The sequence below is a fragment of the Phenylobacterium sp. genome (assembly GCF_036677185.1).
Classification (GTDB): Bacteria; Pseudomonadota; Alphaproteobacteria; order Caulobacterales; family Caulobacteraceae; genus Phenylobacterium.
Genome location: NZ_JAKFEN010000020.1, coordinates 112547 through 170217 on the forward strand (window position 1 = coordinate 112547; position 57671 = coordinate 170217).

Genomic DNA, 57671 nt, shown 5'->3' on the forward strand with positions numbered 1-57671 from the left:
TCGAGATCGGCGTGCCGGTGGTGACCTGGCCCTTGGTCTTCTCGTCCTGGAAGACGCCGGAGAGGATCTTCACCGCGTCCGGCTCCTGGCGCTGGGTGACGAACTTGCCCTGGCCCGGCCGGCGCTGGTCCAGCCAGACCTGGACCTCGTCTGCGGTCAGCGGGACGCCGGGAGGACAGCCGTCGACCACGCAGCCCAGGGCCGGCCCGTGGCTTTCGCCCCAGGTGGTGACTCTGAACAGGTGGCCGAAGCTGTTGTGCGACATGGCCGCGCTTTTAGAGCCAGGCGGCGCGAAGCGCTAGGCCGCCCAGGCCGCGGCGAAGCGGCGGCGCAGGGTGCGGGCGGCGGAGTTGGCCTCGCCCGCCGCGACGGTCAGGCGCAGGAACAGGTGGCCCTGTCGGTGGCGACCGCGGGCGGGCAGGCCCTGGCCGACCAGTCGCACAAGGCCACGCTCGCCGGCCTTCTTGGTCACCCAGACCACCCGACGGCCGAGCGGAGTCTCCAGGGCGATGCGGCCGCCCTCGGCCAGCAGACGCGGGTCGAGCGGCACGGTGATCCAGAGGTCGTCGCCGCGCACCAGCATCTGGCCGTCACCGCGTAGGGCGACCTCGAACTCGGCGTCGCCGGCCCGGACCTTGTCGCCGGCCCGCAGGCCGGGGGGCAGGGTGAGTTTGATCCGTCGGCCATCGGCCAGGGCGTGCTCCATCTCGCCGCCGGTCATGGCCAGCAGGGGCGGGACGGGCAGGATCTTGCCCTCGGACGCTCGGGCCGGCCGCGCGACGGTGGCGGGGGGTTGGACGACCCGATCGGACGGCTTGGCCTCGTGGAGCAGGTGATAGGCTTCCACCACCTCGCGGAAGCGGGCGGCGTCGCCGCCCTTGCGGTCGGGGTGGGCCAGCTTGGCGGCCTCGCGGAAAGCGCGGCGCAACTCGGCGGCCGTGGCCTGGGCGGTGACGCCCAGCACCTCGCGGGCGCGCTTGCTGCTCATCACTGACGATTTGGTCCCGGCCATTCCCCGGAGTCTCGCCCGGTCCGCGTCAATGCGGCGTTAAGCGCTGACGTGACGGCGGCCGCGCGCTATACGGCGGGCCATGAGCAAGGCCGACATTCCCGCCTCCCCCAGCGAGGACGACTACGTCCGTCAGGTGACGAACGCCGAGCCGCCGCCGCTGCTGACCGCCCAGGACCCCTTCGCGCTCTTCGCCGAATGGATGAAGGAGGCCGTGGCCAAGGAGCCCAACGACGCTAACGGCATGGCGCTGGCGACTGTCGACGAAACCGGCATGCCCGACGCGCGCATGGTGCTGCTGAAGGAGGCCGGCCCCGACGGCTTCGTCTTCTATTCCAACCTGGGCAGCGCCAAGGGCCGCCAGCTCGCCGCCAATCCCAAGGCCGCCCTGCTGTTCCACTGGAAGTCCCTGCGCCGCCAGGTCCGCGTGCGCGGAACCGTCTCGCCCGTCACGCCGGAAGAGGCCGACGCCTATTTCGCCACCCGAGCCCGGCCGGCCCAGATCGGCGCCTGGGCCTCGGACCAGTCGCGGGTTCTACCCGATCGCCTGGCCCTGGAGAAAAAGATCGCCGAGATCGGCCTGAAGTTCGGCCTGGGCAAGGTGACCCGCCCGCCGCACTGGTCGGGCTGGCGCGTGCGCCCCGACAGCATCGAGTTCTGGCGCGACCGGCCGTTCCGGCTACATGAGCGGCTGGTCTTCGTGCGGTCCGGCCAGGGCTGGACCACCGAACGGCTCTACCCGTGAACGACCAGGAAGAGGCCGAGGTCGCCGCCTGGTTCGGCGAGATCTCCGAAAAGGCCATCGAGACCGCCTGCGCCCGGGTCTTCCTGGCCGGCGAGACGGCCTACAAGGTCAAGCGCCGGGTCGATCTGGGCTATCTCGACTATTCCAGCCTGGAGCTGCGGCTCTGGGCGCTGGAACGCGAGCTGCGGTTCAACCGCGCCGCCTCGTCCGACATCTACCGCGCCGTGCGCAAGGTCACCCGCGCGCCGAGCGGCGGGCTGGAGCTCGACGGCCCGGGCCCGGTGGTCGAGCACGTGCTGGAGATGCGCCGCTTCGACGAGAACGCGGTGCTGTCGGCCCAGCCCTGGGCGGTGACCGGACGATTGGCTGACTCATTGGGCCGCGTGGTGGCCGGCGCCCACGCAGCGGCGACGATCCGTCCGCAGGGCGGGGGCGGCAAGGCGCTGAAGTACACCATAGATTCCAACGCCAAGCTGCTGCGGGATATGACCGGCCGCCTCGGCGAGGCGCGGGTCGAGGCGGTGGTCGCGGCCACCGACGCCGAATATTTCCGCCGTGAGGCCCTGCTGGACACAAGGCGCGCGGCGGGCCTGGCGCGCCACTGCCACGCCGACCTGCATCTGGGAAACATCCTGCTGGAGGATGGCCGCCCGGTGCTGTTCGACTGCATCGAGTTCAACGACGTGCTGTCGGACATCGATATCCAGTACGACCTGGCCTTCCTGCTGATGGATCTGGACTTCCGCCGCCGCCGCGATGCCGCGGTGCGGGTGCTTTCGGCCTATCTGGACGAGGCGGGCCGGCATTTCGGCCCGGAGATCCTCGACGGCCTGGCGGCCTTGCCGCTGATGCTGGCGGTGCGGGCCGGCGTGCGCGCCCACGTCCAGGCCCACAGCGGCGACGACGCCGCGGCCATCGCCTATCTGGACGCAGCCCTCGCCCACCTGTCGCCGCCGCCGCCCACGCTGACGGCTGTGGGCGGGCTTTCGGGTTCGGGCAAGTCGACTTTCGCCCGACTGATCGCGCCCGGCCTGGGCGCCTCGCCAGGCGCCGTGGTGCTGCGCACCGACGAGATCCGCAAGCGGCTGCTGAAGGTGGCGCCGGACGCGCGAATGCCGGCCAGCGTCTATTCGCCAGCCTTCTATGCCGAGGTTTACGACACCCTGTTCGCCGAGGCGCGGCGCCTATTGGCCGCCGGTCGCGCCGTGGTGGCGGACGCCACCTTCATCGGGCCGGAACGGCGCGCCCAGGTCGAGGAGACCGCCATACTGGCCGGGGTTCCGTTCCACGGGGTCTGGCTGGAGGCCTCGGCCGAGGAACTGGCCGCCCGCATCGAGGGCCGCGAGGCCGATGCGTCGGACGCCACGGTCGCCACCCTGCAGATGCAGTTGGATCGCGATGTCGGCGAGATCGGTTGGGTGCGGGTCGACGCCTCGGGCCCGGCCCAGGACGCCGCGGAGGCATGGTCGGCGACCCATGCGAGCCCATGAGTGACGTCGCGGTCATTGGCGGCGGGCCCGCGGGGCTGATGGCCGCGGACGTGTTGAGCCGGGCGGGGCTCTCGGTCACGGTTTACGACCGCATGCCGAGCCTGGGGCGCAAGTTCCTGATGGCCGGGCGCGGCGGGCTGAACCTCACCCACTCGGAGGATCTGGACGCCTTTATCGGGCGCTACGGATCGCGCGCGGAGACCCTGCGGCCCTGGCTTGAAGCGTTCTCCCCCATCGACCTGATCGTCTGGGCCGAGGGCCTGGGCCAGGAGACCTTCATCGGGTCCAGCGGCCGGGTGTTTCCCAAGGCCCTCAAGGCCTCGCCGCTCTTGCGCGCCTGGCTGGCGCGCCTGGCCGGGCAAGGGGTCGAGTTCCGCCTGCGCCAGGAGTGGACAGGCTGGAATGCGGAGGGCGACCTGACCTTCAAGGGTGGCGAAACCGTCCGCCCGAAGGCGACCATCCTGGCCCTGGGCGGGGCGAGCTGGCCCAAGCTCGGCTCGGATGGGCGCTGGACGGCGTCGCTGGCCGGGACGGAGATCGCTCCGCTCCAGCCGGCCAACAGCGGCTTCACGGTCGCCTGGAGCGAGGTGTTCCGCGAAGGCTTCGCCGGGACGCCGCTCAAGGCCCTGGCGCTCAGCTTTGGCGGCCGCACGGTGCGCGGCGAGGTGATGCTGACCGCGGCCGGTATCGAGGGCGGCGCGGTCTACGCCCTGTCGGGCGCCCTGCGCGACGCCATCGCGGCGTCCGGCCCGGTCACCCTGGAGATCGATCTGCGGCCGGCCCTGCCCGCCCAACGCCTGGGCGCCAAGCTGGCCGCCGCCGGTCCCGGCCAGACCGTGACCAATGTCCTGCGCAAGGCCGGGCTCAACCCCGCGGAGATCGGCCTGTTGCGCGAGGCCGGCCATGTGCCGAAGGAGCCCGCCAGCCTCGCCCGCCGCATCAAGTCGGTTCCCATCCGGCTGACCGGTGTGCAGCCGATCGAGCGGGCCATCTCCACCGCCGGCGGGGTGGCGTTTGCGTCGCTGGACGAAAACCTGATGCTGCGTGACCGACCGGGCGTCTTCGTGGCGGGCGAGATGCTCGACTGGGAAGCCCCCACCGGCGGCTATCTGCTGCAGGCCTGCTTCGCCACTGGCGTGGCGGCGGCTCGGGGGGTGTTGGCCCGCCTTTCATAGATGCTCCCCTCCTGGGGGAGCTGTCAGCGAAGCTGACTGAGGGGGACTTTGACTCTTGTTTGTGGGCTTCAACCCCCTCCGTCTCGTCGCGAAGAGGCGACGATCCACCTCCCCCAGAAGGGGAGGATCTGCCGCCCGTTACGCCGCCTGACCCGCCACCCATCCCGACGACCACGCCCACTGGAAATTGTAGCCGCCGAGCCAGCCGGTGACGTCCACCACCTCGCCGATGAAGTAGAGGCCGGGGACCTCGCGGGCGGCCAGGGTCTTGGAGTCCAGGTCGCGGGTGTCGACCCCGCCCAGGGTGACCTCGGCGGTGCGATAGCCTTCCGAGCCGACCGGCTTGACTCGCCAGGCGTTCACCGCCGCCTCGAGCTGGGCGATGGCCTTGTCCGACAGGTCGCCGACATTGCTGGTCGCCCCGGCCTCCTCGGCGATCACCTGGGCCAGCCGGCGCGGCAGGTGCTCGCTCAGGACCGTCACCACGGCCTGCTTGCCCCGGCCCGAGCGGGCGGCCTTCAGGGTCTGGGCGATATCGACGCCCGGGGCCATGTCGATGACGATCTCCTCGCCCTCGCGCCAGAAGGATGAGATCTGCAGGATGGCCGGCCCGCTCAGCCCCCGGTGGGTGAACAGCATGGCCTCGGCGAACCGGGTCTTGCCGTGGGCGGCCACGGCGTCGACCGCCACGCCGGCAAGGGGTTTCAGCCGCTCCAGCATGCCGATCTCGAAGGTCAGGGGCACAAGGGCCGGGCGCGTCTCGATGATCCGCAGGCCGAACTGCTGGGCGATCTCGTAGCCCCAGCCGGTGGCGCCCATCTTGGGGATCGACTTGCCGCCGCTGGCGACCACCAGGGCCTCGCAGGCGAGCTTGCGGCCGTCGGCGAGGGTGAGCTGGAACCGGTCGTCGGTTTTGTCGACCTGGGTCACCGAGGTCCGCAGCCGCAGGGCGACGCCGGCTTCGTGCATGGCGTCGAGCAGCATGCCGATGATCTGCTTGGCCGACCCGTCGCAGAACAGCTGGCCCAGGGTCTTCTCGTGATAGGCGATGCCGGACCGCTCCACCCAGCCGACGAAATCCTTGGCCGTGTAGCGACGCAGGGCCGAGATGGCGAAGTGCGGATTGGCCGACAGGAAGTTGGCCGGTCCGGCGTTGATATTGGTGAAGTTGCAGCGACCGCCGCCGGAAATGCGGATCTTCTCGCCGGCCGCGGCGGCATGGTCGATCACCAGCACCCTGCGCCCGCGCCGGCCCGCCTCTATGGCGCACATCATGCCCGCCGCGCCGGCCCCGACCACCACGACGTCGAAGGATTCCAAGGTCTCGTCTCTCCGAACTCGCGCCGTTTCGATACGGAGGCGGGGAGCAAGTCAATCGCCGGGCTTGCGCCGGGGCGGATTCCAGGCGACCCCCGGTCCATGCCGAACGCCCAGCCCCGCGCCTCGCTGGCCGCCCGCCGGCCCCGCCTGACGCTCGCCGTCGCGGTGGGACTGGGCCTGCTGGCGACCTGGTGGTTCCAATCGCGGCCGCCGCCGTGGCGCAAGCTGGAGCTTACGCCGGTGGTCGCCGCTGTGCTGAAGGACGACGGGGCGCCCAGCCTCGGCTTGGCCAGTGCGGACGTGGTGGTGGTGGTGTTCACCGACTACCAGTGCCCGGTCTGCAAGCAGACCGACGCGGCGCTGGAGCGGTTGGCCGCGCGCGATGGGCGGGTGCGAGTGGTCTACAAGGATTGGCCCATCCTGGGCGAGGCCTCGATCCAGGCCGCCCGTGTCGCGCTCGCCGCGGACCGCCAGGGCCGCTACGCCGCCGTCCACCGCGGCCTGATGGCCAATCGTTCAAAGCTCGACCCCGACCGGATCCGCGCGGTCGCCATCGAGGCCGGCGTCGACTGGCCACGGCTGGAGGCGGACCGGGTCGCCAATGCCCCGGCGATCGAGGCCCGGCTGGAGGCCCATGCGGCGCAGGCCTGGTCGCTCGGCCTGCAGGGGACGCCAGGCTATCTGGTCGGCCCGTTCCTGGTGACGGGCGGTCTGGACGACCGGGCCCTGGAGCGGGCGGTGGTCGCCGCTCGCAAGGCGGGCCCACCGCGCTGATCTAGGCCGGCTGGAACAGCTCGACTGCATTGCCCGAAGGGTCTTCGCAGAGGATCTGGCGACCGCCGGGACCGGCGACGATCTCATTGCGGAACGCCACATCGCGGGCCTTGAGCGCCGCGATCCTGGCCTCGATGTCGTCGACCTCGACGACGAACCGGTTCCAACCGCCGGGTTGCGGGCGGCGTCCGTCCGGCATGGGCCGTGCGGCGGAGGCCGCGGGTCCGGCCACCCACAATGTCAGGTCGTCGCGCTTCAGAATGGCCATGGCCGGCCCGAACTGCTGGGCGAGTTCGAAGCCAAGACCCTCGACATAGAAGGCCACCGCCGCATCCACGTCGTTCACCAGATAGCGGACCGTCGCCATGGGACCCTCCTTCTCGCGAAGGGCGAGCATGCCTGCCGAACATCGGCGCGGCCACCCCAAGATGGGCGGTTCCTCGCCTCAAACGGGCGCCGCATTGCGAAAGACGCCTGTGGAATCTAGCTTAACGCCGAGTCCAGAAGGGCCGGGGTCGGGAGGAGACTATATGCAAGGGTTGATGCAGGACTGGCCGCTGACGGTCGAGAAGATCATCGACCACGCCAAGGCCTGGCACGGCGGTCGCGAGGTCGTCAGCCGCTCGGTCGAAGGGCCGATCGTTCGCACCACCTATGCGCAGATCCATGCCCGCGCCCAGCGGGTGTCCAACGCCCTGCTGGCGCTGGGGGTCCAACCCGGCGACCGGGTCGCGACGCTCGCCTGGAACACCGGACGCCACATCGAGGCCTGGTACGGGATCATGGGGATCGGGGCGGTCTGCCACACGCTCAACCCACGCCTGTTCGCCGAGCAGCTCTGCTACATCGTCAACCACGCCGAAGATAAGCTCATCTTCACCGACCTGACCTTCCTGCCTGTGCTGCTGGAGAACCGGCCCAAGATGCCGACGGTGCAGCACATCGTCGTGCTGACCGATCCCGACCACATGCCCAAGGACGTCCCGGGCGCGCTCTGTTTCGAGACCCTGGTCGAACAGGCCTTACCCGACTGCGTCTGGGGCGGCTTCGACGAGAACACCGCCGCGGGCCTCTGCTACACCTCGGGCACCACCGGCAATCCCAAGGGCGTGCTCTATTCGCACCGCTCGAACTTCCTGCACACGCTTGTCACCATGGGCTCCGACGTCCTGGGCATCCGAGCCACCGACACCGTGCTGCCGGTCGTGCCGATGTTCCACGCCAACGCCTGGGGCCTGGCCTTCTCCGCCCCGGCCGTGGGAGCCAAGCTGGTCATGCCGGGCGCCAAGCTGGACGGGGCGTCGGTCCACGAATTGCTGGAGACCGAGGGGGTCACCTATTCGGCGGCCGTGCCGACGGTCTGGCAGATGCTGCTGACCCACCTGCGGGCCACCAACGGCAAGATCACCACCCTGAAGCGCGTGGTGATCGGCGGTTCGGCCGTGCCCGAGGCCATCGTCCGCGGCTTTCGCGATGAATACGGCGTCGACGTCACCCATGCCTGGGGCATGACCGAGACCTCGCCGCTGGGCACCCAGGCGACGCCTAACGCCGCCATCGCCGCCATGGACCCCGAGCAGCAGCTGCAGTTCAAGCTGAAGCAGGGCCGCGCGCCGCTGGGCATCCAGCTGAAGCTGGTCGACGACGACGAGAAGGACCTGCCGCGCGACGGCCACACCTTCGGCCGGCTGAAGGTCTCCGGGCCGTTCGTGGTGGGCGAATATTTCAAGGGCGAGGGCGGCAAGATCCTCGACGCCGACGGCTATTTCGACACAGGCGATGTCGCGACCCTGGACGAGCATGGCTTCATGCAGATCACCGACCGGGCCAAGGACGTGATCAAGTCGGGCGGAGAGTGGATCTCCTCCATCGAGATCGAGAACATCGCCGCGGGCCATCCGAAGGCCGAGCTGGCCGCGGTGATCGGCGTGGTCCACCCCAAGTGGGACGAGCGCCCCCTGCTGCTGGTCAAGCTGAACGCTGGGGAGACCGCCACCAAGGAGGAGTTTCTGGCCTTCCTGGAGGGCAAGATCGCCAAGTGGTGGACGCCCGATGACGTGGTCTTCGTCGACGACATCCCGCTGGGCGCCACCGGCAAGATCGACAAGAAGCTGATCCGCGACCGGATGAAGGACTATGTCCTGCCAACCGCCCCCGCCGCCGCGCCGGCCGTGGCCCTGGCCGCGCCGCCGGAACCGAAGATCTACGCTCCCGAGCCGGAGCCGCCGGCCGCGCCCAACCTGGAAGCCGAGAGCCTGGACTGGACCCCGAACGCGGCCCAGCGGATCGAGCCCAAGCCGGAGCCTTTGGTGGCGGCCTTCCCCGCCACGTCGGAAACCAAGGCCGAGGAGGCCCCGGCGGACGCCGAGGTCCCTTTTCCCGCTGAGCCGGCGACGAGCGCCGGCCCTGAGACCGAGCTGCCGCCGGCCGAGGGCGTGATCGCCCAGCCGATGTTCGCCGCCGCGCCGCCCGCCGGCCGGAAGGTGTCGCCGGGCCGCGCCCGGTTCGCCGACCTCTACCTGAAGCTGGCGGCCATCGTGGCGATCACCCCGGCCGCCATGGTGGGGGTCGCCTTCCTGGGCGTGCAGCTCAATCTGCTCGACCGGCCGGCCTTCGTTCGGCTGGCGCTGGACCTGGCGCCGCAGGTTGCGCTGATCAGCGTCGCCACCGGGATCGCCGGCCTGGCCGTCGCGCTGGTGGCCGGCTTCAACCGCTTCTGGCTGCGCGGCCTGCTGGTGCTGGCGATCAGCGCCGCGACCCTGGGGGCCTATGTGGTGGCCCGATCCACGGGCGCCCAGGCGCCCGCCGCGGCGCCGGTGGCTCAGCCCGCCAGCCGGTAGTCGCTGTCGAGGCCGGCCTCGCCGTCGGTGGTCACCAGGCCCCGGCGGACCAGGTCGATCATGTGGCCCAGGACCGAGCGGGACGCCGCCGGCCACAGGCGCTTGTCCACCGCAGCGTAGAGCACCGGCACCATGTCCTTGATCCGCCCGTGGCCCTCGGCCACCGCGGCCAGCACCTGGGCTTCGCGCGCCCGGCGGTGGGCGATATAGGCCTCGACGAAGGGCGTCACCTCGGTGACCGGCGGGCCATGGGTCGGCCACAGGGTCGTAAAGCCGCGCGCCTTCACCAGGTCCAGGCTTTCCATGTAGTCGGTCATGTCGCCGTCAGGCGGGGTGATCACCGTGGTCGACCAACCCATGATGTGGTCGCCGGAGAACAGCGCGTTCTCCTCATGCAGGGCGAAGCAGATGTGGTTGGACGTGTGGCCCGGGGTGGCGATGGCCTCCAGGGTCCAGTTCGGGCCCTTCAGCACCGCGCCGCCACCGCAGAGGCTGATGTCGGGGGCGAAGCCGAGGTCGGCGCCGGCCTCGGTCTTGATGGTCGATTCTTCGGCCTGGACACCCACCGCGCAGCCGTAGATCGGCGCGCCGGTTTTCGCCTGCAGCGGCCTGGCCAGCGGCGAGTGGTCGGAATGGTGATGGGTGACCAGGATGTGGCTGACCGTCTCGCCGGGCGCGAGCGCCGCCAGGATCGCGTCGAGGTGCTCGGGCAGGTCGGGACCCGGATCGATCACCGCCACCTCGCCTTGGCCGACGATGTAGGTCCCGGTGCCGAGGAAGGTGAACGGCCCGGGATTGTTGGCCACCACCCGGCGGATCAGCGGCGAGACCTGGTCGCAGGCGCCGTAGTCGAAGGTGATGTCGCGCACATAGGGGATCATCGGTCAGCTCCGGCGCCGGTCTTGCCTCGAGCCCCCTGGTAAGCAGTCCAGCGAGGGCGTGATGGCGGCTGACGCGGCGATCTTTGTTTCAAAACGGCTTCAGCGCGCGGCCTTCGCCCTGTTGTGTATCCTTGCGGCGCAGATGGTGCTGGCCATGGCCAGCCGCCAGCCGGAGCCCGCCGCAGCCCGCATCGAGCTGCGGCGCTAGCGCGGGAAGGCCCCCGAGAGGTCGTAGCCGGCCTGGGCGCCAAGCTCGACCAGTTCGTCGCGGGTCCGGGCGTCGGCCTGGAACTCGCCCAGCGACCAGGTGACGATCGAGCGGGTGCCCGACCGGCAGAAGGCCAGCACCGGCCCATCGGCCTGTTCCACCGCCAGATGATTGGCCTCCACCTGATCGGGGGTCGGCCCTCCACGCACCGGGATGTGCACATAGTCCAGGCCGAGCGCCCGGGCCGCGGCCTCGACTTCGGCGCTCGTCGGCTGGGACGGGTCTTCCCCGTCGGGCCGGTTGTTGATCACCAGCTTGAACCCCTCGGACTTGGCCCGGGCCAGATCGTCGAGAGCGATCTGCGGGCTGACGGAAAGGTCGTCGGTGACGCGTCGGAATTCGGTCATTTGCAATACCAAGGTTCTGGGCAAGCTTGGGAGTTGGGCCCTTCGTTGACATCATCGGGGGCCGGTGGAAGTTTCGCAACGCCCGGCCGTCGAAAGGCCCCACCTCGAGCCCCTGTCAGATGTTGCGTTTCATAGGCCGCCGCCTGCTCGTGGCCATCCCGACGCTGTTCCTCGTCGTCACCGTGGCCTTCTTCATGATGCGCGCCGCGCCCGGCAGCCCCTTCGACATGGACCGCAAGCTGTCGCCCGAGATCGAGCGCAACGTCATGGCCAAGTACGGCATGGACAAGCCTCTCCCGGAACAATACTTCAACTATATCAAGGATGTGGCTCGTGGGGACTTCGGCCCGTCGCTGAAGTACAAGGACAAGAGCGTCCTGCAGATCCTCAAGGAGAACTACAAGGTCAGCCTGACTCTGGGCCTCTCGGCCATCATCATCGCCGGGGTCGTCGGGGTGACGCTGGGGGTGCTGGCCGCGCTGCGGCAGAACGGAACCATCGACTACGGAGTCATGGCCATCGCCATCGTCGGGGTCTGCATCCCGACCTTCGTCACTGCGCCGCTGCTGGTGCTGCTGTTCGGGTCCAGGCTGCAGATCCTGCCGTCCGGAGGCTGGAACGACGGGGCGCTGGCCAATCTGATCCTGCCGATCACGGTCCTGGCCCTGCCGCAGATCGCTATCATCTCGCGCCTGACCCGGGCCGGGATGATCGAGGTGTTGCATTCCAACTATGTGCGCACGGCGCGCGCCAAGGGCCTGCCGGAGCATCGCATCGTGCTGAAGCACGCCCTGCGCGCCGCGATCCTGCCGCTGGTGAGCTATCTGGGTCCGGCCTGCGCGGGCCTGCTCACCGGCTCGCTGGTGGTGGAGAAGATCTTCAACCTGCCGGGCCTGGGAAAGTTCTTCGTCATCTCCGCCCTGCAGCGCGACTACACCGTGGTCATGGGCATGGTGATCTTCTACGCCGCGCTCATCCTGGTGCTGAACCTGATCGCCGACCTGCTCTACGCCCTGCTCGATCCGCGGGTGCGCCTGTCATGACCGGCCCGGTCCTGGCGCCCGGATCGCGGGCCGGCGCGGCGCTGATGGAGAAGGCGGTCAAGGGCCGCAGCCTGTGGGACGACGCCCGCCGTCGCCTGTTGCGCAACGGTGCGGCGGTCACCGGCGTCGCGGTCCTGCTGCTGCTGGTGTTGGTGGCGGTCCTCGGTCCGGCCTTCGTCCCGTTCAGCTACGACCAGATCAACAAGAACGACGTCTGGGCGCCGCCGATCACTGGCGGTCACCTGCTGGGCGCCGACTCGCTCGGCCGCGACCTGCTGGCCCGGCTGCTGATGGGCCTGCGGGTGTCCCTGGCCATCGGCCTGGTGGCGACCGCGGTCTCCTTGGTGATCGGCATCGTCTGGGGCGCGGTGGCGGGCTTCGTCGGCGGGCCGCTGGACGAGCTGATGATGCGTATCGTCGACATCCTCTATTCGCTGCCCTTCATCTTCTTCGTGATCCTGCTGATGGTCACCTTCGGCTCCAACATCATCCTGATCTTCGTGGCCATCGGCGCCGTGGAATGGCTGACCATGAGCCGCATCGTGCGCGGCCAAACGCTCGGCTTGAAGCACAAGGAGTTCGTCGAGGCCGCCCGCGCCGCCGGCCTGACGCAGGGATCGATCATCGCCAAGCATATCGTGCCCAACCTGCTGGGCCCGGTGGTGGTCTATGTGACCCTGACCATCCCGGCGGTCATCCTGGCCGAGAGCTTCCTGTCGTTCCTCGGCCTGGGCGTGCAGCCGCCCATGGCCTCGCTCGGCACCCTGATCGCCGGCGGGGCGCAGGACATGGAACTGGCGCCTTGGCTGCTGATCTTCCCGTCCCTGACCATGGTCCTCACCCTGATGAGCTTCAACTTCATCGGCGACGGCCTGCGCGACGCCATCGACCCCAAGGACCGATAGCAAACCGGAAGTTCGAACAATTGTTCGAATCGGCTTGCCTCTCGTGGCGGAATGGACCGACCCTGCGCGCCAACAAAAAGCACACAGTGGAGGACACCGAATGGCTATCGATTTCGACATTCCCGAAGACGCCAAGGCGATCCGCCTCAAGGTCCGCCAATGGGTGGAGGACGAGTGCATCCCCGCCGAGAAGAAGCTGGTCGACAAGGCCAGCTTCAAGACCGTGCTGGACGAGCTGCGGGTCAAGGCCCGGGCCGCCGGCCTCTGGCTTCCCTTCATCCCCAAGGAATACGGCGGCATGGGCCTGGGCCCGCTGGCCAACGCCCTGGTGCAGATGGAGCTGGGCCGCAGCCATCTGGGCGCGCTGTCGATGAACAGCCAGGGCCCGGACGACGCCACCATGCTGACCCTGCTGGCGCATGGCACCGAGTACCAGAAGGAGAAGTTCCTCAAGCCGCTTTTGGCCGGCGACAAGCGCGTCTGCTACTCGATGACCGAGAAGGCCGCCGGCGCCGACGCCACCGGCATGCGCACCACCGCGGTCAAGGACGGCAACGAGAACTACATCCTCAATGGGGAGAAGTGGTTCTCATCGGCCGCCAGCGCCGCGGACATGGCCTTGGTCATGGCCCGAACCGACCCCGACGCGCCGCGCCACCAGCAGTTCTCCACCTTCATCGTCGAGCTGCCGAACCCCGGCTACAACATCAAGCGCGACATCAAGACCATGGCCGTGGAGGGCGAGCTCAGCCACATCATGGGCGGCGGCCACTCCGAGATCGAGATCAAGGACCTGGTCGTACCGGCCGAGAACCTGCTGGGCGGGGAGGGGCAGGGCTTCAACATGGGCCAGCACCGCCTGGCCTATGGGCGTCTGCGCCACGGCATGCACAACGTGGCCATGGCCCAGCGGGCCCTCGACATGGCCGCGGCCCATGTCACCAAGCGCGAGACCTTCGGCAAGCCGCTGCACGAGCGCCAGGGCGTCCAGTTCATGTTGGCCGAGTGCGCCAGCGAGCTCTACATGGCCCGCTTGATGCTGCTGCACATCGCCTACAAGGCCGAGAAGGGCCTGGACATGCGGCAGGAAAATTCCATCGCCAAGGTCTTCCTGGCCCACATGGTCCACAAGGTGGTCGACACCGCCATCCAGCTGCACGGCGCGCTGGGCTATAGCCAGGATACGCCGCTGGCCAGCTGGTACACCCACATCCGGTCGCAACGCCTGGTCGACGGGCCGGACGAGGTCCACCGGTGGACGGTTGGGCGCAACGTGATCAAGGCCTACCAGCAGCACGGCACCACGGCCTCGGCCGCGGGCGGGGACCTGCTGTAGGTCGGGAACGTGCTCCTGGTCCTCCTCTCCACCCGTCTTCGGGGGGAGAGGGTAGGGTGAGGGGGGCGTCTCCGCCGCGCTGAGCTAGAAGGTAGACCGGATTGCGCCGCTTCGCGCCGCATCCCCTCACCCTACCCTCTCCCCTCGAAAGGGGAGAGGAGGCGGTATCTCGGCAGCGGCGGAAGCCTGGCCCTATTTCACGCGGCGGGCGCGGACGGCGCGCTGGCCGTCGGACTTGAGGAAATAGGAGCCCATGGCCGCCTTGCGGATCTCGACCTTCGAGCCCTTGCCGGGCTGGCGGCCGAGGGTCTCGTTGTCGGTCTGGGCCCAGACGGCGCCGCCTTCCAGCTCGAAGATCCACTTGCCGTCGCCGCCGCGATAGGCGCGATCGGCGATGCTGGCCAGGCTGTCGACCTCTTCCGGCTTCTCGGTCCGTTCGAACATGGCCAGGCTGGGCATGTTGAAGCCGAAGGCCTGGCGGCGAACCGACTTGGCCTGTTCGCGGTCGACCACCACGATGTCGCCCTTCTGCTCGGCGCCGGCCAGGGCGCCCACAGCGGCGTCGTAGCAGGCCAGGCGCTCGGCGCCGTCGGCCTTGGCCTTGCAATCCAGCAGGCTCTGGAACTGGGCGGCGCGGCCCTCCGGCTTGGGCTGGGCGGCGGCCGGCGTCGCGGCCAGTCCGAGCACCGCGAGACCCAGGGCGGTCAGCTTTGTAGGTGTGGAAAAATATGTCATCCGTGACCCATGAGTTCGACGTCCCGCATTGATAGGGCGCTCCCGGCGCTGGGCAAGTTACTGTTGGTGGGATTGACGGCCTTTTCGCTGGCCGCCTGCTCACCCAAGGGGCCATCCCGGCCGCCCTGTCCGCAGGGCGCGGTGTGCATCGAGGCCGGAAACGTCTCCGAGCCGGCGACCCTGGACCCCCACAAGTCCACCGGCACCTGGGAAGAGCGGATCATCTCCAGCCTGATCGTCGGGCTGACCGACGCCGACCCCAGCGGAAACGCCGTGCCCGCCATGGCCGAACGCTGGGAGACCAGCGCCGACGGCCTGACGTGGACCTTCTATCTGCGCGACGCGACCTGGTCTGACGGCGTGCCGGTCACCGCCGATGACTTCGTCTTCTCCCTGCGCCGCATCCTCGATCCGAAGACGGCGTCGGAATACGCGTCGCTGCTCTATCTCATCAAGAACGCCCAGCCGGTGAACGAGGGTGATGCGCAGCCGGACGCCCTGGGCGTGCGCGCGGTCTCGCCGAAGGTCCTGGAGATCGTGCTGGAGCACCCGGCGCCCTACCTGCCGCAGCTCGCCAAGCACTACACCATGTTCCCGGTGCCCCGGCATGTGGTCGAAAAGCTGGGGGACGCCTGGATCAAGCCAGGGAACTACGTCTCCAACGGGCCCTATGTGGTCACCGCCTGGAAGCTGGGCGATTACGTCCAGCTGGCGAAGAACCCGCGCTTTTACGAGGCCGACAAGGTCTGCGTGGACCAGATCCGCTTCTATCCGACGCCCGACGCCACCATGGCCGAACGCCGCGTGCTGCGCGGCGAGCTCGACATGAACGCCGACATGCAGTCGAACCGCATCGCCTTCCTGCGCGAGAAGGCGCCGGCCTATGTGCGGACCCACACCTATCTCGCGGTGACCTATCTGGCCTTCAACGCGGCCGAACCGGCGTTCAAGGACAGGCGCGTTCGGCTGGCCCTGACCATGGCCATCGACCGTGAGTTCATCGTGAACAAGCTGTTCCGCGGGGGACAGACGGCCGCCTACACCTTCGTGCCGCCAGGCGTGGCCGGCTATGAGCAGGCCAATGCGCCGGCCTGGGCCGCCTGGCCGCTGGAGCGGCGCCAGGCCGAGGCGCGGCGGCTGCTGACGGAGGCGGGCTACGGGCCGAAGCGTCCGTTGAAGGTTGAGATCAAGCACCGCAACACGCCTGACCCCTCACTCTACCTGCCCGCGGTCCAGGCCGACTGGAAGGCGATCGGCGTCGATGCCAGCCTGGTGCAGAACGAGGTCCAGATCGCCTACGCCGCCTATCGCGCCCGCGACTTCCAGGTGGCCGACGCCGCCTGGATCGCCGACTACAACGACGCCATGAGCTTCCTTTATCTGCAGCAGTCGGCCACCGGCCCGCAGAACTATGGCGACTACAGCAACCCCGCCTATGACGCCCTGCTGGCCAAGGCGGACGCCGAGCCGGACGCCAAGGTCCGGGCCGGCTACCTGGCGGAGGCCGAGAAGGTCATGCTGGCGGACGCTCCCATCGTGCCGATCTACTTCTACGTGAACAAGAATTTCGTGGCGCCGAAGGTGACCGGGTTCGTCGACAACATCGTCGACCAGCACCGTGCCCGTTACTGGTGTGTCGCCGCCACGCCACCTAGCCGGGCGGCGGCCAAACCCCCGCAAGGGTAAATTTGTGCGCGCATTGTGGCCCCGAGCACATTCTGTGACCAGAATGCGACAGGTTGCCGTCCTTAACATTGCCGACACGTAATGGGCGTTGACCCCCTGCGTGTATGACTCGTAACTCCTACGTAACCGAGCTCTATCGAGTCCGGGACCGTACCTTTTGTGGGGAGCAGGTGCTGCGGGTCGTAACGACCGGCGGACCGCTGGAGGATCTAGACCTTGAAAATCAAAACCATGCGGGAACGCCTGCTGGCGTCTTCCATGATCTGTGGCGCGGCCTTTGTCGCCTTTTCGGCGACCGCCGCCTACGCCCAGGAAGAAGTCCAGGAAGTGGTCGTCACCGGCTCGCGCATCGTCCGTCAGGACTATGTCGCCAACAGCCCGATCGCGACCGTCACGGGCGACGCCGCTGTCGCCAACGCCGACATCACGCTCGACACCTATCTGAACACCCTGCCGCAGGTTAACCCGTCCGGCACGACCACCTCCAACAACCCCGGAAACGGCGGTCAGTCCAATATCGACCTTCGCGGCTTCGGCGCGAACCGTAACGTCGTCCTCGTCGACGGCCGCCGTCCGATGGTGTCGGCCAACAACCTCACGGTTGACCTCAACACCATCCCGCAGGCCCTGGTCGACTCGATCGAAGTCATCACCGGCGGCGCGGGCTCGGCCTACGGCGCCGACGCCATCGCCGGCGCGGTGAACCTGAAGCTGAAGAACAACTTCGAAGGCATCGACATCCGGGCCGGCTACACGAACTCGACCGAGTTCTGGGACGCCGAGGAGTATCAATTCTCCGCGGCCATCGGCGGCAACTTCGCCGACGGCAAGGGCAACGCGGTGTTCGGCTTCGACCGTTCCTACCGCGAAGCGATGATCAAGTCGCAGCGCTCGTTCTCGCAGAACGCCACCTCGACCACCTCCTTCCTGCCGGAAGGCGCGCTGTTCTGGGGCGGCACCAACGCCCCGACCAAGGCGGCCCTGGACAGCATCTTCGCGACCTACGGCGTGGCGTCGAGCGCGATCACCCTGACCTCGGGCACCATCGGCTTCAACCTTGACGGCACCCTGTTCCACAAGGGTATCTTCAACAGCCCGATCAACGCCCAGAACTACCGCGGCCCGATCGACGGTACGGTCAACCAGTCGCTCTATCCCGACCTGTACAGCTACAACTTCGACTTCGTGAACATCCTGACGCTCCCGCTGGACCGTTACTCGTTCATGTCGAAGGTGAACTACGAGCTGGACAACGGCATCGAGTTCTTCGCCCAGGGCGGCTGGACCGAGTACAGCGCCGTCACCGCGCTGGCCCCGACCCCGTTCCCGACCGTCAACACCCGCAACCCGAGCACCGCCCGGACCCAGGACGTGATCTCGGCCCTGGTCACCCCGGGGCAACAGATCGCCCAGCAGTTGGTGATCCCGGTCACCAACCCCTTCATCCCCAACGACCTGCGCACCTTGCTGAACTCGCGGACCGGTGATGACCCGGCCCTGGTCGGCGCCGGCGCCACCGAGCCGTTCCGCATGCGTCAGCGGACCCTGGATATCGGCCTGCGTCAGTCGGTCTACGAAAACACCGTCGTCCAGTTCCTGGCCGGCGTGCGTGGCCCGCTGGGCGACACCGGCCTGACCTTCGAAGCTTCGGTTTCCGAAGGCCGGACCGAGATCGACCAAACCCAGACCGGAAACGTCAACACCCAGCGCCTGCAGCAGATGATCGAAGCCGCCGACGGCGGCGCCAGCCTCTGCGCCGGCGGGTTCAACATCTTCGGCCGTCAGCCGATCTCGGCGGCCTGCCGTCAGTTCCTCGAGGTCAAGACCACGCTCTCGACCGAGATGAAGCAACAGATCGGCCAAGCCTACATCACCGGCCCGGTCTTCGAACTTCCGGCCGGCGACCTGTCGATCGTGCTGGGCGCCGAATATCGCGGCTTCGAGTACAAGTTCGATCCGGGCGCCGCCTCGGGCCCGATCTCGGGCTTCAACAACCAGAGCCCGGACGAAGGCACCACCTCGTTCCGCGACGTGTTCGCCGAAGTGCTGATCCCGATCATCAAGGACCAGCCCTACATCCAGGCGCTGGAGCTGAGCCTGGGCGCCCGCTACTCGGAATCGGAATTCGCCGACAAGATCACCGGCAACAGCGTCGATGCGCGCGGTTCGTGGGCTTACAAGGGCGAACTGGCCTGGACCATCAACGACCAACTGCGTGCCCGCGCCTCCTACCAGCGCTCGGTGCGTGAGCCGAACTTCAGCGAACTGTTCTCCGGCGGCGGCTCGGCGCCTCAGTACTTCGACCCCTGCTCGGTGACGTCGACGGCCCGCAAGGGCGGTTCGGCCGCCCAGCTGGCGGCCCTCTGCCAGACGGCGGGCTTCAACGGCGGTGTCGCGGCCTCGGCCATCAACACCTTCGTGCAGACCCCGGGCTCGCAGATCGGCGTCGACCTGGCCGGCAACACCGCTCTCGACCCGGAAATCGGCAAGACCTTCACGATCGGCATGGTCTGGAAGTCGCCGTGGGAGAACCAGTGGCTCTCGCGCCTGCAAGGCTCGGTGGACTACTACAACATCAAGATCGACAAGGCGATCCTGACCCCCACCCCGAACCAGATCGTGGCGGCCTGCTACAACTACTACGGCACCAACTCGACCTACAGCCCGACCAACACCAACTGCGACGGCATCCTGCGGGTCGGCGGCGACATCCTCTGGGTGTACAACCCCGCCACGAACTACGACTTCTTCACCGGCAGCAATGACGGTCACCAGAAGTCCAGCGGTGTCGACATCCAACTCGACTGGGGCTTCGACATGTCCTGGATGGGCGCGTCGGATGACTGGGGTTCGGTGCGTATCAACGCCCTGCTCACCCACGTGATCGAGTTCAAGCAACAAGATCCGATCTCCGGCGTGCCGGAACTCGACTTCGCGGGCACCGTCTCCTACTTCGGCGCCGGCCTGGGCACGAGCTTCCCGGAATGGAAGGCCACGATCAACACCGAGTGGAACCTGTTCGAGGACTACAAGCTCAATGTCCGCGCCCGCTATATCGCGGCCATGGACAACCGCCTGAGCGTGGAGTTCCCGGGTGAGCAATCCTTCACCGGCACGGACGCGATCTGGTACTTCGACGCGTCCGGCACCTGGGCCGTCACCGACAATGTCGAACTGCGCCTCGGTGTGAACAACGTGTTCGACCAGGAGCCGGAAGTCTACGCTCCGAACGTGCAATCGGGCACCGATCCGTCGACCTACGACGTTGTCGGCCGCCGGGTGTTCGGCGCGATCAAGCTGCGCTTCTAAGCTCGGCTAACGCCAAACGATTGGGGGCGGCGGACTTCGGTCCGCCGCCCTTTTTCGTGTCCGAAGATCGGCGATGTCCGTCGTCCCTAGGACGCCTAGACCTAGCGGGTCCTAGGCGTAGCCGAGCAGGGCGCGCAGGCCGGGAGCCGATTGCTCCACCAGCTGTTTCTGAATGTCCGGCAGGGTTTCCGGCATGGTCTGACCCACCGACAGCGCCTCGCGGGAGGTGGCGCTGTGCTTGCGGTCGGATCCGACCTTGACCCGCTCGCGCCAGTCGCCGGTGAGTGCGATCCCGAACTTGCCGAGCAGATCGGCGAAGAAGGTCTCGGCCGCCGGCGCGTCGAGGTCGCGCAGGTGGGCGACGATGTCCTCGTAGCGGACCACCTCGGCGCCGGTCCCCATCCAGGAGACGGCGTGGAAGGTGAAGACCTCGCGCAGGGCCGGGCTGCGGCCCGGGATCCCGAAGATCATCATGTTGAGCATCTGCTCGACACTGACCGCGCCGTTCTTCAAATGATTCAGCTGCGGATGGTTGAACTGGTCCGACAGGGTGAACCGCGCCCGGGCGAGCACATAGTCATGGGGATCGCGCACCAGGATCACGTGCCGCGCGTGCTTGAGCGCGATGATCGAGATATCGGCGAACAGCATGTGGCCGACGCTGAACAGCGGGCGGTCCTTGGCCAGGGCGCCCATGTGCTGCTGCAGGTTGGGGATCTGGATGAACTCGCGGTCGTAGTGCTGCTCGACCGGCACGAACATGCGCACGATGTTGCGCAGCAGGTGGGTTCCGCACTTGGGCACGCCGTTCAGGAAGGCGGTCTGGCGCAGGGGCGCCTGGGCGAACCGCCGCACGTCCGGATTCAGGGTGTCGGGCCGGCTCATCACAACGGCGGCGGACATGGGCGTCTCCTTAGATTGCCGACATCGCTAGGCGGCCGGGGCGCAACAGGCAATAGCGGCTTTAGGCGTTCGCCGCCGCCGTTGATCCGGGCCGCAAGGCCTTGGTGCGGAACCACTTGGAGATGATCCACTTCTCGCCGCGGGTGGGCGGGGCGCCCATGTGCAGGGTTGTGGGATCGACCGCGCCGTCAGGCTTCACGCTGTCGAAGATCAGGGCTGAACCGCGCGCCGGCTTGAAGCCGAGCTCCAGGCGCGGGAACTCCGTGGCGCCGCCGTCGAAGCCCTCGTTGAGATAGACCAGCACCGTGCGCACCCGCTGTCCTCGCGCGGCCAGGTGCGCGGCGTTGGCGGGGGTGTCGGGGATGTAGTCCACGTGCGGGGCGTAGCGCTCGCCCGGCGCATAGTGCAGGACGCCCAGGCCCTCGGCGTTCTCGGTGGGCATGCCAGCGGCCGCGGCGATCCGGCTGTTGACCAGCTCCAGCACGACGTCGCTGTCGGCCAGGCCGAAGTTCATCACCCGGTTGGACCGGACGTCCTCGACGCTTTCGCCGCCCGCCTGGTTGACCACCATCCCCCGGCGCAGGGCCGGCTCGGCCATGGCCATGACGTAGTCGCAGACCCAGCCCGGCAGCAGGTCGGGGACGATGGCGATCGCCGGCGCGGCCCGGACGTCCTCGCGGGTCAGGGGCGTCTCGAAGGCGGAGAGATCGACCGCGGCGGCGACGGCGGCCCAGTCGATGGCGCCGGCCGCAAACGGCTGCGAGCCCAGGGCGCGTCTCGCGGGTTCAGAGCCCGCGGCGGCGCTCGCTAACACGGTCCGCGCCAGGGCGGCGTTGGGGCCGGAGAGGCCGACCAGCAGACCTAGCTGGCAGGCGGCCTGGGCGTCGCCTGCCGCCGCGGCCTGGGTCAGCCATTTCAGGGCGCGGGCCACGTCGCGCGGCGCGCCGATCCCCCCGGCGTCGATCACGGAGGCCAGGCTCAGGCCCAACGGGTCCCCCGCCTGGGCGGCGGCGGCGATCCGCGTCACCCCTTCCTGGCTGTTCTGCGGCAGCTTGAATCCGACCAGTTGCCAGAGGCCGAGCTTGGCGTGGGCGGCGGGAAAGCCGCTCTTGGCCGCCTGCATCCACCAGGCCAGGGCCTCGTCGATTCGGCCCATCTGTTCCAGCGCCTGGGCCAGAAGGTCTTGCGAGGCAGGGTCGCCGGCCTGGGCGGCGGCCTGGACCTGTTCGAAGGTTTTCATCGCATCCTTCTACAGCCTGGACCTTCGCGGGAAAACCGAAGCGTCGCACGCTCCGTGCCCGGTGTTTTCGTTTTGCGCGCCAGAATCGCCGTGGCATGTCGAGGATCGGGGGGAAGGCGTAGGTGGATGTGACTTGGACTCGCAGACGCGCGGTCACCGTGATCGGCGCCAGTCTGGCCGCGGCCGGATGCGCCGCCACCGCGCCGCATGTCGGCCCGCCGATCCTGATCAACCTGGCCGACCAGGCGCCGACCGACGACACCGCAGCCCTGGGCTCGGCGTCCGATGTGGCCAGCCGGATGACCGCCCCGGTCTTCATCAATGGCGAGGGACCGTTCGACTTCGTGGTCGACACCGGCGCCAACCGCACCGTCATCTCCCGCGAACTGGCTACGCGCCTGCGGCTGCCCTCGGCCGGCAAGGCCCAGATCCACGGCATCGCCGGGGTGGAGCCGTCCGAGACCGCCCTGATCGGGCGGCTGGACGTCGGAAAGGTCTCGTCCAGGCGTCTGCGCGCGCCGACCCTTGATCGCGCGCGGCTCGGGGCCGACGGCCTGATGGGGGTGGACGTGTTGAAGAACCGACGCGTCGCCATGGACTTCAAGCGCAACTTCCTGACCATCAGCAAGGCCGACGACGCCGGCTTCCGCGCCCGTCAGAACGTCTCCGACAGCCGGCTGCGGGACAACGCCGCCGAGGAGGCCGCCGCCGACAATGTGGTCATCGTCCCGGCGCGCTACCGGTTTGGCCAGCTGATCATCATCGACGCCGACCTGGGCGGGGTGCCGGTGACCGCCTTCCTGGATTCCGGGTCGCAGAACACGGTCGGAAACCTCAAGCTCTACGAGCAGCTTCGGTCCACGCCGCTCGGCCTGACCGCCCAGGTCTCGGTGGTCGAGCTGATCAGCGCCACCGGCCAGCGGGCGCGGGGGGAGTTTTCTTCGGTGCCGCCGCTACGCATGGGAGGGTTGAGCATCGGCAACCTGTCGGCGGTGTTCGCCGATCTGCACATCTTCAAGCTCTGGGACCTGAGCGACCGTCCGGCGATCCTGGTGGGGATCGACGTCATGCGTCACTTCGAGGCCATCGAACTCGACTTCGGCAATCGCCGGGTGCTGTTCCGGACCCCGCCGAAGACCCTGCGCCGGATCGGCTAGCAGCCGCGTTCAGCTAGCGTCCTTCTCCCCTTGCGGGAGAAGGTGGCCCCGCGAGAGCGGGGTCGGATGAGGGGTCGATAACCCTATCCGATTGGCGGCGGCGAAGCCGCGAATGTCGGAAGAAGTGGAACCACAAAGGGCACAAAGGACACCAAGGCGCGGCGGCGCGGCCTATGAGGATTCAGCTCCCTTCGTGCCCTTGGTGTCCTTCGTGGTTCAATTCGGCTTCGCCGATCTACCGGCGAGTCCTGAGAGACCCCTCATCCGACCGTTCTCCGAACGGCCACCTTCTCCCGCAAGGGGAGAAGGATTCGCCCGGCCCGATGAAGTTAGTTCACCGGCGTCGGGGCCAGGACCATGGCGCCGGAACCGCGCAGGCGCTCGGCGGCCATCTGGTCCAGCAGACCCTTGGCGCGCGGATCGCCCAGGATCCAGGCCGCGGCCGCCAGGGTGCGTACCGAGGTCGCCGAGACTCCGAGCGCGCTCTCCAGGGCCTCGAACGGGGAGACGCTCGCGGTCATGCGCTTCAGCCGCACGTCGCCCTTCAGCCCGGCAAGGCTCTTGGCCTTGTCCACCGCCTGGTAGAAGCCGCCCACCTCGTCGACCAGGCCGATCTCGCGCGCCTGGGCGCCGGTCCAGACCCGGCCCTTGGCGAGTTCGCCCACCCGCTCGGGCGACAGTTTGCGACCGTCGGCGACGCGGGCGATGAAGTTGGCGTAGATCCGGTCCATCCAGCCGGCGAAGGCGGCGCGCTGGACCGGGGTGAGCTCCGATCCCAGGCCGAAGGTCCCTGCATACTCGCCGCCGACCCCCAAATGGCGCACATCGACTCCGAACCGACCCAGGGCCTCGCCGAGCGCGAACTTGCCGCCGAACACCCCGATGGAGCCGGTCAGGGTCGTCGGCTGGGCGACGATGGCCGAGGCCTGGCTCGAGACCCAGTAACCGCCGGAGGCCGCATAGGTCCCCATGGAGACCACCACCGGCTTCTTGGCCGCCTTGGCGGCGCGCACGGCGGCGAGGATCTGTTCCGAGGCGGTGTCCGAGCCGCCGGGGGAGGAGACGCGGAAGACGATGGCCTTCACGTCCTTGTCCTCGATGGCGTCGTACAGGGCCTCGGAGATATCGTCAGAGTGCATGGCCGAGCCGCCGGCGAACGGATTGGCCGTGCCGTCATGGCCGGTGACGATGGCGCCTTCGCCCTCGACGATGGCGATCGCCGGGCCGGTTCCCCTCTCGCGGTCGTGGCCGCGCATGTACTTCTCGAAGTCGATCAGTTCGCCGCCCTTGCCGGCCTTGGCCAGGGCCGCGGTCTCGGCCTCCTTCACCTGGCCGACCTTGTCGATCAGCTTCAGCTTGATGGCGTCCTCGGCCAGATAGGGGCCCGCCTCAAGGGTGGCGCGCAGATCCGCGGCGTCGGTCTTGCGGTCGAGGGCGGCGGTGGCGAGCGCGCTGGAATAGACCGAGCCCATCCAGGAGAGCGTGCCTTCCCGGTGGGCGGCCGTGTAGTCGCTATAGAGGTAGGGATTGACGGCGTTCTTGTACTCGTAGCGCTGCTCGTACTGCGGCTTGACCCCGTATTTGTCGAAGGCGCGCTTGAAGAAGATGTCTTCGCCCGACAGGCCAGCCACCTGGAACGAGGCACCCGGCTGCATCCACAACTCGTCGGCCGAGGCGCCCAGCATATAGGTCGAGGAGACCACCCCGGAGGGATAGAGCCCCTGGCTGTGGGCGATCACCGATTTGCCGGTGGCGCGGAACTTCTTGATCGCCAGGCGAAGCTCGTCGGCGGCGGCCGGCGCCATGCCGCCCTCGGGCAGGCGGACCAGCACGGCCTTGACCTTGCCATCCTTGCCGGCCCGGTCGAGGGTCTCGATCACCGACATCACCGACATCGAACGGCGGCCCAGGCTGGCGAAGGGATTGATCGGATCCTGGTCGGTCAGGGGATCGCGCAGGTCGAGCTGCAGCACCGCCTGGTTCGGTGTCGGGGCCGGCTTGGCGGCCCCGGCGGCCATGACGATCAGCAGGAAGGGCACGCCCACCAGGAAGAGCACCAGGCCCGCAAAGACGCCAGCCGTGGTGATGAGGAACTGCTTCATGGGATCCTGTTCGTTGGACGTTCGCCGCCCAAACTATATCGGAGCGCCTGCCGTTCAAATGAAGAGCTTGCAATCGAAAGGCCGAAAGGGCCGGCGGCGCCGGGCTCAGGCGGCGGTGGACTTCTTTTCCCGGGTGCGGCGCTCGTTGACGTTCTCGACCGTCAGGGGCTCGCGGCACTCGCTGCAGACCACCTTGGCCTCGACCGGATGGCCGCACGGGATGTGGGTGACGATCACCGGCGGCTGTTCGTCGCCCAGCAGCCACTTGTCGGCCCAGAGCATCAGGGACAGCGCGTGGGGGTAGAGGTCCTTGCCCTTCTTGGTCAGCCAGTACTCGTAGCGGGGCGGGGACATCTCATAGAGCCGCCGCTCGAACACGCCGCCCGCCACCAGGCTGCGCAGGCGGTCGGTCAGGATGTTGGTGGCGATGTTCAGCATCGACTGGATGTCGTCGAACCGATGGACGCCGAAATACTGGGTGGAGATGATCAGGCCGGTCCAGCGGTCGCCGGTCATGTCGGCGACGTCGGCCGGCGGGCGCGGCGCGTCCTCGGCGCCCGACTGGCGGCGGCGGTGCAGGCGGGGGACCTCGGCCTCCTCGAAGCCGGCGCCCGGACCCGGATGGTGGCGGCAGGCGTGCAGGGAGATGTCGCCACCGCAGTGGGCGCAGACCATCATCGGCAGCATGGACTTGCCGCAGCCGGTATGGACCAGGCCGGCCGGTCCGTTGGGGGTGGTGGCGTCCCAGCGGATGCCCCAGCACCAGGCGATCAGCACGGAGTCGAAGAGGTCGAGGCCCAGCGGGGTCAGGTGATAGGACTGGCGCGCGGCGCCCTCGCGATGGGCGCGCTGCTCGAAGATGCCGTGGGCCACCAGGCCGCGCAGGCGGTTCGACAGGGTGTTGCGCGGCGCGTTGGTCCGGGCGCGGAACTCCTCATAGCGGGTCGCGCCCCGGAAGGCCTCCTGGATGATCAGTTGGCTCCAGCGGTCGCCGATGGTGTTCAGCGCCGTGTGGACCGAGCTCTTTATGATCTTGAGGGTGCGGGCCATGGCTCTCCGCATCCAGGCGTATAGGCGGGCCTGGGGACTGTCCAGCCGCCTCTGACGCCGCATGGGCGCGAGCCCTAGGAACCCTTCGCCGCCGGCCTTCCGGCGAAGAAATTGTGGCCGGCTAGAGCCCCAGCTGCCGCCCCGCCAGGTCACGGAGGATCTCCTCGGAGCCGCCGCCGATGACGAAGATGCGGGCCTCGCGGTAGATGCGCTCGACCCGGTTGTCGCCGGTATAGGCCCGGCCACCCAGCACCTGCAGGCTCTCGCGGGCGCAATGCTCCAGGGTCGTGGTGGCCTGGATCTTCATCATGGCCAGGTCGGCCACCGGGGTCTCGCCGCGGCCGAAGCGCCAGACCAGGATATCGAGATAGGCGTAGCAGGCGTTCACGCGCTGGATCATCTCGACGATCTTGTGGCGCATGGCCTGATGGTCGATCAGCCGCTGGCCGAAGGTGTGGCGCTGGCGGGCCCAGTCTATGGCTTCGGCGATGGCGGTGCGCGCCATGGCCAGCGTCGCGGCGATGCCGCTGAACCGCTCGATGTTGAACTGGTTGGCCAGGCCCGCGAAGCCGCGGTTCTCGATCCCGATCAGGTTGCCGACCGGGACCTCGACATTGTCGAAGGTCAGGGAGCCGTTATTGCCGTTGTACCAGGAGAGCCCCTTGACCGGCTTGCTTGAGACGCCTGGGCTGTGGGCGTCGATCAGCAGCAAGGAGAGTCCGCCGACCCCCGGACCGCCGGTGCGCACGGCGGTCAGCAGGAAGTCGGCCCGGGTCGCGCCGGAGATCAGGGTCTTGCCGCCGTTGACAACATAGTGGTCGCCGCGCTTCTCGGCGGTGGTCTGGAAGGCGCCGACGTCGGAGCCGCCTGAGGGCTCGGTCACCGCGAAGGCGATCTTCTTCTCGCCGGCGAGGACCGGCCGGGCCACGGTCTCGCGCATCTCCGGCGGACCGAAGGCGATGACCGGGGGCAGGGCGATCCAGTGGGTGGCGAGGTCGGCGAACACCACGCCCGATCCCATGCGGAAGAACTCCTCGGCGAAGATGATGCGGTGATAGAGGTCGATGTCCTCGCCCGTGCCGCCCAGCTCTTCCGAAAAGCCCATGCCCATGACGCCGGCCTTGGCGGCCTTGGTGTAGACCTCGTCGGGGAAGGTGGCCGCGGCGTCCCAGGCGTCCAGATTGGGCGCGACCTCGGTCTGGATGAAGGCGCGCAGCTGGCGGCGCCAGGCCTCATGGCGCTCCGTCAGGAAGGGACTGGGTGGGCGCAGGCTGTCGAAGTCCAGTGCGGGTTTCTCCGGCGCGGTCATGACGTTCCTCCAGCTTCTATAACTTGTAAATTGATACTAAAGGCGCTCGACCACCATGGCCGCGCCCACCCCGCCGGCGCCGCTGGCCACCACCAGGCCCAGCCGCCCATCGGCGGCGTCGAGGGCGTCGAGCAGGGACGAGAGTAGTATGGTCCCCGTCGCGCCCATGGGGTGCCCCTTGGCCAGATGGCCGCCGCCGACGTTCACCCGGTCGGGATCGACCTCGCGATCACGCAGGAACTTGGCGATGGTGACGGCGAAGGCCTCCATGAACTCCACGCGGTCCATGTCCGCCAGGGTGAGGCCGGCGCGATCCAGCGCCTTGTCCATGGCCGAGAACCCGGCCAGCAGCGAGGCGTGCGGGTCGCCGCCGGATTCCGCATAGGCCAGGATCCGCGCCCGCGGTGTCTCGCCGGGTTCCGGCGCCCCGCCGACGAGGGCCAGGCCCGCACCGTCCGCCACCGGCGGGGCATGGGCCAGGGTGAGGCGGTGGTCGATGGGTCCGTCCAGGGCCTCGGCGTAGGTCTTGGCCAGGGGCGCGAAGCCCGGTGACATGGCGGCCAGGGACGCGGCGCTGGTCTGGGCCCGGGCGCATTCCTCGAAGCCGAGACCGGCCAGGGCGATGCGCGAGGCGATCAAGGCCGGCGTCGTCTCGGCCGCCGCGGTTCGGGCTTGGGAGGTGAGGGTGACGGCGTCCATGGCCGCGCGGGTCACGCCCTCCGCCCCCGCCAACCGGTCGGCCGCCAGCACCACCGGGATGTAGCGCGAGCGCTTGGGGAGGGTGTCGTCGGTGTAGTAGGCGGCCTGGTCACCCATGAAGCCGACGCGGGACATCATCTCGACGCCGCCGGCCAGGGCGCGGCGCACGCCGCCCGAGGCCACCATGGTCGCGACATGGCCGATCGCGGTCAGGCCCGAGACGCAATAGTTGTTGAGGGTGAAGGCGTAGGCGTCCTCGGCGACGCCGGCGTGCAGCTTGGAGACCAGGGCGATGTTGCCGCCCTGAGCGCCGATCTGGCCGACGCAGCCCAGGACCAGGGCCTGGGCGTCGCGCGGCGTCCCGCCCCGCTGTTCCAGGGCGTCCACCAGCCCGCCTACAAGGGCCTGGGGGCTCAGCGCCGCGAGGCCGCCGTCCGGCCGCGCCTTGCCGCGCGGCGTGCGCACGGCGTCATAGATCCAGGCGTCCAAGCTCTTGCCTCCCAACCCTGCGGCGGCCGGCGCTCCGGGCGGCCCCCGACCTTCGGCTTGCCACGGTAAGTCTTGTAATGCAAGTTCACGCCAACGCCTCGGGAGGGCCCATGAGCCGCAAGCTTCGCATCGTGCAGTGGGCCACCGGATCCATGGGCAAGACCTGCCTGAGGGCCGTGCTGGACAGCGACGCCTTCGAGTTGGTCGGGCTCTTCGTCTATAGCGACGCCAAGGCCGGATTGGACGCCGGCGAGATCGCCAGACGGCCCGCGACCGGCGTGCGGGCGACCAGTTCCATCGACGAGATCCTGGCCCTGGACGCCGATGTGGTCCTGCACTGTCCCATGCTGCCCAGCCCCTATGAGGCGCAGGACGACGAGGTCCGCCGGCTGCTGGAGTCCGGCAAGAACGTGATCTCGATCAACAACTACTTCCACCCCGAAGCCCTGGGTCGAGCCTATGCGGAAGAGCTGGAGTCCAGCGCGCGAAAGGCGGGAGTCACCCTGGCCGGGGTCGGGGTCAACCCTGGCTGGGCTGCCGAGCAGGTGGCCGCCGCCGCCGCCGGCGTCTGTCTGCGCCTGGACCGGGTCAGCGTCAGCGAAGTGGTGGACTGCTCGAGCATCCCCAACCCGGCCTATGTGTTCGGAGCCCTGGGCATGGGCGCCGACCCCGCCGATGTCGACCTCGTGGACGGGCCGATGGCGCGGACCTTCACCAGGATGTTCAGCCAGCCGGTGGCGGCCCTGGCCGAAAAGCTGGGCCTGAGCCTGGACGCCATAGAACCCGACCACGCGCTCACCCTCGCCCCGCATGAGATGCAGGTGCGGGCGGGGATCATCGCGGCCGGCCGCGTGGCGGCCACCACCTGGCGGGTGCATGGGCTGGTCGCGGGCGAGCGCCGCATCACCCACGCGGTCAACTGGACGATGGACACCGAGCTCCCGGCATTCGCCGGCAGGCCGCATTGGGAAGTGATCATTGAGGGCCAACCTGGCCTGCGCCTGGCCATGGACCTCACCGAGGGGCCGGACGAGGGCGCGCGGACCAGGCCGGAACAGTATGCGGTGGCGGGGATGGTGCTGGGCGCGATCCGCAAGGTTTGCGCCGCGCCGCCGGGGCTGTATCGGGGCTAGTGTGCTGGATTTGAAGTTCGCCCGCTTATCGGTCAGGCTCCGGAGCGAACTTCAAATCCAAGAAGCACACTAGAGACATAGACTTGCTAGTGTCCTCATCGCTTCCGAAGTTCGTCGGAGCCCTCCACGAGCGCTGGCGAACTTCGGAATCGGGACACTAGCCCCGCACGCCCACCACGAAGCTGACCACGGTGCCGAGCGACCCGCCTATGTTGAGGGTCTGGTAGGTGCGCGCGCCCTCGACCTGGTAGTCGCCGGCCGTGCCGGTCACCTGGCGTCCGGCGTCCAGCAGCATTCGCGCGCCCGTGGCGCCCACCGGGTGGCCGATGCCGATCAGGCCGCCGCCGGCGTTCACCGGGCACTTGCCGCCCAGCTCGATGGTCCCGTCCTCCACCGCCCGCCAGCTCTGGCCGGGGGCGGTCAGGCCGAAGTGGTCGATGGCCATGTACTCGGTGGAGGTGAAACAGTCGTGGGTCTCGACGCCGTCCAGGGCCGATGTGCCCGCGATCCCGGCGCGGCCCTGGGCGTCGGTGACCGCCTTGCGCACATGGGGGAAGATGTAGTCCTCGCCGCGGCTGCGCTCGATCTTGTCCAGGAAGCGGATGCCGGCATTGGTGTGGCCCCAGCCGAGGATCTGCGGGAAGTCGGCGGCTTTCACCCCGCGCCGGGCGGCATAGCGCTCCATGAACCGCTCCGAGCACAGGACGATGGCGCAGGCGCCGTCGGTGATCTGGCCGCAGTCCTGGCGGCGCGTGCCCGGCTCGATGATCGGATTGGCCTCGTCGTCGTCGGTGAAGGCCTCGGGTCCAAAGGCCCACTTGCGGGTCTGTGCGTTGGGATTGCGCTTGGCGTTGCCGAGGTTGATCTCGGCGATGCGGTTGAGGTAGCGCCGGTCGAGGCCGTAGCGCTCACCATATTCCTGCGACAGGCGCCCGAACACGGCGGGCCACATGAAGCGGCAGTCGATCCCTTCGCGGCCCTGCCAGGAGGCGGCGTTCTGCACCCTGGAGGCCTCGTCGCCCGGCAGGTTCTTCTCTTCCTCGACCCCGGCGATCAGCACGCAATCATAGCGTCCGGCCTCGATCTCCGCGGTGGCGGCCAGGACGGCGACGGAGCTGGAGGCGCAGGCCGCCTCGTGGCGCATGGCCGGGACCCCGTGCAGTTCAGGCACGACCTGAGCGACCATGGCGGCGAGGTGTCCCTGGCCGCGATAGAGCTCGCCGAAGGCGTTGCCCACATGGACCGCGTCGACGTCCGAGGCGTCGAGCTTGCAGGCCGAGAGCGCGCCCAGGATGCCGTCGCGCAGCATGTCCGAGATGTCGAGCCCCTCGCGCGACCAGGCGCGGGCGAAGTCCGTCTGATGGCCGCCCAGGAGATAGATCGCCATGTGTCTCGCCTTCCAATGCCGTGCGCCGTGACCTGGCCGGCACCCTACGATATTAGTACGCTAATGCAAGCTGGCGAGCGGGGCGATGAGTCCCCGACGCCTCGACGGGGAAGACGGGAATGGGCGATTTTCAAGGCCGGACGGGACTGGTCACCGGCGCGGCCGGCGGCATGGGCGCGGCGGCGGTACGGGCCTTCGCCCTGCGCGGGGCCAAAGTCGTGGCTCTGGACCGGCGGGCCGAGGACCTGGAAGCCCTTTGTCAGACCTGGCGTGGGGAGGGGATCGAGGTCGAACCGGTGGGCTATGACCAGGGTGATCCCGAGAGCATCGAGCGGGCCTTCCAGGCGGTCGACGCGGTAGGTGGCGGGACCCTGGATTTCTGCTTCGCCAACGCCGGCTATGGCCGCTATCGCGCCGCCATGGATGTCGACGCCCGCGAGTGGAAGCGGCACATGGACATCAACCTGACCGGGACCTTCCTGGTGGTCCAGGCCGCGGCGAAGCGGATGATCGCCGGGGGCCGGGGCGGGGCGGTGGTGATGAACGCCTCGTCCGGCGCGGTCTTCCCGACCGACATGCTCTCGGCCTACTGCGCCTCGAAGGCGGGCCTGGTCATGCTGGTCAAGATCCTGGCCTCGGAGCTCGGCGCCCACCGAATCCGGGTCAATGCGGTCCTGCCAGGCGTCATCGACACGCCGATGACCGAGAGCCTGATGGCGGTGGAGGGCGTACGCGAAACCCTGACCGCGGCGACGCCGCTCGGCCGGGCGGGCCTGCCCGACGACGTGGCCCAGGCCGCGGCCTTTCTGTGCAGCGACGCGGCCTCCTATGTCACCGGCACGACCTTGTTGATCGATGGCGGCCAGACCCTGCACGGCTATCCCCGCTGGTTCAGCACCGATCACCGTGACGCCGCCGCGCCCTGGACGCCCCACGTCGAGCGCACGAGTTGACCCGCCTCAGTGCGTGGCGTTCGGGTCGGCCATCTGGAAGTAGTCGCGCCAGCCGACGATCTTGCCGTCGGGCTTGAACGCGATGACGCCCATATAGGGGTGGGTCACCGTCTGGCCGCTGGCGTTGACATATTCCTCGCGTCCCTCGGTGAAGAGGTGGGTCTCGGTCTCGGCGTGGCGCTCGATCACCCAGGTCGAGGCGGAATTGTCGGCCCAGTACTTGGTGATGAACTTCTCAACCCAGTCGCGGCCCATCAGGGGGCGGGTGCCGACGTGGTAGTGGTACTCCACCTCCGGCGCGAAGAAGTCGAGGAAGGCGCCCTTGTCCTTGGCCGCGATGGCCTGCTGCAGGCGGCGGATGACGTCGATCTTGGCCTCGGGCTTGGTCTGGCTCACGAGCGTACCTTTCCTGCTTCCCTTCCGATGAGCCTATTGCGGTAAGTCTGTTTATGCAAGTAACGCTGGACGCGAGATGCAGACTGTCGAGACCACTCCTAGTCGCTCGTCAATTTCTCGCGCTTCAACCGGATGCCGGCGGCTTCGCGGTCCCAGGTGTCGGCGGTGACCCCTTGCTGGCGCAACTCCACCTTCTGGATCTTGTTGGTGGGGGTCTTGGGCAGCTCCGGCGCCAGGCGTACGAAACGCGGCACCATGAAGTGCGCCATTCGGGGGATCAGGAACTCGATCATCGCCTGGGGATCGATGACCGCGCCTTCCTTGGGCGAAACGCAGACCATCACCTCCTGCTCGCCGCCCGGTAGGTCGACGCCATAGGCGGCCACCTCGCGCACGGCGTCGTAGGCGGCGACCTCGATCTCGATCTCCAGCGAGGACATGTTCTCGCCGCGCCGGCGGATGGCGTCCTTCTTGCGGTCCACGAAGTAGAACCGCCCGTCGTCATCGCGCCGCAGCAGGTCGCCGGTGTGGAACCAGCCGTTGCGCCAGGCCCGAGCCGTGGCTTCGGGATCGCCCAGATATTCCTTGAACAGCTCCCAGGGCCGGTCGGTGCGGATCACCAGCTCGCCGACCTCGCCATTGGGGACGGCGTTGTCGTTGGCGTCGACGATGCGGCACTGGACCCCGGCGCGCGGCCGGCCGCAGCTGCGCATGGTCGTCTCGTTGACCTCGGTGATTAGCGGCGCGGAGACCTCGGTCATGTTGAAGCCCGAGACGTAGTCGAAGCCGAATCGCTTGGCCAAGGCCACCGTCTCCTCGGAGACCGGCGACAGGGTGCAGATCCGCAGGGGATTGTCCCGATCGTCGGGCCGCTCCGGCTCCTTGTGCAGGAAGGTGGTGAGCGCACCGATGAAGCCCGAGCAGGTGGTCGATCCGGTCTCGCGGACCAGGCTCCAGAACTTCCGGGTGTCGAAGGCCTCGAACAGGGCCACCGAGCCGCCGCAGGCGAGCGCCGCCACGATCCCGCTGATTCCGCCCACATGGAACATCGGCAGGTTGACCAGCATCCGGTCCTCGGCGGTCATGTAGCCATAGGTGACCCGCGCGGTGGTCCATTCCTGGATGTAGGAGGTCACCACCGCCTTGGACGGTCCGGTGGTGCCGGAGGTGAAGATGATCACGGGGGTGTCCCAGGGCTGCACTTCCGGGATTTCCGCCGCTCCGGCGTCGCCGTCGAGGGCGGCGGAAGGCTCGATCTCCAGGGGCAGGCTGAGGTCGTTGGGCCGCGGGCCGGTGAGGATCACCCGCTCCAGGGCGCCCAGGGTCAGGCCCGTGAGCCGGCCGGCCAGTTCCGGATGGACGACCAGCAGCTTCGCTCCGGTCTTGCCGAGCGCGTGCTCCAGAAGCCGGCCCCGGAAGCTGGTATTGATGGGGGCGAGCGCGGCTCCGGCATAGTTGGCCCCGAACCAGGCCCGGGTCAGGGCCGCGGAATTGGGCGCCCAGGCGGCCACGATGTCGCCGGGCTTCACCCCGCGCGCCTGCAGCGCCGCGGCGGTCTTCAGCGCGATGTCGCGGGTCTGGGCCCAGGTCCATTCCTCGCCGCTCTCGAAGCGAATGAAGACCTTGTCCGGCATGGCCGCGGCGTGGCGGTCGATCAGCCGGGCGACGACGCAGTCGTCCGCGGTCGGGGGCTTTGCGGCGTCGAACCAGATGGGGTGGGATTGCGTCATGAGTGTTCTGCCTCGGCCGCCTCGACCGCACGGATGTAGGGCTTGCGCGCCGCGGCCAGCGCGACGATGCCGAGCGGCAGGACAACGGCGGTGACGATGGCCACCGCCACCCCGATCTTGGCGGGGTCGCGCAGCCAATTGTCGCTGATCAGGGCGACGGCGGTCGGGCCCATGGTGAAGGCCACCAGGTTGCCGATCAGCAGGTAGAACGCCATCACCCGAGCCCGCAGGCGGTTTGGGGCGATGGCCTGGAACGAGACCGCCGGCAGCCCCTGGGGCAGGCCGAAGGCGGTGAACGCCAGGGCGAGCAGGATGGCGGCGGTGACGCCGTCCGGCGCGAAGGGGGCGGCCACGGCGAAGGGGAAGGACAGCGCGGCGCCGATCATCGCCACGCGAAGCACCGCATCCTTGCGGCCCGCCTGCGCGAGGCGGTCAGCCCACCACCCGCCGGCCAGGATGCCGCTGGTGCTGCCCACCAGCAGGATCGAGCCGAGCACCGCCCCGACCTGGCCGACTTCCCAGCCGTGGGCGCGGATCAGGAAGGCCGGCGCCCAGGTGAGGTAGGCGGCGATGGCCACGCCCACGAGGGAATAGCCGACCGACAGCAGGGAGAAGGCCAGCCACTGCCGGCGCAGGAACGGACCGAGCGGCTCGGCCGGCGCCTTGGCGGCGACCGAGACCCCCTGGCGGGCCGGCTCGCGCAGCAGGCTCATGGCCAGGACCAGGACCGGCCCGGGCAGGCTCACCGCCATGAAGGCCACCTGCCAGCTGCGCAGCGCGCCCACCAGCGGCAGCACGATGGGCGGCGCCGACAGCGCCCACTGGACAACCGCTCCGCCGATGATCAGGGCCAGACCGACACCCATGATCGAGCCCATGGCGTAGACCCCCATGGCCCGGGCGCGCCGGGCGGGTGGGAAGCTGTCGGCGATCAGGGAATAGGCCGCGGGCGACAGGCCCGCCTCGCCGACGCCGACCCCGATCCGGGCCAGGAAGAGGGTCATGAAGCTGCCCGCCATGCCGCAGGCGGCGGTCATGGCGGTCCAGACCGCGACGCTCAGCATGATCAGGTTGCGCCGTGACCCGCGGTCGGCTGCCCAGGCCAGGGGTATGCCCATCAGGGTGTAGAACAGGGTGAAGGCCAGACCGCTCAGCAGGCTGAACTGGGTGTCGGTGATCGCCAGGTCGCGGCGCACCGGCTCGACCAGAAGGGTGAGGATCTGGCGGTCGACGAAAGCCGTGGCGTAGGCGGCCATCAAGACGAAGACGGTGATCCAGGCGCGCGACGGATGCGGCCAGGCCGAGGCGGGGGCCAGGGCCGCCGCCACGGGATCGCGCAGCATCTGTTGCATGGAAGACCGTCTCCCTGACCTCGGCCGTCCATGCAGCCTTGCCCGACGTTCTCTCGGATAGTTTTAAAATGCAAGTCTGTGCGGAGCGGCGTCGGACGCGCCACTTTGGGGCGCCCTCCTGGTGTGTCGCGGGCCGGCGTTCTGCGAATTGCGACGCATCAGGCCGCCGAGCTGGTGAAGGTCTAGCGGCCGTCGGGGCGATCATCACCGGCGGCGGCTTGCTGGGCGCCCTCCACCGGTTCTATAGCCGCTACTGGTAGGTCAGCGTCCGCGAGACGTTCTGAGTTGGATCGGAGGGGTGGCGACGGCGCGGCGCCTCTCCCTGTTGCGTTTGACGCGCCGGACGCTCGGGAGGCAGGCCTATGCGGCATTCACTCGGTATCGGACTGGCCCTCGCCCTCGTGGGCGGTCTCGCCCAGGCGGCGGAGCTCACCGCGGCGGAACGGCAGTCAATCCTCGGCGCGGTCGACAAGAGCGCCCCGCGCACCGCCGAGGTGGCCCGCGCGATCTGGGGCTTCGCCGAGGTCGGCTACCAGGAGACTAGGAGCTCGACCCTGTTGCAGGGCGAGCTCAAGAAGTCGGGCTTCAAGGTCGAGGCCGGGGTGGCCGGCATGCCCACCGCCTTTGTCGCCAGCTTCAAGACCGGTCCCGGTCCGGTGATCGCCATCCTGGCCGAGTTCGACGCCCTGCCGGGCATGGCCCAGACCGCCGATCCAGCCCGCTCGCCCATCGCCGGCCAGGAGGCGGGCCACGCCTGCGGCCACCACATCTTTGGCGCGGCCTCGGTGGCCGCGGCCCAGGCGCTCAAGGACTGGATGGTCGCCAACAAGATATCCGGCGAGATCCGGGTCTACGGCGCGCCAGCCGAGGAGGGCGGCTCGGGCAAGGTCTATATGGTGCGCGCCGGCCTGTTCAAGGACGTGACCGCCACCCTGCACTGGCATCCCTCCAGCGAGAACAGCGCCTCGCAAAGCGTGTCCCTGGCCAACGTCAGCGGCAAGTTCCGCTTCACCGGCGCGGCGGCCCACGCCTCGGCGGCGCCCTGGCGGGGCCGCTCGGCCCTGGACGGGGTCGAGGTGATGAACGTCGCCGTCAACATGATGCGCGAGCACATCCCCGACGGGACCCGCATCCACTACGCCATCACCGAGGGCGGCAAGGCGCCGAACGTCGTGCCCGACAAGGCCGAGGTCTATTACTATGTCCGCCACGCCGATCCGCAGGTGGTCGGCGACGTGGTCGCACGGCTGAAGAAGGCCGCCGACGGGGCGGCGCTGGCCACCGAGACCAAGGTCGAGTTCGAGCAGACCGGCGGCGTCTACAACATGCTGCCCAACGACACCCTGGGCCGTGTGATGGACGCCGCCCTGCGCCAGGTCGGCGGGATCAGCTGGGACGCCAAGGAGCAGGCGTTCGGCGAGGCCATGGCCAAGCAGCTGCCGCCCAACCAGGCGACCCTGGCCAGCGTCGGGACCATCCAGCCCTACAGCGTCGGTGGCGGGGCCGGCGGTTCCACCGACGTGGCCGATGTGAGCTGGGTCACCCCGACCGCGGGCCTGGGCACGGCCACCTGGGTGCCCGGCACCCCGGCGCACAGCTGGCAGGCGGTGGCGGCCGGCGGCACCAGCATCGCGGCCAAGGGCGGGGTTGTCGCCTCCAAGACCCTGGCGCTCGCCGCCGCCGCCCTGTTCCGCGAACCGGAGCTGCTGACCAAGGCCCAGGGCGAGCTCGAGGCCAAGCGCGGTTCGGACTTTGTCTACAAGGCCATGGTCGGCGACCGCCCGCCGCCGCTGGACTACCGCCGCAACGCCGCCGGCGTGGAGTAGGGGAGGCTCAGGCCGCCACGCTGGCCGGGGCGGCGATGGGGCTGGCCTCGCGGATCATGGCGTCGAGCCTGGCGGCGAGATCCTGCCCGGCCAGGCTGAGTTCGGCCGCGGTGACCGAGCCCATCTTCCAGCGCACCACGTGGACGAGCCCCAGGGTCGTGAGGGCCTGGATGTTGCGCCAGGTCTGGACCGCGCTCGTCTCGGCCCGCCGCTGAAGGTCGGTCATCGGGACCGCCTCGTCCTCGTCGGCGATGTGCAGGAAGGTGATGATCTGGGCGAGCGTCAGGGTTGCCGCGGCCTCGCGCAGCAGCTCCACGGCTTCCAGGATCGCGCTTCGACGGCGCACGTCGCCTCCCCGTCAGTCAACAGTTACAAATGCCCCGGTTCCGGCGCTCGCAGCGTGCAATCTGCAGGTGTGAATTGCCGCGGCGCGGCGTCCGGCGAGGTCGGAACGCTCCAAAAGTGCATGCGGCGGCGCCTACAATTAGCAACCGTCGAGTAATGGCATTGGAGTGGCGCATGAAGCTCTGGGGACAGATTTCGGTCGAGCTGAACGTCGAGGATTTCGTCGAGGCCGCCGATCACCAGAAGCGGCTCGAGGACATGCTGCGGTTGGTCCGCGCTTCCTATCCCGAGGCCACCCTGGCCATGCGTGAGCGGCGGCAGCGGCGTCCCACCCCGGTGGTCCGCGCCCGTCCGCCCGGACTGGGCACCGGCCGGCTGAATGACTACGCCGAGCGCTGAGCGCCATGCGCCCGCGCGATTCCCTGCTTGAGGCGCTGTCGCTGTTCAAGGCGCTCAACCCGACCATCACGGTCAATGAGATCGTCAGCTTCCTCTACACCTGCGAGAACGAGGGGCTGAGCGTCCAGGAGCTGGCCTATGTCAGCCGGATGACCGAGCCGACCGCCTCGCGCAGCGTCCGCTCCTTCGGCCCGCCCGGTTCGGAATGGGCGCGGGCGCCGGCCTGCGGCCTGGTGGAAGCCTTCCTGAATCCCAACGATGGCCGCGGCCGGGTGCTGCACCTCACCGCCGACGGCCGCGCCGTGCGCGAGCGCCTCGACGCCATCATCGGCCAAGCCATTCCCATCGCGCGCTGAGCACCTCCGCCGGCCGGCGTCCGCGTGCGCCTTGGTAGTTGCGAGTGTGCAATTAATATTGTTACAATAATCAAACCTATAGAATGTTGCAAACTCGCGACAAAGATAAGTATATCGACCGAATAGACTCCTCTGGTGTTGACCCAATTTTCCTGCACGGCGTAACTCACCGGTAACCGGACTCGCTTGTGTTCGGCAATTTTTCGCGGGGTGCGGATCTCGCCTTCGATCCTCTGGGGTCGAGCGAGCCGCTGGAGGATTCAGACCTTGAAAATCAAAACCATGCGGGAGCGCCTGCTGGCGTCTTCCATGATCTGTGGCGCGGCGTTCGCGGCTTTCTCAGCGACGGCGGCCTACGCCCAGGAGGAAGTCCAAGAGGTCGTGGTCACCGGCTCGCGTATCGTCCGCCAGGACTTCGTGGCCGCCAGCCCGATCACGACTGTCACCGGCGAACAGGCCACCGCCAACGCCGACATCACCCTCGACACCTACCTGAACACCCTGCCGCAGGTGAGCCCGGCGGGCACCACGACCTCCAACAACCCCGGCAACGCCGGCCAGGCCAATGTCGACCTGCGCGGCCTCGGCTCCAATCGCAACCTGGTCCTGGTGGACGGCCGCCGGCCGATGATCTCGGCCAATACGGTCACCGTCGACATCAACACCATCCCGCAGGCGATGATCGGCAGCATCGAGGTGATCTCCGGCGGTGCGGGCGCCACCTACGGCGCCGACGCCGTGGCCGGTGTCGTGAACCTCAAGCTGAAGAACAACTTCGAAGGCCTGGACTTCCGGGCCGGCTACACCGACTCGACGGACTATCACGACGCCAAGGAATTCCAGTTCTCGGCCGTGCTCGGCGGCAACTTCGCCGACGGCAAGGGCAACGCCATCTTCGGCTTCGACCGCTCCTATCGCGAGCCGGTGACCAAGGGTCAGCGCCCGTTCTCGGCCCTCGCCACCTCCACCACCGGCACGCCGCCGGCCGGCGTGGTGCGCTACAATTCCGCCAACGCCATCCCGCTGTCGGCGGTCCAGGCCCTGTTCGCCACCTACGGCGTAGCGCCGACCGCGGTGAGCAACGGCTCCGGCTCGCTGGGCTTCAACCTGGACGGCACCCTGTTCTATGGCGGCGTGGGTAACAACCCGACCCTGCAGGTTCAGAACTTCAAGTACCCGGTCGACGTCAACGTCAACACCCGCTTCTACCCGGACTTCTACAGCTACAATTTCGACGCTCCGAACCTGCTGACGCTCCCCCTGGATCGTTACTCGTTCATGACCAAGTTGAACTATGAGTTCGACAACGGCGTCGAGGTCTTCGCCCAGGCAGGGTGGACCGAGTACACCGCCAACCAAGCCCTGGCGCCGACCCCGGTCCCGACCGTCGCCACCGCCGCGATCGGGACGGCCACCAACCTGCAGGTGGCCTCGGCTCTCGTCACCCCGGGCCAGAACATCGGCGCGAACCTGGTGGTGCCGGTCACCAACCCGTTCATCCCCAACGACCTGAAGACCCTGCTGGCCGCCCGTACTGGCGACGACCCGCTGCTGGTGGGCTCGGGCGCCACCGAACCCTTCCTGTTCGCCTTCCGGCCGCTCGGCTTCGGGGCGCGGATCTCGCAATTCCAGAACACCGTCGTCCAGTACATGGCCGGCGTGAAGTTCCCGATCGGCGAGAACTTCAAGGGCGAGGCCTATATCAGCCAGGGCCGCACCGAGATCGACCGGACCCAGTTCGGCAACATCAACACCCAGCTGCTGACCGACATCCTGGCTCACCCGACCCAGAACCCGGCCGGCTCCAACGGCGCCTGCGCCACGCAGAACTTCTTCGGCGACCGCCCGCTGTCCAGCACCTGCCGCACGGCCCTGGAATCGCCGGTCACCCGGCGCGAGCAGTACGAGCAGACCATCGGTCAGTTCTTCATCAGCGGCGATCTGTTCGAACTGCCGGCCGGCGCCGTGCCCATCGTCCTCGGCGCCGAACATCGCGGTATCGAGTACAACCTGCGCTTCCTGTCCAACCCAGGTCCGTTCTCGGGCTTCACCGTCGGCCTGCCCGAGGCCGGCAGCAGCGCCTTCAACGACATCTTCGGCGAGACGATCATCCCGATCGTCAAGGACATGCCCTATATCGAGAGCCTCGAGGTCGGCCTGGGCTTCCGTTACTCCTGGGCGCAGTTCGAGGACCTGCTCACCGGCCGGCGCACCGAGAACCGCGGCTCGGCCACCTATAAGGCCGAGCTGAACTGGAAGGCCAACGACTGGGCCCGGCTACGCGCCTCGTACCAGCGCGCCGTTCGTGAGCCGAACTTCGCCGAACTGTTCGTGGGTACGGCCTCCGCGCCGCAGATCTTCGATCCTTGCTCGGCCTTCACCAACGCCTGGAAGGCGTCGGGAACGGGTCCGGGCACCCTGCGCGGCCTCTGCGCGGCCCAGGGCGTACCGGCCACCGGCGCCACCACCGCGCCCGGCTCGCAGGCCAATATCAACCTGTCGGGCAGTCTCGCTCTCGATCCCGAAAAGGCCGACACCTACACCGTCGGCATCGCGCTCTCCTCGCCTTGGGAGGGCCAGTGGACGAGCCGCCTGCGCGGCAGCGTCGACTACTACAATATCGAGATCTCGGACCCGATCATCATCTTCGACACCAACACGGCGATCTCGTCCTGCTTCAACTACAACGGCGCCAATCCGAGCTACTCGAACACCAATCTCTACTGCGCCGGCATCGCGCGGACCGGCGGCAACCTCACCAACTCGACGATCCGCAACCCGCTGCTGCCCGGCAACAGCCCGTGGCCGTTCGAGAACGGAGGCGTCATAAAGACCTCCGGCCTCGACTTCCAGATCGACTACGGCTTCGACTGGGAATGGTTCGGCGCTCCGGACTGGATGGGGTCGTTCCAGGCCAACCTGCTGCTGACCCATGTGCTGGAATACAAGCAGGCTGACCGCACTGGGCTGCCGCCGGTCGACTATACCGGCACCATCTCCTATTTCGGCGCCGGCCTGGGCACGAGCTTCCCCGAGTGGAAGGCCACCTTCAACGCCCGTTGGGACCTCGGTCAGATCGGCATGATGGGCTACACCACCGAGGATCTCAGCTTCGGCGCCCGGGTCCGCTACATCGACGCCATGGAGAACCGCCAGTTCCGGCAGTACGAGGGCGAGACCTTCCTCGGCACGGCCAGCGTCCCCTCCAACGTCTCGGCGACCTACTATATCGACCTGGACGCCACCTGGGGCGTCACCGACAACGTCGAGATCAAGCTTGGTGTGAACAACGTGGCCGACCAGCAGCCGCGCCTGTACGCGCCGAACGTCCAGTCCGGCACCGACCCGTCCACCTATGACGTGATCGGCCGCCGCGCCTTCGGACAGATCAAGCTCCGCTTCTAGAAGCCGGAAGCACCACGGGAGGGGCGGCGAAGCCATTCGCCGCCCCTTTCGCATGTCTGGAAAATTACAGAACAGAAAGGAATGTTCCGTCGACGTAACAAGATACTGTAATGGAAGTCCACGTATCATATAGGTTACATAAGTAAGCATCGGAATCTGTCTAGAAATTAATTGGCGAAAAGGCGGCGAAGCGGGTCACATGTCAGCGTTCAGGAGCGCGTAGACATGACTATGACATTCGTCTTGGTAACGATGCCGATGTTGGTCATGGGGCTTAGCGTTGGATGACGCCCAATCTTGATAGGCTGGATCTTCAGATCCTGTCCGCGCTCCAGGACTCCAATCAGATGACGGCCCACGACCTGGCCGACCGCGTGCCCCTGTCGCCATCGGCGATCCAGCGGCGCATCCGCAACTACCGCAACAGCGGCGTGATCACCGCCGACGTCTCGGTGGTCAACCCGAAGGTGGCCGGCGAGCAGCTCTCCGTGGTGCTGCTCATCCAGCTGGTCCAACAGAAGCCGCAGTCTGTGGCCGAGTTCCGCGCCTTCCTCGGCAAGTCGGCGCAGGTCCAGGTGATCATGGAGATCGCCGGCGCCTACGAGCTCATGTGCATCGGCATGTTCGACGGCATCGAGAGCTTCAACCACTTCGCCGACACCCATATCGGCGACCATCCCTCGGTCAGCCGCTACGAGACCATCTTCGTCCGCCGCCGGGTGAAGTTCGGCGCCAAGATCCCGCTCTAGGGTCCCGCCAGGCCGGCGCCTAATTTCCAGGCGCCGAGATGATGCTTTCGTGTTCAACGCAGAATCGGGTTGATCGCGCGAGCCCCCTGGCCGCCGGGTGGCGGCGAATGAAGGTCATCATCATAGATCCGGACGAGGCGCGGGCGGCGCTGGTCGCCGAAGGGCTGGCGGATGTCCGCCCGCTGGAGGTGCGCCGCGCCTCCAGCTTCGAGGCCATCGAGGGCGAGCTGCCGTCCTTCGCTCCCGATGTGATCGTCATCGCCTGCGATAGTCCCGACCGCGACACCCTGGAAAGCCTGCGCGAGGCGAGCTCCGAGAACCCGCGGCCGGTGGTGATGTTCGTGGACCGCTCCACGCCCGGCCTGGCGGAGGCGGCGGTGGAGGCAGGGGTCGCGGCCTATGTGGTGGACGGGCTCTCGGCGGGACGGGTGCGTTCGGTGCTGGAGGTGGCCATGAGCCGCTTCGAGCTGATGCAGAAACTGCGCACGGATCTCGACAAGGCCAAGGCCGACCTGGCTTCGCGCAAGTCCGTCGAGCGCGCCAAGGGCCTCCTGATGAAGGAGCGCGGCATCGACGAGGACCAGGCCTACAGCCTGTTGCGCAAGCTCGCCATGGACACCGGTCGGCCTATCGGGGCGGTGGCCAACGACCTGCTCACCTTCGCGGGCGTCTTGAAGGGAGACGGGTCATGAGCCTGGAGCGGACCCAGCTACGGCTGGGCTTCATCGCACTGAACGACTGCGCGCCGCTGGTGGTCGCCCGCGAGAAGGGGTTCTTCGAGAGCGAGGGACTTTCCGTGGACCTGTCGCGCGAGGCCTCCTGGGCCAATATCCGCGACAAGGTGGCCATGGGCGCGCTGGACGGCGCCCACATGCTGGCGCCCATGCCCTTGGCGGTGAGGCTAGGGATCTGCGGCGAACCCGCGCGGATGATCGCGCCCATGTCGCTGAACCTGAACGGCAGCGCGATCACCGTCTCGACCGCCCTGGCCGACGCCATGCGCGCGGCCGAGCCCCAGGGCATGCAACTGCGGCCCCGCACCGCCCGGCCGCTGGCCACGGTCATCGCCGCGCGCAAGGCCCAGGGCCTGCCGCCGCTGACCTTCGCCGTGGTCTTCCCGTTCTCAGTGCACAATTACGAGCTGCGCTATTGGCTGGCGGAGGCCGGCGTCGATCCCGATCGCGACCTGCGCATCGTGGTGACGCCGCCCGCGCGGATGACCGCGCGCCTGGCGGCCGGCGATATCGATGGCTTCTGCGTCGGGGCGCCCTGGAACGCCCAGGCGGTCGCCGACGGCCATGGTGAGATCATGGTCTACGCCGCCGAGCTCTGGGGCGTGGGGCCGGACAAGGTGTTCGGCGTCACCGAGAGCTTCGCCGAGCGCCATCCCCTGACCCTGGGCGCGACCCTGCGGGCGCTGATCGGGGCTGCGGCCTGGGCCGACGAACCGGGCAACCGGGGGGAGCTGGCCGCCATACTGGCCCACCATCGCTATGTGGACGCGCCAGAGGAGGTGGTCGCCCGCTCGCTCACCGGCGCGCCGCCCTACGCCCTGGGCGAACCGGGCCCCGACGACCAAGACTACATTATCTATCACCGCTACGCGGCGAGCTTCCCCTGGCGCAGCCATGCGGTCTGGTTCCTCACCCAGATGCTGCGCTGGGGCCAGATCGGACCGGAGGCCGATATCGCCGGGACGGCCGAAGCGGTCTATCGGCCCGACCTGTTCCGCGCCGCCGCCGCCGAGCTGGGGGCGCCGGCGCCGCTGGTGGACGAGAAGGTCGAGGGCCTGCACGCCTCGGCCTGGACCCTGGACGAGGCCACCGCCCCGATTCCCATGGCCCCCGACCTGTTCTTTGACGGCGGGCGCTTCGACGCCGCGCAACCGGAACGCTACGCCGCCGGCTTCGCCATCGGCCGTCTCCGGTCCTGAGTCGGCTGTCCGACGCACAATCCTTGTGCGCTGCACCGCACAATGGCGCCCATCCTTGATGCAAAAGGCGTCCGGACGCTGACGGAACGGCGATACTCGCCATTTCGCAGTTGCGAGCATGAAGCCACCGTGGCGGCCTGAGGGCGACATCGCGGGGCAATGGCGTCCCGCGAACGATCCGAGAGGGTCGCCGGGACCGCGAGGTCTCGGACTTGGAAGGACAACGACGTCCGCGCGGGGCTCCCACCCCGGCGGACGTCTTTTTTTTGCTCGGGGGATAGGCCGATGAACATGAGGAGAGGCGTTCTGGCGCCAGCGGCGATCGCCGCGGCGCTGGTTACTGCGACAGGGGCGGCGGCTCAGGCCCCGCCCACGGTGGCGACGGAAGAGGCCCCCGCTGTCGCGGCGGAGGAACCGACCGAGCCGGTCGCCGAGCCTGAACCCGAACCGGCGCCGGAACCGCCGCCGCCGCCGGCCGCGCCGCCGACGATCAGCGAGGCCATCGCCGGCGGTAAGCTGATCCTGGAGGCCCGCCTTCGCTACGAGGGCGTGGACCAGACCCGGACCCCGGTTCTGCGCAAGGAAGGCGAGGCGCTCACCCTGCGCACCCGGCTCGGCTGGGAGACCGGCGAGTGGAAAGGCCTGCGGGGCCTGGTCGAGTTCGAGGACGTCCGCCAGGTCGGCTCGGAGCGCTTCTCGGTCAATGTGCCGGGCGCCGCGACCCCGCCGCTGAACGGCGCGGACAAGGCCCGCTTCCCGATTATCAACGACCCGGATGTCACTGAACTCAACCGCCTGCAGCTCACCTGGACCCCCAGCGCCGCGGCGGTGGTCACCCTGGGCCGGCAGAGGATCCTCATCGATGACCAGCGCTTCGTCGGCAATGTCGGCTGGCGCCAGGACGAACAGACCTTCGATGCGGTGCGGGGTGACTTCGCGCTGGGCCGGTTCAAGGCGACCTACGCCTACGTGACCCACGTCAACCGCATCCTGGGTGAGATGAAGGACTGGGATAGCGACAGCCACCTGCTCAACGCCACCTGGTCGCCGGCCGAGGCGCTGCGGCTTCAGGGCTTCGTCTACGCCTTGGATTTCCAGAACTCCGCGCCCAACTCCTCGATCACCAAGGGGATCAAGGCCTCCGGCAAGACCTGGGTCGGGCTGTTCCAGGTGGCCTACAACGCCACCTACGCCCAGCAGAGCGACTATCACCGCAACACCGCAGCCTACGACCTCGACTATTTCGGCGCCGACGTCGCCGGGACCTTCGACATCTACACCGCCAAGCTCTCCTGGGAGTCCCTGGAGGGCAACGGGACCCGGGGTTTCACCACGCCTCTGGCCACCGTCCACGCCTTCCAGGGCTGGTCGGACGCCTTCGTCCAGCCGCTGGGCGGCAACAAGGGCTTCGTCGACGGCATCGAGGACCTGAACCTCAGCTTCAACATCAAGCCGCGGTTCCGGCGGACCTACTTCTTCAACACCGACATCCTGGTCCGCTACCACGACTTCAACGCCGAACGGACGGGCGCCGACCTCGGCCACGAGTGGAACGTCCAGGTCCAGGCGGCGATCACGCCCAAACTCTCGGTGGCGGCCAAGTACGCCGACTTCCAGCGCGAGGCCTTCGTCCCCGTGGGCGGAGCCGCGCCGCCGCCCTCCCGCACCAAGGTGTGGTTCACCCTCGAATACAAGCTGTGACGGATCCCATGACCGACAAGAACCTGACCCGCCGTGGGGCTCTGACCGCCGCGGCCGCCACCCTCCTCGCCGCCAAGACCGCCTTTCCGTCGGGGGCTCACGCCGCCGGCGCAGGTCCGGAGGTCGCCAAGGCCAAGCTGGGCTTCATCGCGCTCACCGACTCCTCGCCGCTGATCATCGCCAAGGAGCGGGGGCTGTTCGCCAAGTACGGCATGCCCGACGTGGAGGTGCTGAAGCAGGCGTCCTGGGCCGCGACCCGCGACAACCTCGTGCTCGGCTCGGGCGGGGGCGGCATCGACGGCGCCCACATCCTTTCGCCCATGCCCTATCTGATGACCACCGGTTCGATCACCGGCGGCAAGCCGATGCCGATGAACATCCTGGCGCGGCTCAACACCAACGGCCAGGCGATCTCGGTCGGCAACGACCTGAAGGCGGTGAAGGTCGGACTGAACGCGGCCGGCGCGAAAGCCAAGTTCGCCCAGCTCAAGGCCGCCGGGAACACCGCCAAGGTGGCCATGACCTTCCGGGGCGGCACCCACGACCTGTGGATCCGCTATTGGCTGGCGGCGGGCGGCATCAATCCCGAGACCGAGGTCTCCACCATCGTGATCCCGCCGCCGCAGATGGTGGCCAATATGAAGGCCGGGACCCAGGACGCCTTCTGCGTCGGCGAACCCTGGAACGGCCAGCTGGTGAACCAGAAGGTCGGCTACACCGCCTGCCTGACGTCCGAGATCTGGATGAACCACCCGGAGAAGGCGCTCGGGATGCGAGCCGACTGGGTGGCCAAGTATCCGAGAGCCGCCCAGGCCATCACCGCGGCGGTGATGGAAGCGGCCATGTGGTGCGACAAGGCGGCCAACAAGCCGGCCATGTGCTCCATCGTCTCTGGCCGCCAGTACATCAACGTGCCGATGGGCGACATCCTGCCCAGGCTGCAAGGGACCATCAACTACGGCGACGGGCGGTCCGTGAAGGGTTCGACTCACGTGATGAAGTTCTGGGCCGACAACGCCTCGTTCCCCTTCAAATCGCATGACCTGTGGTTCCTGACCGAGAACCAGCGCTGGGGGATCTTGCCGCAGTCGCTGAACAAGGCCGCCCTGGTGGCCAAGGTGAACCGCGCCGACATCTGGCGCGCGGCGGCCAAGTCGATCGGGGCGGCGGCGCCGGCCTCCGATAGCCGCGGCGTCGAACGGTTCTTCGACGGCAAGGTCTTCGATCCCGCCAATCCCGCCGCCTACCTGGCGAGCCAGCCGATCAAGAAGCTGGTCTGACCCCATCCATGGCTAGGAGCTTCCCATGAGCCTGCCCGCGCAAAAGTTCGAGATCGCCGGCGAAGTCGAGCCGCCGACGAACCTCGCGCCCGCGACGATCGCCCGGCTCCCCACGCCGGGTCCGTCGCGGGCGGTCCGCGCCCTGACGACCGCCAAGGCGGTCGCCGCGGCCGTCCTGCCACCGGCCCTCATGCTGCTGATCCTGCTCGGCGTCTGGCAGTTCCTGGCCGGGGATGGCGCCGGCCTGCCGGCGCCCAGCATGATCTGGCTGGAGTCCAAGGATCTGATCCTCGATCCGTTCTTCGACAATGGCGGGGTCGACAAGGGCCTGTTCTGGCACGTCTCCACCAGCCTCAGCCGGGTAGGGGTAGGCTTCGGCCTGGCCGCGGTGGTCGGCATCGCCCTGGGCGTCCTGGTGGGAGCCAATGTTTGGGCCCATCGCGGGCTCGATCCACTGTTCCAGGTGCTGCGGACCGTGCCGCCCCTGGCCTGGCTGCCGATCTCGCTGGCCGCCTTCCGCGAGGCCCAGCCCTCGGCCCTGTTCGTGATCTTCATCACCTCGATCTGGCCGATCATCATCAACACGGCTGTCGGCGTGCGGAACATCCCGACCGACTATGTGAACGTCAGCCGCACCCTCAGCCTCTCGCCGCTGGAGCACTTCTGGAAGATACTGCTGCCGGCCACCACGCCCTACATCTTCACCGGCCTGCGTATCGGGGTCGGCATGAGCTGGCTGGCCATCGTCGCCTCCGAGATGCTGCTGGGCGGGGTGGGAGTCGGCTTCTTCATCTGGGATCAGTACAACTCGTCCCGCATCTCCGACATCGTCGTCGCCCTGATCTGGGTCGGCCTGGTGGGCTTCGCGCTGGACCGCGCGGTGGCCCTGCTGGGACGCATCGTCAGCCGCGGCTCGGCGCTCTCCTAGAAGGAACGGAACATGCCCAAGGCCTTCCTCTCCATCGAGGCGCTCGGCGTCTCCTTCCCCGGCCGCACCGGCGCCAACGAGGTGCTGCGCGACGTCAACCTGCAGATCGACGAGGGCGAGTTCGTCTCGATCATCGGCCACTCCGGCTGCGGGAAGTCGACCCTGCTGAACGTGGTGGCGGGCCTCGTGCCGATCACCACCGGGGCGGTGATCCTTGACCACTCGGCGGTCGAGGCGCCGGGTCCCGACCGAGCGGTGGTGTTCCAGAACCACTCCCTGCTGCCCTGGCTCTCGGTCTACGAGAACGTCCGACTGGCGGTGGACAAGGTGTTCCGCGGCAAGAAGAACGGCCGCGAGCGCCACGAATGGGCGATGGAGAACCTGGCCCTGGTCCAGATGACCCACGCCGTCGACAAGCGCCCCTCGGAGATCTCCGGCGGCATGAAGCAGCGGGTCGGCATCGCCCGGGCCCTGGCCATCCAGCCCAAGGTGCTGTTGCTGGACGAGCCGTTCGGCGCCCTGGACGCGCTGACCCGCGCCCACCTCCAGGACAGCGTCATGGAGATCCACGCCAAGCTGAAGAACACCGTGCTGATGATCACCCACGACGTGGACGAGGCCGCGCTGCTGTCGGATCGCATCGTGATGATGACCAACGGCCCGGCGGCCACAATCGGCGAGGTGCTGCGCGTCGGCCTGGCCCGTCCCCGCCGGCGGCTGGAGCTGGCGACGGACGGCGACTACCTGCGCGCCCGCAAATCGGTGCTGGAGTTCCTCTATGCCCGCCACGCGGTTGCGGCCTAACGGCTGGCGAGGGAGATCACCAGCAGCACCAAGAGGATGAGGGCCGTGACCTGCCAGAAGCGCAGCGGGTCGCGGTCGTAGAGCGAGGGGCGCGTCCGGCGGGCCGGCGCGCCCCGGATCGCGCCGTTCTCCAGCTCGAAGGCCAGCTCGAAGCCGTCCTGGAACCGCTCGGCCGGATCGACCGCCACGGCGCGGGCCAGCACGGTCTCCACCCAGGCCGGCAGGTCGGGCCGCCAGGCCGAGAGCGGGGCCGGACGGCGATGGCGGGGTGTGGTGAAGGGCTCGATCTCGCCATAGGGATAGCGACCGCCCGAGAACATCGCATAGAGCGTCACGCCCAGGGCGAAGATGTCCGAGCGCTCGTCGCCGGCGACGCCTGCGAACAGTTCCGGCGCCATGTAGCTGGGCGTGCCGGGAATGTCCGGGGGCAGGGCGGCCTCCAGGTTCGGCAATCGCGCCACGCCCAGGTCGATCAGCTTCAGCCCGCCGCCCGGCTCCAGGATCACATTCTCGGGTTTGATGTCGCGGTGGATGACGCCGGCCCGGTGGAGGGAGGCGATGGCCTTGGTCAGCTTGACGGCGATGTCCAGGCCCTGGTCGAGACTTACGGGCGGGGATCGCGATAGCCGCCGCTCCAGCGTCTCCCCCGCATAGAAGGGCTGGACGAGGTAGAGGCTTGTGCGCCGGCCGGCGGGTAGGTCCAGCACCCCGCCTACGAAGGGGTTCTGCACCCGGCTCGCCACCCAGGACTCGCGCAGGAAGGCCGCCCGCGCCGAGGCTTCGGCGCCCAGGGCCTGGGGCTTGGGGAACTTGACCAGAACGCTGGCGTCGCCGTGGGAGTCGCGCGCCCGGAAGACCCGGCTGTAGCGGCCGTCGGCGATCAGGGCCTGAAGTTCGAAGCCGTCGATGCTCTCGCCGGCCTGGGGCGGCTCGCGCATGGGCAGGGCCTCGACCTCCTGGCTCAGGCCGGCCACGTCGGCGGCGGGCAGCTCCAGGACATCGACCACCAGGGCGGTGACATTGTCGTCGGACCCGGCCTCCAGGGCGGCCTGGACCAGGCGTCGCGCGGTCTCGTCGGGCCCCTCGCGCAGGGCCAGCGTCTCTTCGAGGCGGCGGTCGTTCAGGGCGCCGTGGACGCCGTCGCTGACCAGCAACAGCCGGTCGTGGGGCGCGAGGTCCTCGCTGGCGTAGTCGATGCGCAGGCTCTCCGCGATGCCGACCGCGCGGGTCAGGATGTTGGTCGTGCCCTCCAGCCGGTGATCCACCGTCAGCCGCGCCAGCCGCCCGTCGCGCAGCCGGTAGAGCCGTGTGTCGCCCACATGCAGCACATGCAGCCGCCGACCGCGCAGGATCGCGACGGTCAAGGTGCAGCCCATGCCCGCAAGGTCCGCGTCCGTCCGTCCCTGGGCGTGGATCCAGCGGTTGACGCTGTCGACGGCGTGGGCGGCGGTGCGCCGCACGCTGCGGGTCTCGCTGGACCCGAGATAGCCGTCCAGCACCGCGCGGACGCAGAGCTCGGCCGCCACCCGGCCGCCCTTGGCGCCGCCCATCCCGTCGGCGATGGCGCAGGCGACGCCGGTCATCCGGCCGGGCGGCTCCAGCACCGCGGCGGCGAAATCCTCGTTGCGCGCCCGCCGGCCGGTCTCGCTGGCCAGGCCCGTGAGGACGCGCAGACTGGTTCCTGTGGTTTCCATCCCTGCCCGTCAGCCGTCATCGCGGCGCGGCTGTCCAGTCCCGGCGCCCTTTTTTGTGCAGGTGCGAAGGATCGGCGCCGCATCTTTACGCAAACCTACATCGAATCTCCGGCCAAGCTCTCGCAGGGCGCCGCAGGATCGGGCGCCAGGCTCTAGATGGCGCCCATTCGGCGAGCCGTTTCGCCCGCGCCAATGGCGACGCGGGTTTCCAGGACGCTCTGGACGATCCGCCTTCTCATCCATCCGCGTCGCCGCCGGCGACGCTCGTTCCAGAGCGCGGTCATGATCGGCAAAGACTTCTTCAAGGCAGGCCACACGCCCACCCTGGCCTCGGCCTTCTTCTATTTCGACATGAGCTTCATGGTCTGGGTCCTGCTGGGCTCGCTGGGCGTGCAGATCGCCAAGGACCTGGACCTCAACGCCGCGGAAAAAGGCCTGATGGTCGCCCTGCCTGTCCTGGCCGGCGCGCTGCTGCGCATCGTCAACGGGGTCCTGGTTGACCGCATCGGCCCCAAGTTGGCCGGCACCCTGTGCCAGATCATCGTCATCGCCGGTCTGCTGATCGCCTGGATGCTCAAGGTCGACACCTATGCCGGCGTGCTGGCGGTGGGCCTGGTCCTGGGCGTGGCGGGATCGTCCTTCGCCATCGCCCTGCCGCTGGCCTCGCGCTGGTATCCGCCGCAGTACCAGGGCGTGGCGCTCGGGATCGCCGGAGCCGGCAATTCCGGCACGGTCTTCGCCTCGCTGTTCGCTCCGGGCCTGGCCAATATCTTCGGCTGGCAGAACGTGCTCGGCCTGGCGACCATCCCGCTAATCGTCGCCTTCCTGGTCTATCAGGTCTTCGCCAAGGACAGCCCCGACCAGCCCGCGCCCAAGCCGCTGACCGAGTACCTGTCGGTGCTGAAGATCGGCGACGCCTGGTGGTTCATGCTGTTCTACGGAGTGACCTTCGGCGGCTTCGTGGGCCTGTCCTCGTCCCTGACCATCTATTTCAACACCCAGTACGGACTGGCGCCGGTGATGGCGGGCTTCTTCACCGCGGCCTGCGTGTTCGCCGGCTCCATGGTGCGGCCGATCGGCGGGGCGCTGGCCGACCGCATCGGCGGCATCCGCACCCTGTCGATCATGTACGTGGTCGCCGCCGCGGCCCTGACGGTGATGAGCTTCGGCCTGGCCGATGTGCGCGTGACCTTGGGCGTGGTGATCTGCGGCATGGCGGCGCTCGGCATGGGCAACGGCGCGGTGTTCCAACTCGTTCCGCAGCGGTTCCGCAACGAGATCGGGGTGATGACCGGCCTGGTCGGCATGACCGGTGGGATCGGCGGCTTCTACCTGGCGTCCAGCCTGGGCCTGGCCAAGCAGCTCACCGGCTCCTACCAGGCGGGCTTCCTCGGCTTCGCGGCCCTGGCCCTGGTGGCCCTGGCGGGCCTCACCAGCATCAAGAAGCAGTGGCGCACCACCTGGGGCGCGGCCTCGGCCACCGTGGCGCGGGTCTAAAGGCGCCCAAGGGGTAGGCGTCCCGGGGCCGGGACGCCTCATTTTCGAGCGGTCCGGCTGTCGAGGCCGGACCCGACGCCTCCCGACGCTGCACCGCAGCAAGGCTTGCCGTAGAAGCGGAAGGTGCGGAGCAACGAAGCTTCGCCAAGCGGTTCTCGCGAGCCGCGGCCCCTGGCGGGTCAATCGGGGCAAAGGCGTCCATCCGAACAGTTTGTCGCTCCGCGCATCGCGGAGCCCAAGGCGGAGAGGGCGATGTCCCAGCCTAAGGAACGTCTGGTCGTCATCGGCAACGGCATGGCCGGGTGCCGGGCCATCGAAGAGGTGCTGAAGCGCGATCCGACGCGCTACGACATCACCGTCTTCGGCGCCGAGCCCAGGGTGAACTACAACCGCATCATGCTCTCGCCGGTCCTGGCCGGGGAGAAGACCTTCGACGAGATCGTCATCAACGACGTCGCCTGGTACGCCGACAACGCTATCACCCTGCATTCCGGCCGCAAGGTCATCGCCATCGATCCGGCCGCCAAGCTGGTCGAGGCCGAGGGCGGCCTCAGCGTCGCCTATGACCGCCTGATCCTCGCCTGCGGCTCCGATCCCGTCCGCCTGCCCCTGCCGGGCGCGGACCTGGAGGGCGTCGTCACCTTCCGCGACCTCGACGATGTGGAGGCCATGGTGGCCGCCGCCGAGAAGGGTGGTCGCGCCATCGTCATCGGCGGCGGCCTGCTGGGCCTTGAAGCCGCCTACGGCCTGGTCCGCCGCGGCATGGCCGCCACCGTGATCCACCTGATGGACGTGCTGATGGAACGCCAGCTCGACGAGTCGGCGGGCTTCCTGTTGCGCGAAGCTCTGGCCGAGCGCGGGGTGGAGACGGTGCTGGGCGCCCATTCCGAGGCGATCCTGGGCGACAACGGCCGCGTCGCCGGTCTGAAGCTGAAGGACGGCACGGTCATTCCCGGCGACATCCTGGTCATGGCGGTCGGCATCCGGCCAGCCACCGGCCTGGCCGCCGCAGCAGGCATCGTTTGCGGCCGGGGCGTGGTGGTGGACGACCAGATGCGTACCTCCGACCCCGCCATCTTCGCCATCGGCGAGTGCGCCGAGCACCGGGGCGTCGCCTATGGCCTGGTCGCGCCCATCTGGGACATGTGCCGGACGCTCGGCGAGGTGCTGACCGGCGCCGACGCCGCCTACGAGGGGTCGTTGCTGCAGACCCGCCTGAAGGTCTCCGGCGTCGACGTGTTCTCGGCGGGCAAGTTCGGCGGCGGCGAGGGCTGCGAGGACGTGGTGTTCCGCGACGCCGGGCGCGGCGTCTACAAGCGGGTGGTCATCGAGGACGGCAAGGTGGCCGGCGCGGTGCTGTTCGGCGACGCCGCCGATGGCGGCTGGTACTTCGACCTGATGCGCACCGGGGCCGACGTGGCCGAGTTGCGCGACACCCTGATCTTCGGCCAGGCGATCACGGAGGCCCTTCGGGGGGTGGACCCTAGGTCGGCCGTTGCGGCCATGCCGGACTCGCAAGAGGTCTGCGGCTGCAACGGCGTCTGCAAGGGCGCGATCACCGGCGCCATCGCCGAGCTGAGCCTCACCACCCTGGACGGGGTGCGAGCCCACACCAAGGCCTCGGCCTCCTGCGGCTCCTGCACCCCGTTGGTCGAACAGCTCCTACAGCTCACCCTGGGCGACGGCTTCGAAGTCCAAACCGGGCCGAAGCCGGTCTGCGCCTGCACCCAGCATGGCCACGACGAGGTCCGCAAGCGCATCCTGGCCGAGGAGCTGAAGTCGCTGCCGGCGGTGATGCAGGCCCTGGAATGGCACACGCCCGACGGCTGTTCCTCCTGCCGCCCGGCGCTCAACTACTATCTGCTGTGCGCCTGGCCCGGCGACTATCGCGACGACAAGCAGAGTCGCTTCATCAATGAGCGGGTCCACGCCAACATCCAGAAGGACGGGACCTATTCCGTCGTGCCGCGCATGTGGGGCGGGGTGACCACCCCCAACGAGTTGCGCGCCATCGCCGACGTGGCCGACAAATTCGCCATCCCCACGGTCAAGGTCACCGGCGGCCAGCGCATCGACCTGCTGGGCGTCAAGAAGGACGACCTGCCGGCCGTCTGGGCCGACCTCAACGCCGCGGGCATGGTCTCGGGCCACGCCTACGCCAAGGGCCTGCGCACGGTGAAGACCTGCGTCGGGTCGGATTGGTGCCGGTTCGGCACCCAGGACTCCACCGGCCTGGGCATCAGGCTCGAGAAGTTCATGTGGGGGTCCTGGACCCCGGCCAAGGTCAAGCTGGGCGTCTCCGGCTGCCCGCGCAACTGCGCCGAGGCGACCTGCAAGGACATCGGCGTGATCTGCGTCGACAGCGGCTACGAGATCCATATCGGCGGGGCCGCCGGTTTGCACATCCGCGGCACGGAACTCCTCACCCGGGTCGCCACCGAGGAGGAGGCGGTCTGGACCATCTGCGCCGTCACCCAGCTCTATCGCGAGCGCGGCTGGTACCTAGAGCGGATCTACAAGTGGATGGACCGGGTCGGCCTGGCCTCGATCCAGGCCGAGATCGAGGACCCGGAGAACCGCCGGGCCCTGCACGACCGCTTCGCCTATTCGCAGCGCTTCTCGCGCATCGACCCCTGGGCCGAGCGGGTGGCCGGCCGCCACGCCGAAGAATTCAACCCGCTCAGCCGCCGCCTGGAGTTCGCCCCCGCATGAACGCCCTCGTGAAGGACCCCATGACCTGGACCGACGTCGGCGCCGTGACGGACATCCCCCTGCGCGGCGCGCGGCGGGTGCCCAGCGCCCAGGGCGACATCGCCATCTTCCGCACCGGCGACGGCAAGGTGTTCGCCCTGATGGACAAGTGCCCGCACAAGGGCGGCCCGCTCAGCCAGGGGATCGTCCACGGCCACGCCGTGGCCTGCCCGCTGCACAATTGGTCGATCGAGCTGGCCACCGGCGAGCCCCTGGGCGCTGACCGCGGCAAGGGCTGCGCCCCGGTGGTGCCGCTGGAGGTCCGCGACGGGCGGCTGCTGCTGGGGCGGACCTGACCCATGGCCGACGGCGCCGCCTCGCCGATCAAGACCACCTGCCCCTATTGCGGGGTCGGCTGCGGCGTGGCGGGCCGGCCTGAAGATGCGCGGGGTCTGGCGGTCTCGGGTGACAAGGATCACCCCGCCAATTTCGGCCGCCTGTGCTCCAAGGGTTCGGCGCTGGGCTCGACGGTCCACCTGCAGGGCCGGCTGCTGCATCCGATGATCGGCGACCGCGCCGTGGGCTGGAACGAGGCGACGGCCGCGGTGGCCGACGCCTTCTCCCGCACGATCGCGGAGCATGGGCCGGACTCGGTGGCCTTCTACGTCTCGGGACAACTGCTGACCGAGGACTACTACGCCGCCAACAAGCTGATGAAGGGCTTCATCGGCTCGGGCAATATCGACACCAATTCACGGCTCTGCATGGCTTCAGCTGTGGCGGCCCATGGCCAGGCCTTCGGCGCCGACCTGGTGCCGGGCTGCTATGAAGACCTCGACCTCGCCGACCTGGTGGTGTTCTCCGGCCATAACGCGGCCTGGACCCACCCGGTGCTGTTCCGCCGCATGGAGCAGGCCCGGGCGCGGGGCCAGCGCTGGATCGTCATCGACCCGCGCCGCACCGACACGGCGGAGGGTGCGGACCTCTTCCTGCCGCTGGCGCCCCAGACCGACGTGCGGCTGTGGAACGGCCTGCTGGCCTGGATGGACACCAACGGCGGGATCGACCGGTCCTATGTGGCGACCCATGTGAACGGCTTCGGCGACGTCCGCCGGGCGCTGGCCGCCGACGACCAGAGCCTGGAGGCCATCGCCCGCGACTGCGGCCTGACGCCCGACGCGGTGCTGGCCTTCTACGCCGCCTTCGCCGAGACCGAAAAGACGGTGACCCTGTTCAGCATGGGCGCCAACCAGTCGGCCCAGGGCGTGTCCAAGGGCCTGGCGATCCTCAACGCTCACCTGGCCAGCGGCAAGATCGGCAAGCCGGGCGCCGCGCCGTTCTCGATCACCGGTCAACCGAACGCCATGGGCGGGCGCGAGACCGGCGGCATGGCCACGACGCTCGCCGCTCACATGGGCTTCGGAAAGGCAGATCGTGAGCGGCTCGCCGCCTTCTGGAGGACGCCGCGGGTCGCGCCCGCGCCGGGCCTCAAGGCCGTCGAGATGTTCGAGGCGGTGCGCGACGGACGGATCAAGGCGATCTGGATCATGGCCACCAATCCGGTGGTCAGCCTGCCCGCCGCCTCGCGGGTGCGCGAGGCCCTGGCGGCCTGTCCCTTCGTGGCGGTCTCCGACGTCATGGCCGACACCGACACCCTCGAGTTCGCGCATGTGAGGCTGCCCGCCCTGGCCTGGGGCGAGAAGGACGGAACGGTCACCAATTCCGAGCGCCGCATCTCGCGCCAGCGGCCGCTGTTTGGCGCGCCCGGCGAGGCCCGCGCCGACTGGCGGATCGTCGCCGACGTCGCCGCCGCCATGGGTCACGGCGAGGCCTTTGGCTGGGAAAGCCCCGGCGACGTCTTCCGCGAATACGCCGCGCTCACCCGCTTCGAGAACGATGGCGCGCGTCTGCTCAACCTGGGGCCCCTGAGCGAACTGTCGGATGCGGGCTACGAGGCGCTTGAGCCGGTGCAGTGGCCGGTGGGGCCCAATGGCGGGACGGCGCGGCTGTTCACGGAGGGTGGTTTCCAGACGCCCGACGGCCGGGCTAACCTGAAACCCGTCAAGCCGCTGGGCCCCGCACGGCCGACCGACGCAGACTATCCCCTGGCGCTCAACACGGGCCGGGTGCGCGACCACTGGCACACCATGACCCGCACCGGCCTGGCCCCCGAACTCTGCCGCCACGCGCCGGAGCCGATGGTGGAGATCCATCCCGCCGACGCCGCCCGCTTCGGGATCGCCGATGGCGAACTGGCGCGGATCGAGACCCGCGTCGGCCAGGCCGTGGTCACCGCCAAG

At 68.7% G+C, this 57671-nt stretch carries 48 protein-coding genes (2 of these 48 running past the window's edge); 29 read left to right on the top strand and 19 right to left on the bottom strand.

The window, feature by feature from the left end:
* Window positions 1-265, bottom strand: partial view of a chorismate synthase gene (gene aroC / locus V6M51_RS11100; protein ID WP_332767154.1) — the 5' end (the start) only. 857 nt of this gene lie to the left of the window's left edge; only the first 265 of its 1122 coding nucleotides appear in the window; its start codon is at window positions 263-265; the stop codon falls past the left edge of the window.
* A gap of 33 nt (window positions 266-298) precedes the next feature.
* Window positions 299-988 carry a J domain-containing protein gene (locus V6M51_RS11105; protein WP_332767155.1) on the bottom strand — a complete coding sequence of 230 codons (690 nt, stop codon included), beginning with the start codon at window positions 986-988 and terminating at the stop codon, window positions 299-301.
* Window positions 989-1091: 103 nt separating this feature from the next.
* On the opposite strand from V6M51_RS11105, the gene pdxH reads away from it, so the two are divergent.
* The 3 genes from pdxH to V6M51_RS11120 are packed head-to-tail and all read left to right on the top strand — an operon-like array spanning window position 1092 to window position 4419.
* A complete protein-coding gene (gene pdxH / locus V6M51_RS11110; protein WP_332767157.1) occupies window positions 1092-1754 on the top strand; it encodes a pyridoxamine 5'-phosphate oxidase in 663 nt (220 codons plus the stop codon).
* Window positions 1751-3244, top strand: a complete 1494-nt coding sequence (locus V6M51_RS11115; RefSeq protein WP_332767158.1) for a bifunctional aminoglycoside phosphotransferase/ATP-binding protein — start codon at window positions 1751-1753, stop codon at window positions 3242-3244. Before pdxH ends, V6M51_RS11115 begins: the two co-directional genes overlap by 4 nt.
* Window positions 3241-4419, top strand: coding sequence for an NAD(P)/FAD-dependent oxidoreductase (locus tag V6M51_RS11120; RefSeq protein ID WP_332767160.1), 1179 nt, complete (start codon window positions 3241-3243; stop codon window positions 4417-4419). The genes V6M51_RS11115 and V6M51_RS11120 overlap by 4 nt, the downstream gene beginning before the upstream one ends.
* 138 nt (window positions 4420-4557) lie before the next feature.
* Here the strand turns inward: V6M51_RS11120 and V6M51_RS11125 are convergent, their stop codons facing one another.
* The gene (locus V6M51_RS11125) at window positions 4558-5739 is read right to left on the bottom strand and encodes an NAD(P)/FAD-dependent oxidoreductase (protein WP_332767163.1); all 1182 of its coding nucleotides are present in this window, start codon (window positions 5737-5739) and stop codon (window positions 4558-4560) included.
* 99 nt (window positions 5740-5838) lie between these two features.
* Between V6M51_RS11125 and V6M51_RS11130 the strand changes: the two genes are divergently transcribed.
* Window positions 5839-6513 carry a DsbA family protein gene (locus tag V6M51_RS11130; protein ID WP_332767165.1) on the top strand — a complete coding sequence of 225 codons (675 nt, stop codon included), beginning with the start codon at window positions 5839-5841 and terminating at the stop codon, window positions 6511-6513.
* 1 nt (window position 6514) lies between these two features.
* Here V6M51_RS11130 and V6M51_RS11135 read toward each other — a convergent pair whose 3' ends face one another.
* Window positions 6515-6880, bottom strand: a complete 366-nt coding sequence (locus V6M51_RS11135) for a VOC family protein (protein ID WP_332767166.1) — start codon at window positions 6878-6880, stop codon at window positions 6515-6517.
* Between the two features lie 163 nt (window positions 6881-7043).
* On the opposite strand from V6M51_RS11135, the gene V6M51_RS11140 reads away from it, so the two are divergent.
* Entirely contained in the window at window positions 7044-9353 is a 2310-nt protein-coding gene (locus tag V6M51_RS11140; protein ID WP_332767167.1) for a long-chain-fatty-acid--CoA ligase, read from the top strand.
* Here the strand turns inward: V6M51_RS11140 and V6M51_RS11145 are convergent.
* Window positions 9335-10234 (bottom strand): MBL fold metallo-hydrolase, encoded by a 900-nt coding sequence (locus V6M51_RS11145; RefSeq protein WP_332767168.1) that lies wholly within the window; start codon window positions 10232-10234, stop codon window positions 9335-9337. The two genes, V6M51_RS11140 and V6M51_RS11145, sit on opposite strands and share 19 nt — an antisense overlap.
* A gap of 61 nt (window positions 10235-10295) precedes the next feature.
* Between V6M51_RS11145 and V6M51_RS11150 the strand changes: the two genes are divergently transcribed.
* Window positions 10296-10442, top strand: a complete 147-nt coding sequence (locus tag V6M51_RS11150) for a hypothetical protein (protein ID WP_332767170.1) — start codon at window positions 10296-10298, stop codon at window positions 10440-10442.
* Here the strand turns inward: V6M51_RS11150 and V6M51_RS11155 are convergent.
* Window positions 10439-10849 carry a TIGR01244 family sulfur transferase gene (locus V6M51_RS11155; RefSeq protein WP_332767172.1) on the bottom strand — a complete coding sequence of 137 codons (411 nt, stop codon included), beginning with the start codon at window positions 10847-10849 and terminating at the stop codon, window positions 10439-10441. The two genes, V6M51_RS11150 and V6M51_RS11155, sit on opposite strands and share 4 nt — an antisense overlap.
* 119 nt (window positions 10850-10968) lie before the next feature.
* On the opposite strand from V6M51_RS11155, the gene oppB reads away from it, so the two are divergent.
* The 3 genes from oppB (at window position 10969) to V6M51_RS11170 (ending at window position 14133) form a co-directional block, all read left to right on the top strand.
* Window positions 10969-11892, top strand: a complete 924-nt coding sequence (gene oppB, locus V6M51_RS11160) for an oligopeptide ABC transporter permease OppB (protein ID WP_332767174.1) — start codon at window positions 10969-10971, stop codon at window positions 11890-11892.
* Window positions 11889-12797: an ABC transporter permease gene (locus V6M51_RS11165; RefSeq protein WP_332767175.1), complete on the top strand. Its 909-nt coding sequence runs from the start codon at window positions 11889-11891 to the stop codon at window positions 12795-12797. Before oppB ends, V6M51_RS11165 begins: the two co-directional genes overlap by 4 nt.
* 100 nt (window positions 12798-12897) lie before the next feature.
* Complete coding sequence (locus tag V6M51_RS11170; RefSeq protein WP_332767176.1) at window positions 12898-14133, top strand: acyl-CoA dehydrogenase family protein; 1236 nt, start codon at window positions 12898-12900, stop codon at window positions 14131-14133.
* Window positions 14134-14325: 192 nt separating this feature from the next.
* Here V6M51_RS11170 and V6M51_RS11175 read toward each other — a convergent pair whose 3' ends face one another.
* Window positions 14326-14868 carry a hypothetical protein gene (locus V6M51_RS11175; protein WP_332767178.1) on the bottom strand — a complete coding sequence of 181 codons (543 nt, stop codon included), beginning with the start codon at window positions 14866-14868 and terminating at the stop codon, window positions 14326-14328.
* Window positions 14869-14934: 66 nt separating this feature from the next.
* Here V6M51_RS11175 and V6M51_RS11180 point away from each other — a divergent pair, with 66 nt between their 5' ends.
* Both V6M51_RS11180 and V6M51_RS11185 read left to right on the top strand, forming a co-directional pair.
* Window positions 14935-16554, top strand: coding sequence for a peptide ABC transporter substrate-binding protein (locus tag V6M51_RS11180; RefSeq protein ID WP_332767440.1), 1620 nt, complete (start codon window positions 14935-14937; stop codon window positions 16552-16554).
* 216 nt (window positions 16555-16770) lie between these two features.
* On the top strand, window positions 16771-19863 hold the full coding sequence (locus tag V6M51_RS11185) for a TonB-dependent receptor domain-containing protein (protein ID WP_332767179.1): 3093 nt from the start codon (window positions 16771-16773) through the stop codon (window positions 19861-19863).
* A gap of 111 nt (window positions 19864-19974) precedes the next feature.
* On the opposite strand, the gene V6M51_RS11190 is transcribed toward V6M51_RS11185, so the two are convergent.
* Window positions 19975-20766 (bottom strand): hypothetical protein, encoded by a 792-nt coding sequence (locus V6M51_RS11190; protein ID WP_332767181.1) that lies wholly within the window; start codon window positions 20764-20766, stop codon window positions 19975-19977.
* Between the two features lie 61 nt (window positions 20767-20827).
* Window positions 20828-22006, bottom strand: coding sequence for a 2OG-Fe(II) oxygenase (locus V6M51_RS11195; RefSeq protein WP_332767182.1), 1179 nt, complete (start codon window positions 22004-22006; stop codon window positions 20828-20830).
* A 158-nt stretch (window positions 22007-22164) separates the two neighbouring features.
* Between V6M51_RS11195 and V6M51_RS11200 the strand changes: the two genes are divergently transcribed.
* Window positions 22165-23163 carry a retroviral-like aspartic protease family protein gene (locus V6M51_RS11200; RefSeq protein WP_332767184.1) on the top strand — a complete coding sequence of 333 codons (999 nt, stop codon included), beginning with the start codon at window positions 22165-22167 and terminating at the stop codon, window positions 23161-23163.
* Between the two features lie 329 nt (window positions 23164-23492).
* Here V6M51_RS11200 and sppA read toward each other — a convergent pair whose 3' ends face one another.
* From sppA to V6M51_RS11220, 4 genes are all read right to left on the bottom strand, one after another.
* Window positions 23493-25265, bottom strand: coding sequence for a signal peptide peptidase SppA (gene sppA, locus V6M51_RS11205; RefSeq protein ID WP_332767186.1), 1773 nt, complete (start codon window positions 25263-25265; stop codon window positions 23493-23495).
* Window positions 25266-25370: 105 nt separating this feature from the next.
* Window positions 25371-26315, bottom strand: coding sequence for a winged helix-turn-helix transcriptional regulator (locus tag V6M51_RS11210; protein ID WP_332767187.1), 945 nt, complete (start codon window positions 26313-26315; stop codon window positions 25371-25373).
* A gap of 121 nt (window positions 26316-26436) precedes the next feature.
* Window positions 26437-27624, bottom strand: a complete 1188-nt coding sequence (locus V6M51_RS11215; RefSeq protein WP_332767189.1) for an acyl-CoA dehydrogenase family protein — start codon at window positions 27622-27624, stop codon at window positions 26437-26439.
* A gap of 36 nt (window positions 27625-27660) precedes the next feature.
* Window positions 27661-28812 carry an acyl-CoA thiolase gene (locus V6M51_RS11220; protein ID WP_332767190.1) on the bottom strand — a complete coding sequence of 384 codons (1152 nt, stop codon included), beginning with the start codon at window positions 28810-28812 and terminating at the stop codon, window positions 27661-27663.
* 110 nt (window positions 28813-28922) lie between these two features.
* Between V6M51_RS11220 and V6M51_RS11225 the strand changes: the two genes are divergently transcribed.
* On the top strand, window positions 28923-29945 hold the full coding sequence (locus V6M51_RS11225) for an NAD(P)H-dependent amine dehydrogenase family protein (protein ID WP_332767192.1): 1023 nt from the start codon (window positions 28923-28925) through the stop codon (window positions 29943-29945).
* Between the two features lie 157 nt (window positions 29946-30102).
* Here V6M51_RS11225 and V6M51_RS11230 read toward each other — a convergent pair whose 3' ends face one another.
* Window positions 30103-31332 (bottom strand): acetyl-CoA acetyltransferase, encoded by a 1230-nt coding sequence (locus tag V6M51_RS11230; protein WP_332767193.1) that lies wholly within the window; start codon window positions 31330-31332, stop codon window positions 30103-30105.
* 119 nt (window positions 31333-31451) lie between these two features.
* Between V6M51_RS11230 and V6M51_RS11235 the strand changes: the two genes are divergently transcribed.
* Window positions 31452-32285, top strand: a complete 834-nt coding sequence (locus V6M51_RS11235; RefSeq protein ID WP_332767194.1) for an SDR family NAD(P)-dependent oxidoreductase — start codon at window positions 31452-31454, stop codon at window positions 32283-32285.
* Window positions 32286-32291: 6 nt separating this feature from the next.
* Here V6M51_RS11235 and V6M51_RS11240 read toward each other — a convergent pair whose 3' ends face one another.
* From V6M51_RS11240 to V6M51_RS11250, 3 genes are all read right to left on the bottom strand, one after another.
* Window positions 32292-32681 carry a nuclear transport factor 2 family protein gene (locus V6M51_RS11240; RefSeq protein ID WP_332767196.1) on the bottom strand — a complete coding sequence of 130 codons (390 nt, stop codon included), beginning with the start codon at window positions 32679-32681 and terminating at the stop codon, window positions 32292-32294.
* A 98-nt stretch (window positions 32682-32779) separates the two neighbouring features.
* Window positions 32780-34411 carry an AMP-binding protein gene (locus V6M51_RS11245; RefSeq protein ID WP_332767198.1) on the bottom strand — a complete coding sequence of 544 codons (1632 nt, stop codon included), beginning with the start codon at window positions 34409-34411 and terminating at the stop codon, window positions 32780-32782.
* Window positions 34408-35763, bottom strand: coding sequence for a spinster family MFS transporter (locus V6M51_RS11250; RefSeq protein WP_332767200.1), 1356 nt, complete (start codon window positions 35761-35763; stop codon window positions 34408-34410). Before V6M51_RS11250 ends, V6M51_RS11245 begins: the two co-directional genes overlap by 4 nt.
* A gap of 362 nt (window positions 35764-36125) precedes the next feature.
* On the opposite strand from V6M51_RS11250, the gene V6M51_RS11255 reads away from it, so the two are divergent.
* Entirely contained in the window at window positions 36126-37589 is a 1464-nt protein-coding gene (locus V6M51_RS11255; RefSeq protein ID WP_332767201.1) for an amidohydrolase, read from the top strand.
* A 7-nt stretch (window positions 37590-37596) separates the two neighbouring features.
* Here the strand turns inward: V6M51_RS11255 and V6M51_RS11260 are convergent, their stop codons facing one another.
* Complete coding sequence (locus V6M51_RS11260; RefSeq protein ID WP_332767203.1) at window positions 37597-37935, bottom strand: hypothetical protein; 339 nt, start codon at window positions 37933-37935, stop codon at window positions 37597-37599.
* 173 nt (window positions 37936-38108) lie between these two features.
* Between V6M51_RS11260 and V6M51_RS11265 the strand changes: the two genes are divergently transcribed.
* From V6M51_RS11265 to V6M51_RS11310, 10 genes are all read left to right on the top strand, one after another.
* Window positions 38109-38333, top strand: coding sequence for a hypothetical protein (locus tag V6M51_RS11265; protein ID WP_305761194.1), 225 nt, complete (start codon window positions 38109-38111; stop codon window positions 38331-38333).
* A gap of 5 nt (window positions 38334-38338) precedes the next feature.
* Window positions 38339-38689, top strand: a complete 351-nt coding sequence (locus V6M51_RS11270) for a hypothetical protein (RefSeq protein WP_332767209.1) — start codon at window positions 38339-38341, stop codon at window positions 38687-38689.
* Between the two features lie 267 nt (window positions 38690-38956).
* On the top strand, window positions 38957-42094 hold the full coding sequence (locus V6M51_RS11275) for a TonB-dependent receptor domain-containing protein (protein WP_332767211.1): 3138 nt from the start codon (window positions 38957-38959) through the stop codon (window positions 42092-42094).
* Between the two features lie 284 nt (window positions 42095-42378).
* Entirely contained in the window at window positions 42379-42843 is a 465-nt protein-coding gene (locus V6M51_RS11280; protein ID WP_332767212.1) for an Lrp/AsnC family transcriptional regulator, read from the top strand.
* Window positions 42844-42950: 107 nt separating this feature from the next.
* The gene (locus V6M51_RS11285; RefSeq protein WP_332767214.1) at window positions 42951-43535 is read left to right on the top strand and encodes an ANTAR domain-containing response regulator; all 585 of its coding nucleotides are present in this window, start codon (window positions 42951-42953) and stop codon (window positions 43533-43535) included.
* Window positions 43532-44776: a CmpA/NrtA family ABC transporter substrate-binding protein gene (locus V6M51_RS11290; protein ID WP_332767216.1), complete on the top strand. Its 1245-nt coding sequence runs from the start codon at window positions 43532-43534 to the stop codon at window positions 44774-44776. Before V6M51_RS11285 ends, V6M51_RS11290 begins: the two co-directional genes overlap by 4 nt.
* A 285-nt stretch (window positions 44777-45061) precedes the next feature.
* Entirely contained in the window at window positions 45062-46477 is a 1416-nt protein-coding gene (locus tag V6M51_RS11295) for an alginate export family protein (protein ID WP_442957853.1), read from the top strand.
* An 8-nt stretch (window positions 46478-46485) separates the two neighbouring features.
* Entirely contained in the window at window positions 46486-47757 is a 1272-nt protein-coding gene (locus V6M51_RS11300; protein WP_332767218.1) for a CmpA/NrtA family ABC transporter substrate-binding protein, read from the top strand.
* A 25-nt stretch (window positions 47758-47782) separates the two neighbouring features.
* A complete protein-coding gene (ntrB, locus tag V6M51_RS11305) occupies window positions 47783-48685 on the top strand; it encodes a nitrate ABC transporter permease (RefSeq protein ID WP_442957670.1) in 903 nt (300 codons plus the stop codon).
* A 12-nt stretch (window positions 48686-48697) separates the two neighbouring features.
* The gene (locus V6M51_RS11310) at window positions 48698-49489 is read left to right on the top strand and encodes an ABC transporter ATP-binding protein (protein WP_332767220.1); all 792 of its coding nucleotides are present in this window, start codon (window positions 48698-48700) and stop codon (window positions 49487-49489) included.
* Here the strand turns inward: V6M51_RS11310 and V6M51_RS11315 are convergent.
* A complete protein-coding gene (locus V6M51_RS11315; protein ID WP_332767222.1) occupies window positions 49486-51183 on the bottom strand; it encodes a bifunctional protein-serine/threonine kinase/phosphatase in 1698 nt (565 codons plus the stop codon). The two genes, V6M51_RS11310 and V6M51_RS11315, sit on opposite strands and share 4 nt — an antisense overlap.
* Window positions 51184-51465: 282 nt before the next feature.
* On the opposite strand from V6M51_RS11315, the gene V6M51_RS11320 reads away from it, so the two are divergent.
* The 4 genes from V6M51_RS11320 to V6M51_RS11335 all read left to right on the top strand — a co-directional run.
* Window positions 51466-52680: a nitrate/nitrite transporter gene (locus tag V6M51_RS11320; RefSeq protein WP_332767224.1), complete on the top strand. Its 1215-nt coding sequence runs from the start codon at window positions 51466-51468 to the stop codon at window positions 52678-52680.
* A gap of 252 nt (window positions 52681-52932) precedes the next feature.
* Window positions 52933-55392, top strand: a complete 2460-nt coding sequence (nirB, locus tag V6M51_RS11325) for a nitrite reductase large subunit NirB (protein WP_332767226.1) — start codon at window positions 52933-52935, stop codon at window positions 55390-55392.
* The gene (gene nirD / locus V6M51_RS11330; RefSeq protein ID WP_305674973.1) at window positions 55389-55727 is read left to right on the top strand and encodes a nitrite reductase small subunit NirD; all 339 of its coding nucleotides are present in this window, start codon (window positions 55389-55391) and stop codon (window positions 55725-55727) included. The genes nirB and nirD overlap by 4 nt, the downstream gene beginning before the upstream one ends.
* A 3-nt stretch (window positions 55728-55730) precedes the next feature.
* Window positions 55731-57671: the 5' portion of a nitrate reductase gene (locus V6M51_RS11335; protein ID WP_332767229.1), read on the top strand. Its footprint extends 732 nt past the window's final position; only the first 1941 of its 2673 coding nucleotides appear in the window; it begins with the start codon at window positions 55731-55733; its stop codon lies off the right edge, out of view.

Bases quoted from the DNA above. Each gene is read 5' to 3' on its own strand.
- V6M51_RS11280 (WP_332767212.1), top strand. From the start codon at position 42,379: ATGACGCCCAATCTTGATAGGCTGGATCTTCAGATCCTGTCCGCGCTC.
- V6M51_RS11225 (WP_332767192.1), top strand. From the start codon at position 28,923: ATGAGCCGCAAGCTTCGCATCGTGCAGTGGGCCACCGGATCCATGGGC.
- V6M51_RS11135 (WP_332767166.1), bottom strand. From the start codon at position 6,880: ATGGCGACGGTCCGCTATCTGGTGAACGACGTGGATGCGGCGGTGGCC.
- V6M51_RS11270 (WP_332767209.1), top strand. From the start codon at position 38,339: ATGCGCCCGCGCGATTCCCTGCTTGAGGCGCTGTCGCTGTTCAAGGCG.
- V6M51_RS11245 (WP_332767198.1), bottom strand. From the start codon at position 34,411: ATGACGCAATCCCACCCCATCTGGTTCGACGCCGCAAAGCCCCCGACC.
- V6M51_RS11175 (WP_332767178.1), bottom strand. From the start codon at position 14,868: ATGACATATTTTTCCACACCTACAAAGCTGACCGCCCTGGGTCTCGCG.
- pdxH (WP_332767157.1), top strand. From the start codon at position 1,092: ATGAGCAAGGCCGACATTCCCGCCTCCCCCAGCGAGGACGACTACGTC.
- V6M51_RS11155 (WP_332767172.1), bottom strand. From the start codon at position 10,849: ATGACCGAATTCCGACGCGTCACCGACGACCTTTCCGTCAGCCCGCAG.
- nirD (WP_305674973.1), top strand. From the start codon at position 55,389: ATGAACGCCCTCGTGAAGGACCCCATGACCTGGACCGACGTCGGCGCC.
- V6M51_RS11140 (WP_332767167.1), top strand. From the start codon at position 7,044: ATGCAAGGGTTGATGCAGGACTGGCCGCTGACGGTCGAGAAGATCATC.
- V6M51_RS11120 (WP_332767160.1), top strand. From the start codon at position 3,241: ATGAGTGACGTCGCGGTCATTGGCGGCGGGCCCGCGGGGCTGATGGCC.
- V6M51_RS11250 (WP_332767200.1), bottom strand. From the start codon at position 35,763: ATGCAACAGATGCTGCGCGATCCCGTGGCGGCGGCCCTGGCCCCCGCC.
- V6M51_RS11165 (WP_332767175.1), top strand. From the start codon at position 11,889: ATGACCGGCCCGGTCCTGGCGCCCGGATCGCGGGCCGGCGCGGCGCTG.
- V6M51_RS11190 (WP_332767181.1), bottom strand. From the start codon at position 20,766: ATGTCCGCCGCCGTTGTGATGAGCCGGCCCGACACCCTGAATCCGGAC.
- oppB (WP_332767174.1), top strand. From the start codon at position 10,969: ATGTTGCGTTTCATAGGCCGCCGCCTGCTCGTGGCCATCCCGACGCTG.
- V6M51_RS11235 (WP_332767194.1), top strand. From the start codon at position 31,452: ATGGGCGATTTTCAAGGCCGGACGGGACTGGTCACCGGCGCGGCCGGC.
- V6M51_RS11230 (WP_332767193.1), bottom strand. From the start codon at position 31,332: ATGGCGATCTATCTCCTGGGCGGCCATCAGACGGACTTCGCCCGCGCC.
- V6M51_RS11255 (WP_332767201.1), top strand. From the start codon at position 36,126: ATGCGGCATTCACTCGGTATCGGACTGGCCCTCGCCCTCGTGGGCGGT.
- V6M51_RS11145 (WP_332767168.1), bottom strand. From the start codon at position 10,234: ATGATCCCCTATGTGCGCGACATCACCTTCGACTACGGCGCCTGCGAC.
- V6M51_RS11265 (WP_305761194.1), top strand. From the start codon at position 38,109: ATGAAGCTCTGGGGACAGATTTCGGTCGAGCTGAACGTCGAGGATTTC.
- V6M51_RS11170 (WP_332767176.1), top strand. From the start codon at position 12,898: ATGGCTATCGATTTCGACATTCCCGAAGACGCCAAGGCGATCCGCCTC.
- V6M51_RS11215 (WP_332767189.1), bottom strand. From the start codon at position 27,624: ATGACCGCGCCGGAGAAACCCGCACTGGACTTCGACAGCCTGCGCCCA.
- V6M51_RS11285 (WP_332767214.1), top strand. From the start codon at position 42,951: ATGAAGGTCATCATCATAGATCCGGACGAGGCGCGGGCGGCGCTGGTC.
- V6M51_RS11150 (WP_332767170.1), top strand. From the start codon at position 10,296: ATGGCGGCTGACGCGGCGATCTTTGTTTCAAAACGGCTTCAGCGCGCG.
- V6M51_RS11320 (WP_332767224.1), top strand. From the start codon at position 51,466: ATGATCGGCAAAGACTTCTTCAAGGCAGGCCACACGCCCACCCTGGCC.
- V6M51_RS11315 (WP_332767222.1), bottom strand. From the start codon at position 51,183: ATGGAAACCACAGGAACCAGTCTGCGCGTCCTCACGGGCCTGGCCAGC.
- V6M51_RS11310 (WP_332767220.1), top strand. From the start codon at position 48,698: ATGCCCAAGGCCTTCCTCTCCATCGAGGCGCTCGGCGTCTCCTTCCCC.
- V6M51_RS11290 (WP_332767216.1), top strand. From the start codon at position 43,532: ATGAGCCTGGAGCGGACCCAGCTACGGCTGGGCTTCATCGCACTGAAC.
- V6M51_RS11210 (WP_332767187.1), bottom strand. From the start codon at position 26,315: ATGGCCCGCACCCTCAAGATCATAAAGAGCTCGGTCCACACGGCGCTG.
- sppA (WP_332767186.1), bottom strand. From the start codon at position 25,265: ATGAAGCAGTTCCTCATCACCACGGCTGGCGTCTTTGCGGGCCTGGTG.
- V6M51_RS11195 (WP_332767182.1), bottom strand. From the start codon at position 22,006: ATGAAAACCTTCGAACAGGTCCAGGCCGCCGCCCAGGCCGGCGACCCT.
- ntrB (WP_442957670.1), top strand. From the start codon at position 47,783: ATGAGCCTGCCCGCGCAAAAGTTCGAGATCGCCGGCGAAGTCGAGCCG.
- V6M51_RS11105 (WP_332767155.1), bottom strand. From the start codon at position 988: ATGAGCAGCAAGCGCGCCCGCGAGGTGCTGGGCGTCACCGCCCAGGCC.
- V6M51_RS11300 (WP_332767218.1), top strand. From the start codon at position 46,486: ATGACCGACAAGAACCTGACCCGCCGTGGGGCTCTGACCGCCGCGGCC.
- V6M51_RS11130 (WP_332767165.1), top strand. From the start codon at position 5,839: ATGCCGAACGCCCAGCCCCGCGCCTCGCTGGCCGCCCGCCGGCCCCGC.
- nirB (WP_332767226.1), top strand. From the start codon at position 52,933: ATGTCCCAGCCTAAGGAACGTCTGGTCGTCATCGGCAACGGCATGGCC.
- V6M51_RS11295 (WP_442957853.1), top strand. From the start codon at position 45,062: ATGAACATGAGGAGAGGCGTTCTGGCGCCAGCGGCGATCGCCGCGGCG.